This window comes from Pseudomonas sp. GW456-12-1-14-TSB6 (genome assembly GCF_059424205.1).
Window position 1 is genome coordinate 115,343 of record NZ_JBWKZE010000014.1, and the last position, 52,670, is coordinate 168,012.

Annotated in this window: 40 protein-coding genes and 1 rRNA gene (1 of these 41 cut by a window edge); 18 read left to right on the top strand and 23 right to left on the bottom strand. The window is 61.7% G+C overall.

Annotated elements, in window-relative coordinates; genetic code table 11:
• Positions 1 to 6,964, bottom strand: the 5' portion of a protein-coding gene (locus tag AC07Y2_RS15340) for a non-ribosomal peptide synthetase (protein WP_103386283.1). It extends 2,045 nt beyond the left edge of the window; the window shows 6,964 of its 9,009 coding nt (coding positions 1–6,964); the start codon lies at positions 6,962 to 6,964; its stop codon lies off the left edge, out of view.
• A gap of 812 nt (positions 6,965 to 7,776) precedes the next feature.
• Between AC07Y2_RS15340 and AC07Y2_RS15345 the strand changes: the two genes are divergently transcribed.
• From AC07Y2_RS15345 to AC07Y2_RS15355, 3 genes are all read left to right on the top strand, one after another.
• Positions 7,777 to 8,181 carry a hypothetical protein gene (locus AC07Y2_RS15345; protein WP_103386284.1) on the top strand — a complete coding sequence of 135 codons (405 nt, stop codon included), beginning with the start codon at positions 7,777 to 7,779 and terminating at the stop codon, positions 8,179 to 8,181.
• A gap of 39 nt (positions 8,182 to 8,220) precedes the next feature.
• On the top strand, positions 8,221 to 8,637 hold the full coding sequence (locus AC07Y2_RS15350) for an organic hydroperoxide resistance protein (RefSeq protein WP_039771053.1): 417 nt from the start codon (positions 8,221 to 8,223) through the stop codon (positions 8,635 to 8,637).
• A 136-nt stretch (positions 8,638 to 8,773) separates the two neighbouring features.
• Positions 8,774 to 10,207 carry a catalase gene (locus AC07Y2_RS15355; RefSeq protein WP_064595648.1) on the top strand — a complete coding sequence of 478 codons (1,434 nt, stop codon included), beginning with the start codon at positions 8,774 to 8,776 and terminating at the stop codon, positions 10,205 to 10,207.
• A gap of 75 nt (positions 10,208 to 10,282) precedes the next feature.
• Here AC07Y2_RS15355 and AC07Y2_RS15360 read toward each other — a convergent pair whose 3' ends face one another.
• The 3 genes from AC07Y2_RS15360 to AC07Y2_RS15370 all read right to left on the bottom strand — a co-directional run bounded on the left by AC07Y2_RS15360 (position 10,283) and on the right by AC07Y2_RS15370 (position 13,466).
• Complete coding sequence (locus AC07Y2_RS15360) at positions 10,283 to 11,701, bottom strand: aldehyde dehydrogenase family protein (protein ID WP_103386285.1); 1,419 nt, start codon at positions 11,699 to 11,701, stop codon at positions 10,283 to 10,285.
• A 65-nt stretch (positions 11,702 to 11,766) separates the two neighbouring features.
• Positions 11,767 to 12,516: a creatininase family protein gene (locus AC07Y2_RS15365; protein WP_064595644.1), complete on the bottom strand. Its 750-nt coding sequence runs from the start codon at positions 12,514 to 12,516 to the stop codon at positions 11,767 to 11,769.
• A gap of 134 nt (positions 12,517 to 12,650) precedes the next feature.
• Complete coding sequence (locus AC07Y2_RS15370; RefSeq protein WP_103386286.1) at positions 12,651 to 13,466, bottom strand: AraC family transcriptional regulator; 816 nt, start codon at positions 13,464 to 13,466, stop codon at positions 12,651 to 12,653.
• A gap of 133 nt (positions 13,467 to 13,599) precedes the next feature.
• Between AC07Y2_RS15370 and AC07Y2_RS15375 the strand changes: the two genes are divergently transcribed.
• On the top strand, positions 13,600 to 14,811 hold the full coding sequence (locus tag AC07Y2_RS15375) for an MFS transporter (protein ID WP_103386287.1): 1,212 nt from the start codon (positions 13,600 to 13,602) through the stop codon (positions 14,809 to 14,811).
• A gap of 46 nt (positions 14,812 to 14,857) precedes the next feature.
• Here AC07Y2_RS15375 and AC07Y2_RS15380 read toward each other — a convergent pair whose 3' ends face one another.
• The 4 genes from AC07Y2_RS15380 to AC07Y2_RS15395 form a co-directional block, all read right to left on the bottom strand.
• Complete coding sequence (locus tag AC07Y2_RS15380; RefSeq protein ID WP_103386288.1) at positions 14,858 to 15,634, bottom strand: alpha/beta fold hydrolase; 777 nt, start codon at positions 15,632 to 15,634, stop codon at positions 14,858 to 14,860.
• A gap of 24 nt (positions 15,635 to 15,658) precedes the next feature.
• A complete protein-coding gene (locus tag AC07Y2_RS15385) occupies positions 15,659 to 16,168 on the bottom strand; it encodes a cytochrome P460 family protein (protein WP_103386289.1) in 510 nt (169 codons plus the stop codon).
• Positions 16,169 to 16,192: 24 nt separating this feature from the next.
• The gene (locus AC07Y2_RS15390) at positions 16,193 to 17,236 is read right to left on the bottom strand and encodes an alpha/beta fold hydrolase (RefSeq protein WP_103386290.1); all 1,044 of its coding nucleotides are present in this window, start codon (positions 17,234 to 17,236) and stop codon (positions 16,193 to 16,195) included.
• An 86-nt stretch (positions 17,237 to 17,322) separates the two neighbouring features.
• Positions 17,323 to 18,669 carry an epoxide hydrolase family protein gene (locus tag AC07Y2_RS15395; protein WP_103386291.1) on the bottom strand — a complete coding sequence of 449 codons (1,347 nt, stop codon included), beginning with the start codon at positions 18,667 to 18,669 and terminating at the stop codon, positions 17,323 to 17,325.
• A 216-nt stretch (positions 18,670 to 18,885) separates the two neighbouring features.
• Between AC07Y2_RS15395 and AC07Y2_RS15400 the strand changes: the two genes are divergently transcribed.
• Positions 18,886 to 20,115 carry an MFS transporter gene (locus AC07Y2_RS15400; RefSeq protein WP_103386292.1) on the top strand — a complete coding sequence of 410 codons (1,230 nt, stop codon included), beginning with the start codon at positions 18,886 to 18,888 and terminating at the stop codon, positions 20,113 to 20,115.
• Here AC07Y2_RS15400 and AC07Y2_RS15405 read toward each other — a convergent pair.
• On the bottom strand, positions 20,102 to 21,067 hold the full coding sequence (locus tag AC07Y2_RS15405; RefSeq protein WP_178082856.1) for a quinone oxidoreductase family protein: 966 nt from the start codon (positions 21,065 to 21,067) through the stop codon (positions 20,102 to 20,104). The two genes, AC07Y2_RS15400 and AC07Y2_RS15405, sit on opposite strands and share 14 nt — an antisense overlap.
• Before the next feature lie 338 nt (positions 21,068 to 21,405).
• On the opposite strand from AC07Y2_RS15405, the gene AC07Y2_RS15410 reads away from it, so the two are divergent.
• The 3 genes from AC07Y2_RS15410 (at position 21,406) to AC07Y2_RS15420 (ending at position 24,431) form a co-directional block, all read left to right on the top strand.
• Positions 21,406 to 23,367, top strand: a complete 1,962-nt coding sequence (locus AC07Y2_RS15410; protein WP_256587004.1) for a PAS domain-containing sensor histidine kinase — start codon at positions 21,406 to 21,408, stop codon at positions 23,365 to 23,367.
• Positions 23,367 to 23,738 (top strand): response regulator, encoded by a 372-nt coding sequence (locus tag AC07Y2_RS15415; RefSeq protein ID WP_064382027.1) that lies wholly within the window; start codon positions 23,367 to 23,369, stop codon positions 23,736 to 23,738. The genes AC07Y2_RS15410 and AC07Y2_RS15415 overlap by 1 nt, the downstream gene beginning before the upstream one ends.
• 78 nt (positions 23,739 to 23,816) lie before the next feature.
• Positions 23,817 to 24,431 (top strand): response regulator transcription factor, encoded by a 615-nt coding sequence (locus tag AC07Y2_RS15420; protein WP_103386295.1) that lies wholly within the window; start codon positions 23,817 to 23,819, stop codon positions 24,429 to 24,431.
• Here the strand turns inward: AC07Y2_RS15420 and AC07Y2_RS15425 are convergent.
• The 3 genes from AC07Y2_RS15425 to hchA form a co-directional block, all read right to left on the bottom strand.
• Positions 24,418 to 27,300 carry an ATP-binding protein gene (locus AC07Y2_RS15425; RefSeq protein ID WP_103386296.1) on the bottom strand — a complete coding sequence of 961 codons (2,883 nt, stop codon included), beginning with the start codon at positions 27,298 to 27,300 and terminating at the stop codon, positions 24,418 to 24,420. The two genes, AC07Y2_RS15420 and AC07Y2_RS15425, sit on opposite strands and share 14 nt — an antisense overlap.
• 121 nt (positions 27,301 to 27,421) lie before the next feature.
• Positions 27,422 to 28,141 (bottom strand): PA1136 family autoinducer-binding transcriptional regulator, encoded by a 720-nt coding sequence (locus AC07Y2_RS15430; protein WP_103386297.1) that lies wholly within the window; start codon positions 28,139 to 28,141, stop codon positions 27,422 to 27,424.
• Positions 28,138 to 29,016: a glyoxalase III HchA gene (gene hchA, locus AC07Y2_RS15435; protein ID WP_074690713.1), complete on the bottom strand. Its 879-nt coding sequence runs from the start codon at positions 29,014 to 29,016 to the stop codon at positions 28,138 to 28,140. The genes AC07Y2_RS15430 and hchA overlap by 4 nt, the downstream gene beginning before the upstream one ends.
• A gap of 164 nt (positions 29,017 to 29,180) precedes the next feature.
• Here hchA and AC07Y2_RS15440 point away from each other — a divergent pair, with 164 nt between their 5' ends.
• Positions 29,181 to 31,040 (top strand): ABC transporter ATP-binding protein, encoded by a 1,860-nt coding sequence (locus AC07Y2_RS15440; protein ID WP_103386298.1) that lies wholly within the window; start codon positions 29,181 to 29,183, stop codon positions 31,038 to 31,040.
• A gap of 40 nt (positions 31,041 to 31,080) precedes the next feature.
• On the opposite strand, the gene AC07Y2_RS15445 is transcribed toward AC07Y2_RS15440, so the two are convergent.
• The 4 genes from AC07Y2_RS15445 to AC07Y2_RS15460 form a co-directional block, all read right to left on the bottom strand.
• The gene (locus tag AC07Y2_RS15445) at positions 31,081 to 31,461 is read right to left on the bottom strand and encodes a nuclear transport factor 2 family protein (protein WP_039771019.1); all 381 of its coding nucleotides are present in this window, start codon (positions 31,459 to 31,461) and stop codon (positions 31,081 to 31,083) included.
• 73 nt (positions 31,462 to 31,534) lie between these two features.
• Positions 31,535 to 32,638 (bottom strand): alkene reductase, encoded by a 1,104-nt coding sequence (locus AC07Y2_RS15450; RefSeq protein WP_103386299.1) that lies wholly within the window; start codon positions 32,636 to 32,638, stop codon positions 31,535 to 31,537.
• Between the two features lie 110 nt (positions 32,639 to 32,748).
• Entirely contained in the window at positions 32,749 to 34,008 is a 1,260-nt protein-coding gene (locus AC07Y2_RS15455) for a cation:dicarboxylate symporter family transporter (protein ID WP_039771015.1), read from the bottom strand.
• Between the two features lie 114 nt (positions 34,009 to 34,122).
• Complete coding sequence (locus AC07Y2_RS15460; protein WP_039771195.1) at positions 34,123 to 34,548, bottom strand: VOC family protein; 426 nt, start codon at positions 34,546 to 34,548, stop codon at positions 34,123 to 34,125.
• 104 nt (positions 34,549 to 34,652) lie between these two features.
• Between AC07Y2_RS15460 and AC07Y2_RS15465 the strand changes: the two genes are divergently transcribed.
• Positions 34,653 to 35,531: a LysR family transcriptional regulator gene (locus AC07Y2_RS15465; RefSeq protein ID WP_039771013.1), complete on the top strand. Its 879-nt coding sequence runs from the start codon at positions 34,653 to 34,655 to the stop codon at positions 35,529 to 35,531.
• An 11-nt stretch (positions 35,532 to 35,542) separates the two neighbouring features.
• On the opposite strand, the gene AC07Y2_RS15470 is transcribed toward AC07Y2_RS15465, so the two are convergent.
• Entirely contained in the window at positions 35,543 to 36,511 is a 969-nt protein-coding gene (locus AC07Y2_RS15470) for an alpha/beta hydrolase (RefSeq protein ID WP_103386300.1), read from the bottom strand.
• Between the two features lie 206 nt (positions 36,512 to 36,717).
• Here AC07Y2_RS15470 and AC07Y2_RS15475 point away from each other — a divergent pair, with 206 nt between their 5' ends.
• Both AC07Y2_RS15475 and AC07Y2_RS15480 read left to right on the top strand, forming a co-directional pair.
• Positions 36,718 to 37,551, top strand: coding sequence for an oxidoreductase (locus AC07Y2_RS15475; RefSeq protein ID WP_103386301.1), 834 nt, complete (start codon positions 36,718 to 36,720; stop codon positions 37,549 to 37,551).
• A gap of 21 nt (positions 37,552 to 37,572) precedes the next feature.
• On the top strand, positions 37,573 to 38,511 hold the full coding sequence (locus AC07Y2_RS15480) for an AraC family transcriptional regulator (protein ID WP_103386302.1): 939 nt from the start codon (positions 37,573 to 37,575) through the stop codon (positions 38,509 to 38,511).
• A gap of 4 nt (positions 38,512 to 38,515) precedes the next feature.
• On the opposite strand, the gene AC07Y2_RS15485 is transcribed toward AC07Y2_RS15480, so the two are convergent.
• Positions 38,516 to 39,448, bottom strand: coding sequence for a helix-turn-helix transcriptional regulator (locus AC07Y2_RS15485; protein WP_103386303.1), 933 nt, complete (start codon positions 39,446 to 39,448; stop codon positions 38,516 to 38,518).
• A gap of 586 nt (positions 39,449 to 40,034) precedes the next feature.
• Between AC07Y2_RS15485 and AC07Y2_RS15490 the strand changes: the two genes are divergently transcribed.
• From AC07Y2_RS15490 to AC07Y2_RS15505, 4 genes are all read left to right on the top strand, one after another.
• Entirely contained in the window at positions 40,035 to 41,384 is a 1,350-nt protein-coding gene (locus AC07Y2_RS15490) for an MFS transporter (protein WP_064595597.1), read from the top strand.
• 99 nt (positions 41,385 to 41,483) lie between these two features.
• Positions 41,484 to 42,176, top strand: coding sequence for a fumarylacetoacetate hydrolase family protein (locus AC07Y2_RS15495; protein ID WP_039771001.1), 693 nt, complete (start codon positions 41,484 to 41,486; stop codon positions 42,174 to 42,176).
• A gap of 39 nt (positions 42,177 to 42,215) precedes the next feature.
• The gene (locus AC07Y2_RS15500; RefSeq protein ID WP_039771000.1) at positions 42,216 to 42,980 is read left to right on the top strand and encodes an SDR family oxidoreductase; all 765 of its coding nucleotides are present in this window, start codon (positions 42,216 to 42,218) and stop codon (positions 42,978 to 42,980) included.
• A gap of 32 nt (positions 42,981 to 43,012) precedes the next feature.
• Positions 43,013 to 43,969, top strand: a complete 957-nt coding sequence (locus AC07Y2_RS15505) for a 2-hydroxyacid dehydrogenase (RefSeq protein WP_011333660.1) — start codon at positions 43,013 to 43,015, stop codon at positions 43,967 to 43,969.
• 52 nt (positions 43,970 to 44,021) lie between these two features.
• On the opposite strand, the gene AC07Y2_RS15510 is transcribed toward AC07Y2_RS15505, so the two are convergent.
• Positions 44,022 to 46,148, bottom strand: coding sequence for a TonB-dependent siderophore receptor (locus AC07Y2_RS15510; protein ID WP_103386304.1), 2,127 nt, complete (start codon positions 46,146 to 46,148; stop codon positions 44,022 to 44,024).
• Between the two features lie 145 nt (positions 46,149 to 46,293).
• Positions 46,294 to 46,878 carry a TetR family transcriptional repressor CurR gene (gene curR, locus AC07Y2_RS15515; protein ID WP_074690703.1) on the bottom strand — a complete coding sequence of 195 codons (585 nt, stop codon included), beginning with the start codon at positions 46,876 to 46,878 and terminating at the stop codon, positions 46,294 to 46,296.
• 210 nt (positions 46,879 to 47,088) lie between these two features.
• Here curR and AC07Y2_RS15520 point away from each other — a divergent pair, with 210 nt between their 5' ends.
• The gene (locus AC07Y2_RS15520) at positions 47,089 to 47,766 is read left to right on the top strand and encodes a type 1 glutamine amidotransferase domain-containing protein (RefSeq protein ID WP_103386305.1); all 678 of its coding nucleotides are present in this window, start codon (positions 47,089 to 47,091) and stop codon (positions 47,764 to 47,766) included.
• 118 nt (positions 47,767 to 47,884) lie between these two features.
• Positions 47,885 to 49,009, top strand: coding sequence for an alkene reductase (locus AC07Y2_RS15525; protein WP_103386306.1), 1,125 nt, complete (start codon positions 47,885 to 47,887; stop codon positions 49,007 to 49,009).
• Here the strand turns inward: AC07Y2_RS15525 and AC07Y2_RS15530 are convergent.
• The 3 genes from AC07Y2_RS15530 to rrf form a co-directional block, all read right to left on the bottom strand.
• Positions 48,988 to 50,520: a sensor domain-containing diguanylate cyclase gene (locus AC07Y2_RS15530; RefSeq protein WP_103386307.1), complete on the bottom strand. Its 1,533-nt coding sequence runs from the start codon at positions 50,518 to 50,520 to the stop codon at positions 48,988 to 48,990. The two genes, AC07Y2_RS15525 and AC07Y2_RS15530, sit on opposite strands and share 22 nt — an antisense overlap.
• A 162-nt stretch (positions 50,521 to 50,682) precedes the next feature.
• Positions 50,683 to 52,227, bottom strand: coding sequence for a methyltransferase regulatory domain-containing protein (locus tag AC07Y2_RS15535; RefSeq protein WP_103386308.1), 1,545 nt, complete (start codon positions 52,225 to 52,227; stop codon positions 50,683 to 50,685).
• Positions 52,228 to 52,441: 214 nt separating this feature from the next.
• A 5S ribosomal RNA gene (gene rrf / locus AC07Y2_RS15540) occupies positions 52,442 to 52,557 on the bottom strand.
• Positions 52,558 to 52,670 lie beyond the last annotated feature (113 nt).

Sequence of the window (52,670 nt, forward strand, 5' to 3'; positions counted from 1 at the left end):
TGATGTCGAGCAAGGTGTTGACCGCACCGCGATGGTCGATCACCACGCCTTTCGGCTGGCCGGTAGAGCCGGAGGTGTAGATCACGTAAGCGAGGTCGCTTTCGTTCACCTCCACCGGTTGCAGTGGCAGTTCATCGTTCGAGATTTCATCGGCCACCGCGATGGCCGTCACCTGCGCCGGCCATTCGACTTTGTCGAGCAGCGCCGGTTGGGTCAGGGCCAGACTCGCCTCCGCCCGTTCCAGAATATGCCGCAGCCGTTCCGCCGGCTGAGTCGGTTCGATCGGCAGGTAAGCGCCGCCGGCATACAGAATCGCCAGCGTTGCGACCACTTGCTCCCAACCGCGCTCCATCACCACCGCCACCAAGCGGTTCGGCAGGACACCCTGCGCTTGCAGTCGGGCGCCGAGTTGCCGGGCCTCAAAGCGAAGCTGGGCGTACGTCAGTTGCCGCGTACCGATCACCGCCAGGGCATCCGGTGTGGCGCGGGCCTGACGTTCGAACAGTTCGTGCATCAATGGCAGCGTTTGCTGACGGTCGACCGGTGCCGGCAAGCGTGCCTGCGGCAGCAGTTGTGGCGTATTCGCGCCCCAGGCTGCCGGCTCGCAAAGGCTGTCGAGCAGGGTGTTATAGGCGACGAACATCTGCTCGATCATGCCTTGCGGGAACAGTTCGTCGATGCTGTCCCAGTTGAACAGCAGCCGCCCTTCCAGCTCCAGCAACGTGTGGTCGAGCCACACTTGCGGGGTCTGGGTGATGCTGTGCATGTGCCGCGCGTTCAACGCGTCGGCGAGGTTGAATTCGGCCAGTTCCGGCGCCGCTTCCGAGAGCGTGCTGTTGAACACGATCGGCATCGCCGTCTGCTGCACGCCCCGGGCCTGGGACAATTCGCGCAGTACCCGCACACCGCTGACCACCGAATGGTCGATGTCGCGCCACAGTTGCGCCTGCACCGCGCGGGCCTTGTCGGTGAAGCTCTGCGAACCGTCGATACCGACTTCCAGCAGCACCAGCGAGGTGAAGTCGCCAATGATTTCGTCGACATCGCTGTGCAGCGGCATGCGGTTGAACAGCGGCAGGCTCAGGGTGAAACGTGGGGTGCGGCTCCACAGCGCCAGCACTTCGCTGAACGCGGTCAGCAGCATCACCGATGGCGTCACGGCAAACTGTTTGGCCACGGCTTTGAGCTGCGTCCACTGCGCCGCCGACATGTCGCGGTCGCGGCGGGTGAAGTGCGGGTTGGCGATGCTTTCCGGCTGGCGTACCAGCGGCAGGTCCGGCGCCGGGGCCAACGTGGTCACCCGCTCACGCCAGTAGCCCAGCGCCTGCTCGTAGCGGCGGCCATTACGCAGCTGCTGTTCGGCCAGCACATAGTCGCGGAAGGTCAGGCCCGGTTCCGCCAGCTCCAGGTTCGGATCGACGTAGAACGCCATGAGTTCGCGGGCGAGAATCTGCGTGCTCGCGGCGTCGACGATCAGCGCGTCGAGGCTGATGTGCAAATGGGTGATGCCGTCATCGAGTAACGACAGGCTGAACTCGAACAGCGGCCAGCGACTGGCGTCCAGCACCTGATGGGACTGACGTTCGCGGGTCGCTTCCAGCGTGCGCTGCGCCACATCGGCGGGCAAACCGCGCAGATCGCTGCGCGGCATGCGATAGGTCGGCACCTGCGCCAGCACCTGTTGCGTGCCGTCGCTGAGGAACACCACGCGCAGCATGTCGTGGCGCAGGATCATGCGGTTCAAGGCTTGTTCGAAACGCTCGGCGTCGAACTCGGGAATGCGCAGTTCTTCGTAACCGTGGGCACTGACGCCGCCGAGGCTGACCGTGGCCTCACGACCGAACCAGTAGGCTTGCTGGATATCGGTCAGAGGGAATGGTTCATGCCGATTACTGCGATCCGGCTCGATCTGGAGGAATGCCGGTTCAACGCTTTGCTCTTCACGCGACACCTGCGCCGCCAGATCCAGCAACACCGGGGTCTGGAACAGACTGCTCAGGGACAGTTGCGCGCCCATGCGCTGGTTGATCGCGTAGATCATCCGCGTCGCCAGCAGCGAGTGGCCGCCGAGGTCGAAGAAGTTGTCGTGGATCCCGACCCGCTCGCACTTGAGCACTTCGGCCCAGATCTCGGCCATTTGCCGTTCGGTGTCATTGCGCGGCGCCTCGTAGGTCGCCCCGGCGCTGCGTTCCGGTGCCGGCAGCGCCTGGCGGTCGAGCTTGCCGTTGCGGGTCAGCGGCAATTGCGACAGGCGAACCCAGGCACTCGGGATCATGTGTTCGGGCAACTGGCGTTGCAGTTCGGCACGCAGGCATTCAGGGGTCGCGGTGCCGACCACATAGGCCACCAGACGCTTGTCCCCAGCCACGTCTTCGCGCAGCAACACGGCGGCTTCCTGCACACCGGGTTGTTGATGCAACAGGCTGTCGATCTCACCGAGTTCGATGCGGAAGCCGCGCAATTTCACCTGTTGGTCGATGCGTCCCAGGTACTGCACGTTGCCGTCAGCCTGGAATTTCGCGAGGTCGCCGCTGCGGTACATCCGTGCGCCCGGCTCGGCACTGAACGGATCCGGCAGGAAGCGTTCGGCGGTCAGGTCCGGGCGGTTCAGATAGCCCCGGGCCAGGCAGGCGCCGGCGATGTACAACTCACCCGCCACGCCGATCGGCACCGGATTCAGATATTCGTCCAACACGTACAGCCGCGCATTGGCGATGGGACGGCCAATGGGCGGCGCGTCCGGCCAGGATTCGGCCTCGTTGCAGTCAAGGCTGAACTGGCTGACCACATGGGTTTCGGTCGGCCCGTACTGGTTGTGCAGTTGCGCGCCACCGAGTCCGCGAACAAAACCGCGCAGCTCGTCATTGATTTGCAGGGCTTCACCGGCGGTGATGATTTCGCAACCGCCGGCCGGCATCGGAGCATCGGCCTCGGTCAGGCCGGCGAGTTGCTGCAACACGGCGAACGGCAGGAACGCCCGCTGCACGCCTTCGGCCACCAGAGTCGGGCGCAGCGCGGCGAGGTCCTTGCGGCTGTCTTCGGTCATCAGCAACAGGCTGCCGCCCTGACACAGCGTGCTGCAGATTTCCTGGAAGGAGACGTCGAAGTTCAGCGAGGCGAATTGCAGCACACGCTGCGGTGCCGTGGCTTGATCGAGCTGCCAGTTAATCAGGTTGTCCAGCGCGCGACGGCTGTGGGCCACGCCTTTCGGGCGTCCGGTGGAGCCGGAGGTGTAGAGCACGTAGCCGAGGTTTTCCGGGCTCACCGTGACTTGCGGATCATCCGTCGGGTGTTGTGCCCATTGCGCTGCGTCTGTGTCCAGGCAGCAGACTTTCGCCTCGTTGGCCGGCAGCCCGGTCATCAGGCTCGACTGGGTCAGCAGCAGGGTCGGCGCCGCATCGCTGAACATGAATGCCAGACGCTCGCTCGGGTAAGCCGGGTCAAACGGCACGTACGCCGCACCGGCCTTGAGGATCGCCAGCAGGCCGATGACCATGTGCGGCGAGCGTTCCAGGCACAGGCCGACGCGATGTTCGGGGCCGACACCTTGTTCGATCAGGTAATGCGCTAGGCGGTTGGCCGCGCGATTCAGTTCGCCGTAACTCATTTGCTCACGGTCGGCGAGCAGCGCCACGGCGTGGGGCGTTTGCCGGGCGAGGCTTTCAAAGCGCGCCACGCAACCGGGCAACGATGCGGTATCCCGCGCGGTGCGGTTCCAGTCATGAACGATCTGCTGGTGTTGCTCGGCGCTCAGCAGCTTGATCGCGGCCAGCGACTGCTCGCTGTCCTCGACCATCTGCGTCAGCACTCGGCGCAAGTACTCGCCGAACTGCTCGACGGTGCCGCGCTCGAACAGGCCCGAGGCATATTCCAGACCGCCGACGATCTGCCCGTCGCGCTCATGGAGCGCCAGTTGCAGATCGAACTTGGCCACGTGATGGCTGCTCTCGACCGGCGTAACGTCGAGCCCGGTCAGCAGCAGGTCGGAATCCTGATCCTGTTCCCAGGCAAACAGCACCTGGAACAGCGGACTGTGGGCCAGACTGCGCGGCGGGTTGAGCAATTCCACCACTTGCTCGAACGGCAGATCCTGATGTTCCTGAGCCTCCAGCGCCACTCGCCGTGCCTGTTGCAGCCATTGCGCCACCGACGGCGTACCCGATTGGGTCATGCGCAGCGCGAGGGTGTTGACGAAGAAACCGATCAGCCCTTCCAGTTCCTGCTGCGGACGGTTGGCCGATGGTACGCCGATCACCACATCGCCCTGCCCCGACAGGCGCAACAGCAGCAGCGAAAAACCGGCCAGCAGATTCATGAACAGCGTGGTGCCTTGCTGCATGCCCAGGGCTTTCAGGCGTGCGGTCAGGGCGGCATCGAAGACCAGCGGGACAAAGCCGCCGAGGTAATCCTGCACGGGCGGGCGCTTGTGATCGGTCGGCAACTCCAGCAGCACCGGCGCGCCGCTGAGAGTTTCGCGCCAGTAACGGCTTTGCTGCTCAAGCACGTCGCCGGACAGCCATTGCTTTTGCCACACCGCGTAATCCACGTACTGCACCGGCAAGGGCGGCAGCGGATCGTCGCGATCCTGCAACGCCGCTGCGTACAGCTGACCGAGCTCGCGGGTGAGCACACCCATCGACCAGCCGTCAGAGATGATGTGATGCTGGGTCAGCAGCAACACATGGTCATCCGCCGCCAGCCGCACCAGGCTGACCCGCATCAGCGGCCCCCGGCTCAGGTCGAAGGGTCTGGCGCCTTCCTCGTCGATCAAGCGGCTCAGGCGTTCTTGCGCATCGTGCCCCTGCACGTCAGTCACCGTCAGCCGGACACTGTGCGCAGGCGGCGAAACCAACTGCCGCCCTTCCCCTTCAACGGCGATGAACGTCGTGCGTAGCGCCGCATGGCGCGCCACCAGTTGATTGAAGCTGCGTTCCAGTGCCGGCACGTCCAGCGAACCGAGCAAACGCAGGTTCAACGGCATGTGATAGGCGGCGTTGCCACCCTCCATTTGTGCCAGAAACCACAGGCGCTGCTGAGCAGACGACAACGTTTGCGCGCCCGTGCGTTCAAGGGCTGTGATGGCCGGGCGAGCCGCGGCCTGACTGGCTTGCAGCCGTTCGGCGAACGCCGCCAGAACCGGTGCGGCAAACAGCGTCGAAGGCGCCACTTCCAGCCCCAGCGCATGACGAACCTGCGCCAGCACGCGCATCACCAGCAGCGAGTGACCACCGAGGGCGAAGAACTGATCCTGACGCCCCACCCGCTCGACGCCGAGCACGTCGGCCCAGATTGCGGCGAGCGCGGTTTCCAGCGGGCCTTGTGGTGCCTGGTACTCCTGCTGATCGAACGCCTCAACGTCCGGCGCCGGCAGATTTGGGCGATCGACCTTGCCGTTGGCGGTCAGCGGCAGTGCATCGAGACGCACGAAGGCGGTTGGCACCATGTAGTCCGGCAGGCTGATTTGCAGTTGTTCGCGCAGTGAGCGCGGGCTCAGCGTTGAGTCTGGTTTTTCGCAGTAGTAAGCGACCAATCGCGGTTCACCGGGACTGTCCTGGCGCAGCAACACCACGCTTTCGCGCACGCCCGGAATGTCCGCCAACCGGGTTTCGATTTCCCCCAGCTCCAGACGCAGGCCGCGCAACTTGGCCTGGGAATCGTTACGGCCGAGGAACTCCAGTTGCCCGTCGGCCCGGTAACGCGCCAGATCTCCGGTGCGGTAAAGGCGTTCGCCCCCCACGAACGGGCTATCGATGAAACGCTCGGCGGTCAGTTTTGGCAGATTCAGATAACCGCGCGCCACGCCGACGCCACCGATGTACAACTCGCCCGCGACACCCTCGGCAACCGGTGTGCCGTCAGCGTCGAGCAGGTAAATCCGGGTATTGGGCAGTGCCCGGCCGATGGGCAGCACCGCGTCGATCTGACTGCTTTCGGTTAGCTCGAAACAGGTGCTGTCGATGCTCGCTTCAGTCACGCCGTAGGCCTGGACGATCTGCACGCGATCACCGCACAGCCTGCGCAATTGCCGCGCGCTGTGGGCGGTCCAGATGTCGGAGCCGCAGACCACGGTGCGCAGGAACGACAGGTCGTGGTCGGTCTCTTCGACCCACGCCAACAGTGGATTGAGCAGCGCCGGCACGAAGTCGGCAAAGCCAATCTGCGCCTCGCGCATCAGACGATACAGGGCCGGCGGGTCCATCAGAGTGTCCCGTGGACACAGCACCAGCGTGCCGCCAAAACCCAGCGCACGGATCAGGTCGGCGCTGAACACGTCGAAGGAAAAACCGGCCATCTGCAGATGATTGATCGGCTCGCCCAACTCATAGAGTTGCGCCCAGTCAGCGCTCACCGCAACCAGCCCGCGATGCTCGACCATCACGCCTTTCGGGGTGCCGGTGGAGCCGGAGGTGTAGATCACGTAAGCCAGGTGACGGGGTGTCAGGCCGATTGAATGAGGATCGAGGTTGTCGGCTGAAAGCGAAGCCCAATCACTGGCGTCGGCCAGATCCTGCACCGTCGGTGCAGTCGCCGACTGTTCGAGCGCCGCCCGCAAAACATCGCGCGCGTGGCCGTGGGTCAGTACCACCGGCGGTGCGCTGTCGGCCAGCATGTGCGCCAGCCGCGCCTGCGGATACGCCGGGTCCAGCGGCACATAGGCGCCGCCGGCCTTGAGCACCGCGAGCACGCCGACCAGCATCTCCAGCGAACGCTCCAGACACAGCCCGACCCGCACGTCCGGCCCGACCCCGAGGCTGCGCAGGTGATGGGCCAGCCGGTTGGCGCGGGTGTTCAGTTCACGGTAACTGAGCGCCTCCTGCTGCCAGCGTGCGGCGATGGCCTCGGGATTGCGCAGCACCTGCGCCTCAAACAGGCCGTGCACGCACAGGTCTGCATCGAACGGTTTCAAGGAGCAAACGTCGGGCTGCGCGGAATTCGTCCCACGCAAGGAAGTGTTATCGAGCATCGGAGGCTACCGTCCATGACTACTTTATTTTTGTGATCAGGCCGGGACAAAAATGCCCCGCCAGTCAGGCCCCGGCATCAGATGCCGGCACGGTCATTCGAATTCAGGAGGATGGCGCGGCGCGCGCGTGCAGACTCGCGTTGAACGCGGGCACACGCAGAAATTCGGGGGGAGACAGGCTGGAGAAAAACGCCGCCGCGCGGTCGGCGCAGGCAACTGGAAAGTGGGCCGGATCATTGGCGACAGACGTCGCCCCGTTCATTGCATCGACGATTGCAAACCGCGTGACCAATTGAAACCTCGACTTCCATTTGAGGGTCAACGACGAGGAACAACCTGCGCGGGGATGACAGCGCCAGGGTGGTCCCGATCGGCTGCGACTGCCGGGTCTGTAGACACACGGCAATCTTCTGGCGCCGGGTTTGTGACCCGAAGCGCCGGCGGATAATAACCACGTTTTTTGTTAGGGAGGCAAACAAAATGTAGGAAATTTGCTAAATAAATATCGGACGTTTCCTACATGGTTGTGACGATGGCAAAGGGACAGAGATGTCAAAAATGCTCGTACACCGTACCGCCGTTTCCTGCAGGCCACGGGCATCGAAAACCGCTGCAGCGTCTTGAGTGGCCAGCGAAAAAGTCACCACGCGACATACCTCGATAGCCGGGCGCTAACAAGCGCTAACAACGCATAACTGGCAGTCATTCGGCTGTGAAGGCAGGCTTGAATCTCACCGCTGAACGCCAGGCCACCTGCAAATCTTTCCGGCAGCCGCGCTCAGTCGAACGATGGTTTTGCGAGGGATTCGACCATGGCTGAAGGTTATCGCCACACTTGCCTGTGCGAGTCAGACCGGCTCGGCAACGACGAATTGTATGCCTTGGTTGCGGGCGCCGTCCGGCATGGCCGGGGTGAGGCGCAACAGCTGTTCGCGACGGTGACACCGTTGCTTATCGCCTTCTACGAAGGTCAGGTGCAGGCCGGGCGGATCCGTCGCGAAGACACCGGCAGCCTCGTTCAGCAAGCCTTCAGGGCGCTCTACCAGGAACAGGCCGCCCATGACCCGAGCTTTCCGTTTCGCGCCTGGCTGATCGAGATCGCCCGCTCGACCCTGCTCGACAATCTGGGCCATCGGGGCACTGACGCCGTGGCCACGGCCGACGCGCTGGCGGGTGCATCGGTACGTGAATGTCATGAACCCACACGGGCAACATGAACCGCCCTTTCGCTGTGAAATGCTTTTCAGGGAATGCCCATGATCGATATCGAAAAAACCCTCTACTCCGCGCATACCTGCACCACAGGCGGCCGCGAGGGCACAGGACGCAGTGACGATGGCCGACTGGATCTCAAGCTTTCACCACCGGGCGCGCCCGGCACCGGAACCAACCCCGAGCAATTGTTTGCCGTGTGCTGGTCGGCCTGTTTCCTCGGCTCGCTGCGCCACGCCTGCAATGCGCGCAAGATCGGTTTTCCTGCACAAGCGATGGTTGATGCGCAAGTCGATCTGGCTCATGGCGAGCACGGGTTCTTCCTGCAGGCCCGACTGGCGGTGTCGCTGCCGGATATCGAACCGCAAGTGGCGCTCCAGCTGATCGACGCAGCGCACCAGAACTGCCCCTACTCCAAGGCCACGCGCAACAACATCAAGGTCAGCATCACCCTCGCCTGATCCGTCTTTTGCCGACAGCAAAACGCCCAATCTTCCAACCACACCTTCGTACTATCCGGCGACACCAAGGTGCAATAGATCGCGCCCAAGGCTTTTGATGTGATGGCGGGAAACCGACAAAAGCCAGGAGTTGCGCATGAACAAGCTGACGACTGCCGCGGGCGCGCCCGTGGTTGATAACAACAACGTACAGACCGCCGGCCCCAGAGGCCCGATGCTGTTGCAGGACGTATGGTTGCTGGAAAAACTGGCGCACTTCGATCGGGAAGTCATCCCCGAGCGGCGCATGCACGCCAAGGGTTCCGGTGCGTTCGGCACCTTCACCGTCACCCATGACATCAGCCGCTTCACCAAGGCCAGACTGTTTTCCAGCGTGGGCAAGACCACCGATGTGTTCGTCCGTTTCTCGACCGTGGCCGGTGAGCGTGGCGCGGCGGATGCCGAGCGTGACATCCGCGGATTCGCCATCAAGTTCTATACCGAGCAAGGCAACTGGGATCTGGTGGGCAACAACACGCCGGTGTTCTTTCTGCGCGACCCGTTGAAATTCCCCGACCTCAACCATGCGGTCAAACGCGACCCGCGCACCAACATGCGCAGCGCGCGCAACAACTGGGATTTCTGGACCTTACTGCCGGAAGCGCTGCATCAGGTCACGATTGTCATGAGCGATCGTGGCCTGCCGCGCACCTACCGCCACATGCACGGTTTCGGCAGCCACACCTTCAGTTTCATCAGCCCGGCGAACGAACGTTTCTGGGTGAAGTTCACCTGGAAGACTCAACAAGGCATCGAGAACCTGACCGATCAACAAGCCGCGACACTGATCGGCGATGACCGCGAAAGCGCCCAGCGCGACCTGTACAACGCCATCGAGGAAGGCCACTTCCCGCAATGGAAGCTCTACGTACAAGTGATGCCGGAGCTGGACGCCGAGACCTACCCAATCAACCCGTTCGACCTGACCAAAGTCTGGCCCCACGCGGATTACCCGTTGATCGAAGTCGGCGTGCTCGAACTCAACCGCAACCCGGACAACTACTTCGCCGACGTCGAACAGGCGGCCTTCAACCCGGCCAACGTGGTGCCCGGCATCAGCTTCTCACCGGACAAAATGCTCCAGGCCCGCCTGTTCTCCTATGGCGATGCCCAGCGCTATCGCGTCGGCGTCAACCATCATCAGATCCCGGTGAACGCGCCGCGCTGCCCGGTCAACAGCTATCACCGGGACGGCCAGATGCGCACCGATGCGAACGCGGGAAGCACAATCGGCTACGAGCCCAACAGCTATGGCCAGTGGGCCGAGCAACCGGATTTCAGCGAACCGCCGCTGGCCCTCAAAGGCAGCGCCGGGCACTGGAATCACCGCGAGGACGACGACTACTTCTCGCAACCGGGCGCACTGTTCCGGGCCATGTCCCCCGCCCAGCAACAGGTCTTGTTCGAGAACACCGCGCGCTCGATCCATGGCGCCAGCGCCCAGACCCGGCAACGCCACATCGATAACTGCACCCAGGCCGATCCGGCGTACGGTGCGGGTGTTGCGCAGGCCATCGAAGCACTGGGCTGATCCGCAATGGCGTAAGCAAGGCAAGCAGGACAAGCAGGACAAGCAGGATTGATCCTGTTTGCCCTGCTGCCGTGGTCAGTCCTCTACGATGCTTTTCGCTTCAAGAAACGCCTCCAGCCCGGACACGCCAAATTCCCTGCCGATCCCCGACTGCTTGACCCCGCCAAACGGCGCGAGCAGCTCCGGTGCGATCCGGTTGATCAACACCGAACCGGCCTCCAGACGCGCAGCGATGCGTCGACCCCGTTCCGCCTCGCGGGTAAACACATAGGCCTGCAAACCGTAGACGCTGGCATTGGCGATGCGAATGGCGTGTTCTTCATCGTCATAAGCGATGATCGACAGCACCGGGCCGAAGATCTCTTCCCGGGCAATGTCCATGTCGTTGCTGACGTCGGCAAACACCGTGGGCTTGACGAAATAGCCCTGGCTCAGCCCGGCAGGACGGCCCTCCCCGCCGACGATCAATCGCGCGCCCTGCTCCAGCCCGCGCCGGATAAAACCCTGCACGCGATCAAACTGCGCCTGGTTGACCAACGGGCCGATGGCCGTCGCCGGATCATGGGGATTACCGACCACTATGGCGTCGACCAAGGCTCTTACCCGCTCGATCACCTGCGGCAGGAACGCGCGCGGCACCAACAGCCGTGTGCCGGCGACACAGGCCTGACCGTTGTTCATGAAGGCGGCATTCAGGGCCATGGGGATGGCCGCCTCGAGATCCGCGTCGTCGAGCACGATGGACGCCGACTTGCCGGTGAGCGACAGGCTCACCCGCTTCATGGTCTCGATACCCGCGCGGGCAATGAGTTTTCCGGTGGCGGTGGAACCGGTGAACGAAATCTTCGCGATGTGCGGGCTGGTGCTGATCTCGTCGCCCACTTCGCCGCCACGGCCCAAGACAATATTGATCACCCCGTTTGGCAGTTCCGCACGGTGCAAGGCGAGCGCGAGCACCTGGGTCTGCAACGGGCTGAGTTCGCTCGGCTTGATGACCGAGGCGCAGCCGCCGGCAATCGCCGCCGCCAGTTTGCTGCACACCGTACCGGCGGTGCTGTTCCAGGGGGCGAACAACGCGGACACCCCGACCGGTTCCATCACGACGCTTGCACGACCCACAGGCCGCACCAGCTCGTAGTTTTCGAGAATCTGCGCCGCGTTGGCGAAGGATTGCGAGGCGTACTGGCTGACCCATTGCGCACGGGCCAACGGTGCGCCGTATTCCTCGATAGCGGTGTCGCGTATCTCTTCGGTGCTCTCCAGCACCGCCGCCTGCAGGCGCTTGAGCATGTCGATGCGCTCGGCTTTCGAGGTGCGGCCCATCGTGACTTGCGCACGCTGGGCGGCGGCGATGGCTTGCCTGGCATCCTCGCGATTGGCCAGGGTGACCGTTCCGATGACGGATTCCGTCGCCGGGTTGATGCATTCGATCGTTTCGCGGCCCTGAACGGGCACGAACGCGCCATCGATGTAGCTGTGCTTGATAGTCCACATGGCGATTTTCCCAAGGGTTGAAACAGCAACGCCCGGAACATCCGGGCGTTGATCAGGGCGACGGTTCAGTCGGGTAATGACTCGCGGCTGAAGGCCTGCACCTCCTGCACCAGGCCACGAGCGGCCATTTCCACCAGTTGCCGGCCTTTTTCCGGCGAAGCCTGGGCCGGGTCCGAGCCCATGCGGCCGTCCGGGTGACGGGCACGGAAATCCGCCGCTTCCCGGATCGGCCCCCAATTGGCGATCTGTGGCGAGTAGTCGGCCGACTTGATGGAATCGGGGTAGGCCCATTGGGTCACGGCGATTTCCGAAGGCGTGGCATGAATGCCGTGGCCGGTCGGGAACTGCTCGCGCGCCAGCTCGTTGACCCCTTCCAGATCCCACCAGTTGCACAGCTTCAGGGCGAACCCGGCCTTGCGGCGGGCGAAACTCGCTTCGGCGTACAGCTCCGAAAACGCCGCTTCGATTGACGCGATGTTGCCGCCGTGGCCATTGAGGAAAAAGATCTTTTCAAAGCCGTGGGCGGCCAGCGAACGGGTCCAGTCGGCGATGGCGGCGATGAAGGTCGAAGGCCGGAGCGAGATGGTGCCGGGGAAGCCGAGGTGATGTTGCGCCATGCCGATGTTGAAGGTCGGGGCAATCAGGATGTCGGCGTTTTTCTGCGCTTCATGGGCGATGATTTCCGGGCACATCCAGTCGGTGCCCAGCAGGCCGGTCGGCCCGTGCTGTTCGTTGGAACCGATCGGGATGACGATGGTGCGGCTGCGTTCGAGGAATTGGGCGATTTCGGACCAGGTCGATAGGTATAAAAGCATCAGGATTCTCACTCTTCGAAGGTTCCTCGCGGAACGAGGCTGGGTGTTCAGTGCACCTGCAACAGCAGTGTCATTGATACCACCCGCCTCCCTTCGACGACAGAATACGAAGGTATCGGAATCGCCGAAACGCGCTAATCGCGAACGAGAAATTCACGGGGCGATTCGCCCATCACTCGCCTGAACATCGCACTGAAGGCACTCTGGCTGGCGTAGCCCAGATCCCGGGCAATCACCCCGACGGATTGCCCCTTGTCGAGCCGATCGATAGCGGTCGCCAGCCGTACCTGCTGCAGCCAGTGGCGGAAATTCAGACCGGTTTCATTGACGAACAGGCGTATCAGCGTGCGCGAACTGGCGCCGACCCGGTCAGCCCAGTAACCGATCGAATGGTCTTGTCCGGGGTCCTGCAGAATCGCCTCGCACACCGTGACCAGACGCCGATCCACCGGCCACGGCACTTCGATCGGCAACGTCCGCGCCGCCTGCAACTCACTGAGTATCAGGGCCACGATGTGTGCGTTACGGCCCTCCTGCGGGTATTCGATCGGTTGCTCGGCCAGGGCCAGAATCAACTCGCGCAGCAGTCCGGGGATCTCCAGTACTTTGCAGTGATGGCCCAGCTCTGCGCAGGCTTGCGGCTCGATGTAGATCGAGCGCATCTTGACCGCGCTCAGCATCAACTGGTCGTGGATCATTCCGGGCGGAATCCACAGCGCCCGTTTCGGCGGCAGGATCCACAAGCCGCGCTCGGTGGCCACCCGCATCACGCCGTTCGAGGCATACAGCAACTGCCCGTGCCGATGCACGTGCGGCTCGTTGTATTCGCCGGTGGCCTGATCACGCACCAGCACGGTCATCACTCGCGGCACGTCCTGATAATCGGGATAACGTTCGCTGCGCGGCGCGGAATCACGCTGGGCGATGATCTTGCGCACCTCCTGCTTCATCGCTGGAGTCTCCTGAAAACAGACCTTGATCGTGTTAAAGCGGCGATTGTCACTTTGGCGACAAACCCTGGCATTTGCCATGGCCGGCCGATTGTTAGCCTTGCGCTCATTGTTCATCAATGAGGCTTTTCCCATGGCAATCACCCGAAATCTCTCCGGCCACCAGCAGAGCGTCACGGCGGTGATCGGCCTGCTGATCCTGTCCATCGCCCTGCGGCCGCCGATCATTTCGGTGGGGCCGATTCTGCTGTTGATCCAGCAGCACTTCCAGTTGAGCTACACCCAGGCCGCGCTGCTGACTTCGATTCCCGACGTGTGCATGGGTGTGTTCGCGCTGGTGGTTCCGAGCCTGGCCAGTCGCTTCGGGATCGATCGCAGTGTGGTGGTCGCCCTGACGTTGTTGGGCGCCTCGACCTTGTTGCGGGCGATCTCGCCGAATGCACTCTTCCTGCTCGGCAGTACGTTCTTCGCCAGCATCGGCATTGCGGTTGCCGGCGCGATGACCGGCGCGTGGATCAAGACTCACTTTGCGCAACGCCCGGCGCTGTTCATGGGCATCTATGCCGGCGGCTTGAGTCTGGGCGCGACCCTCGCGGCGGTGCTCAGCGCACCGATTGCCGAGCTGGCGCAAGACTGGCGAGTCAGCGCCGGAGTCTGGAGCGTGCTGTGCCTCACCGCCATCGCCAGTTGGGTGTGGATGGCACGGCGTTTTGCGACACCGGTGCCAGTGGTGAAGTCGTCGCCCCAGAGCAAGCGTCTGCCCTGGGGCAATCCGCAGGCGTGGCTGATCGCGTTGAATTTCGGGGCCGGGCAATTCGTGGTCTATGCCCTCTTCGCCTGGATGGCGCCCGCCTCGGTGGAAGCGGCCACATCGAGTGTTTCCCCGGGCGTCCTGCTGGGCATTTTTACGGCGGTGTTCGCCGTGGCCAGCGTCGGTGCGGGGCTGATTCCGGGCAAGGCCCACGACCGGCGCGGTTTGCTTGGGCTGTCGGCGTTGCTGGCCCTGCTCGGGGTGGGCGGGATGGCGTTCCTGCCGGCGTACTGGCCGATGCTGTATGTGGTGCTCGCGGCCATCGGCCTGGGCATGGGCTTCACCGTGGCCATGACCTTGCCGCTGGATCACGCCCGCACCAGCGAACAGGCCGGATTGTGGACGGTGTTCATGTTGTTCATCGGTTACCTGATCGCCGCGCTCGGGCCGCTGCTGTTCGGTGCCCTGCGCGAATACGCCGGACACTACGGCCCGGCGTACACCTTGCTGTTCGCGGTACTGCTGTTGATGCTCGGCATCACCCCCCTGCTCAGACTGGCACCGGCAACATCGCCGCAGGTGTCCGTTGCCTGAGCGGGAAGTGACAGAGCTGCGACGCGCCTCGGCACGTCGCAGGGTTTCAGTTGGCTGCAGCGGCTTTTTCAATCAGCCGCGCCACCGGTGCCGGGTTCGACACCATCACCACGTGCGAGGCGCCCTTGACCACCTCGACGGCCCTGGCATCTGCACGCTTGGCCATGAACGCCATCGCCTGGGGCGGGATGTTCTTGTCCTTGTCGCCGTAGATGTACCACGACGGAATGTGCTTCCAGGCCGGCGTTCCGGCCTGCTCGTTCAGCGCCGCTTCGGTGACCGGACGTTGAGTAGCCGCCATCAGCGCCGCTTGTGCAGCCGGGACATCGGCGGCGAACTGGTCGTGGAACTTGCTCTGCTGGATGTACAAGTCCTTGCCGCCATCGGCCAGCGCAACGGGTGGCGCCAGCGTTGGCCCGAGGGTGCTGCCGGGAAACTTGCCGGCCAGCCCGGCGACGGTTTCACCGGCCTCTGGGGCAAACGCGCTGACGTAGACCAGCGCTTTGATATTGGCATGATCGTTGGCCGCATCACTGATGACGTTGCCGCCATAGGAATGACCGACCAGCACCACCGGAGACTGGATGCTGCTCAGCAAGGCCGATACCGCTGCGCCATCGCTCTTGACGCCGCGCAGCGGATTGGCGGCGGCGATCACCGTGTAGCCGTCCTTCTCGAGAATCTTCGCCACGCCGTTCCAGCTCGACGCGTCGGCAAATGCGCCGTGCACCAGCACGACCGTGGGTTTGGCGGTTTGGGCGAAGGCATTGGCGCCCAGGCACAGGCCCGCAGCGATGCTCAGTGCAATCAGTGTTTTTTTCATCTGGATGTTCCTCGTATGTCGGATTCAGGGAGCGTATCGAGTGAAGACAAAATCGTGGTTCTGCACCCGCGCCTGATGGCAGGCAAAGCAGGTCTGGTGCTGGGCTTCATCGGCGGGTTTGCCGTTAATGAAACGGCCGAATCCCCAGCCACCGGTCGAGGCGTATTTGCGCGAGTCCTTGACCATCACCTGAACGGTGGTGGCCGCCCCTGGAATCGAGGCCGGTTCGAATTCCGGCGACTGCACGTGTTTCCACGCCAGCTTCACCAGCACCGTGCCGTCGGGAAACGGCAACGTCGCGCTCTGGTAAGCCTTGATCGCCCGGTCATTGCCCAGCACCGCACGCAGTTCATCCAGCGGCGCGGCTTCCTGGGCCGGGGCAATCAGCGCCCACTGCCGATAGTTTTTCGGCAGCTTCACGCCGTAGATCGGCGAGGCATCGCCGTCATCGGCCTCGCCCAACGCGACACCGGTGGCCGCCAGTGCCGCGAGCGCAATGGCCGCTGGCAGCACGGCCCAATGGTTGAATTTCATGGTCGGATCCCCTTCGGCCGGCAATCAGAGATGATCGGCATCGATCACCGCCTGGGCGAACGCTTGCGGCGCTTCCTGCGGCAGGTTGTGGCCGATGCCGCCGCTGATCAGCCGGTACTCGTACTTGCCGGTAAAGCGTTTGGCGTAGGCCTCGGCCGGTGGGTGCGGCGCACCATTGGCGTCGCCTTCGAGGGTGATGGTCGGCACGCTGATCGAGGGGAATGCCGCCAGTTTTTTCTCCAGCGGATCGTATTGCGCTTCCCCTTTGATCAGCCCCAGGCGCCAGCGGTAGTTGAAGATCGACACGGCGACGTGATCCGGGTTCTGCAACGCGGCGGCGCTGCGCTCGTAAGTCGCGTCGTCGAAGTTCCACTTCGGCGAGGCCAGCTGCCAGATCAGTTTGGCGAAGTCGTGGGTGTTCTTTTCGTAGCCCAGACGACCGCGTTCGGTCGCAAAGTAAAACTGATACCACCACTGCAACTCCGCCGCCGGCGGCAGCGGCGTCTTGCCCGCTTCCTGGCTGCCGATCAGGTAACCGCTCACCGCCACCAACGCCTTCACCCGCTCGGGCCAGAGCGCGGCGACGATGTCGGCGGTGCGCGCGCCCCAGTCATAGCCGCCAAGCACGGCCTGTTTGATCTTCAGGGCGTCCATGAAGTCGATCAGATCTTTGGCCAGCGCCGCCGGCTGGCCGTTGCGCACGGTTTTGGCAGACAGGAAACGCGTGTCGCCATAGCCGCGCGCGTAAGGGATCAGCACCCGATAGCCTTTCTGCGCCAGTGCCGGCGCCACGTCGGTGTAGCTGTGAATATCGTAGGGCCAGCCGTGCAGCAGGATGACCACCGGACCGTCGGCGGGACCGACTTCGGCGTAGGACACGTCGAGCAATCCGGCCTTGACGTGTTTCAGCGCGCCGAACGAAACGTGGGTGCCGGCGGTAATGGCGTCGATCTTGCCGGCGGGCACTTCGGCGGCGCTGGCGAATGCCGAGGCGATGCCCAGCGCAAGCGCCAGGATCGAACCGGCGAGCACGCGCCGGGATGGGGTTACAGCGTTAGAGTCAGTCATGCCGGGTCTCCCTCGTGAACCGCCGGGGGGCGGTTCCGGGCTTTGTGGTCAAGGGCTTAGGGTTGAAGTGCTTGCGGATTGCAGGGTCAGCGGGCTGCCTGCGCAGTGGTCTTCTGCGCGGCCGCGCGCAGTGGCCGGAAGGCTTCGCGCAGTTCTTCGCTGAACAGTTGCGGTTGCTCCCATGCCGCGAAGTGACCGCCCTTGCTGACTTCACTGAAGTAGGCCAGCGACGGATAGGCGCGCTGCGACCAGACTTTCGGCGCGCGGTAGATTTCGTGGGGGAACACGGTGATCGCCACCGGCACCTTGATGTCGGCAGTCTTCTGCGCGGCGGCGCTGAAGTTATTGTTGTTGTTCTCCCAGTAGAAACGGGAGGACGACGCCCCGCTGTCGGTCAGCCAGTACAGGCTGATGTCATCGAGCATTTCATCGCGGCTCAGGACTTTCTCGGGCTGACCGTCGCTATCGGTCCACGCGGCGAATTTTTCATACATCCACGCTGCCGTGCCGGCAGGCGAATCGGCCAGCAGATAACCGATGGTCTGCGGTCGGGTCACCATCATTGCGCCGTAGGCGGCGTTGCGACCGAAGAACTGGCTGAGCGAATTGAAGGCCGTCACCTCCGGCGCGGTCAGCCCTGCCGGGGCCGGATCGCCGCTGTTGATCGGCTTGACCAGTTCCGGCGGCACGGTGGCCGGCATGTTCAGGTGGATGCCCAGCAAACCGGGCGGCGCCAGGCGACCCAGCGCATCGGAAATCACCGAGCCGTGATCGCCGCCCTGGGACACGTAATGGCTGTAGCCCAGACGTTTCATCAACACATCCCAGGCCTTCGCCACCCGGTCAGGCCCCCAGCCGAGCTCGGTCGGTTTGCCGGAAAAACCATGGCCGGGAATCGACGGGATCACCACATCGAACGAGTCCTCGACCTTGCCGCCATAGGCCACGGGATCGGTCAGCGGGCCGATGGTCTTGAGAAATTCGAACTGCGAACCCGGCCAGCCGTGGGTGAGGATCAGCGGCATCGCATTGGGATTGCGCGAACGCACGTGGATGAACTGGATGTCGACGCCGTCGATGGTGGTCACAAACTCCGGCAAGGCGTTGAGCTTCGCTTCAGCCTTGCGCCAGTCATAGCCGTCGCCCCAATACTTCACCAACGCCTGGACCTGCGCCAGTTGCACTCCCTGGGACACGTCGCCGACCGTTTCCTTGTCCGGCCAGCGAGTGTCGGCGATGCGTTTGCGCAGGTCGCTCAATTTCGCTTCGTCCACATGGATGGTGTACGGGCGAATGGCTTGCGCCGGATCCGCTGCCGGGGTCGCGGCCCAGACGCCGCTGCTGCCAGCGAGTACGGCAACGCCGAGCGCGCCGCCCCTGATGGATGACGCCAGGCAATGGCGCCAGGTAAGACCGGACGAAACCGCAACCATGATGGATCTCCTTGTAGTCATTATTCGAAAGGCATCGCCAATCGGATCAGACCACTGCGCTGGCACCGGGGCGATTACACGATGGTGTCGGTCGATACCTTGGTATGACGCGCAGGCCCGGCGTGCAAAATCGCGCTCGAACTCAGCAGCGGTTAACGGGCAGAATGCGGCGGGGAAAAGACCCATTTGAATCACAGAGCGGAACAAGGATCGCGGATGCGTGGGGAAACAGCGCTCGAACGCCTGAGCGGCACACCATCGTCCACTTCGCCGTGGTGGGTGATCGGGCTGTGCATGCTGTTCAACGTGATTGACGGACTCGACGTGATGGCCATGGCCTTCACCGCCAGCCGGGTTTCGGCCGAGTGGGCGTTGAGCGGCGCGCAACTGGGCCTGTTGTTGAGCGCAAGCCTGGTCGGGATGGCGCTCGGTTCGCTGCTGGCCGCGCCCAGGGCCGACCGCTTCGGGCGCAGGCCTTTGTTGCTCGCCGGCCTGCTGCTCAGCGGCCTGAGCATGTTGCTGTCGTTCTGGAGCCCGGATCATCACGTGTTGATGTTCCTGCGTTTGCTGACCGGCATCGGCACGGGGGCGGTGCTGGTGGGGGCAAACGTGCTGACGTTCGAACACGCCAGCCCGCAGCGGCGCAATCTGGCCATCGCCCTGCAATCCCTCGCCTTTGCGATGGGCGCCAGTCTGGGCGGTGTGCTGGCCCATGTATTGAATGATTTGATGGGCTGGCGGTATGTCTTTCTGGCCGGGGGTTGCATCACGCTGGCGGCGGCATTGGTCGGTGTCTTCTGGCTGCGAGAATCGCCGTCATTTCTGGCACTTGAACACCGCGCGCCTATTCCTCCACTGTCGCCTGACGACGTCAGCCGGCCGTTTTCGCCCGGTCAATGGCAACAGACTCTATCGCTGGCGCTGGCACTCTTTCTGTTGATGTTCTGCTTTTACTTCGTGATGAGCTGGACGCCGGCCCTGTTGGTCGACAATGGCTTTACCGACCAACAAGGCGCCCGGATCGGGATGCTGTTGGCGCTGGGTGGCATGCTCGGCGCCCTGCTGCTGGGACTGGCGGCCAATCGTTACGGCTGCCGACGTTTGTTGTCGGGTTTTCTGCTGCTCAACGCCGCCCTGCTGCCACTGATGCTGCCGGCCACTCGCGTCCCCGGTCTGGCGACACTTGTGGCGGTCACGCTGGGGCTGATGCTCAATGGTGCAGTCGCGGCTCTGTATGTCCTGGCCCCTCAAGCGTTCTGCACGTCGGTCCGTACGACCGGCGTCGGCGTGGTGCTGGCGACGGGGCGTCTGGGGGCGATCATTTCGCCGGTGGTCGCCGGGTTTCTGCTGGATGCCGGATGGACCGCACAACACCTGTTCACGTTTTTCGCCGGTAGTCAGGTGTTGGCGGCCCTGCTGATCTGGCGTGGCGTCAAGGGACGATGATCAGCTTGCCCGTCGTGTTGCGCGACTCGATATCGCGATGGGCCTGTTGCGCATCATCCAGTGAATAACGCTTGCCGATCACGGCTTTCAGTTTGCCGGCACTGACCCACGCGAACAGTTGCCGGGATTTTTCCAGCAGCACCTCGCGGTTGCGCACGTAGTGCATGACCGAGGGATACGTCAGCTTGATGCTGCGCGGCATGCTGAAGATATCGATCGGCGGGATCGGGTTCATGAACGGCCCGTACAAGGCCAGGGTGCCGAAATAATCCAGCAGCTCCAGCGAGTCGGCGAACCCTTCCGCGCCGGTGCCGTCGTACACCACATTCACCCGCTGCCCGTCGGTCAGGCGCATGACCTGGGCGGCAATGTTTTGCGCTCGCCCGATCACCACATAGTCCGCCCCCGCCGCGAGCACCGCCTCGACCTTGTCGGCATGAGAAACCCGGCCTATGACCTTGCCGCCCAGCAGCTTGATCAACTGGGTCAGCATCAGCCCCACGCCCCCGGCCGCCGCATGCACCAAGGCTACGTCGCCCGGCTGGATCGCGTGCACCTTGTCCACCAGATTGCTGGCGGTCAGGCCCTGCATCATCAGGCTGGCGGCGGTGGCGAAGTCGATTTCCTCCGGCAGCGGCACCAACTGACTGACCGGGGCGATCACCTGTTCGGCGTAGCTGCCCGGTACGTAATGCCAGGCCACGCGGTCACCGACAGCGAACTCCGTCACCTGCGGGCCGCTGGCCAGGACGACGCCGGCGCCTTCTGCACCCAGCGTCAGCGGTAGCTCCCAGGCAGCGCCGAGCCCGCGTCGGGCACCGGTGTCCATGAAATTGATACCCGCCGCCATGACCTTGACCAGGACTTGCCCGGGCCCCGGTTCTGCCAGTTGAATGTCCTGCACCGTCAACACTTCGGGCCCGCCAAAGGCCTGGATAACCACTGCTTTCATCATGTTCTGCCCTGTCATCGGGACGACCGGTCCTGCTGCCTTTCGGGTGGCAGGAGCGCGGACGTCACGTTGCTTTCACTCAACGTCGAAGGACGTTGAAACCAGGGCCAAGGCTGCGCGGCGGATGTATCCACGCGTTTTCGCAGACAGGTCCGTTTGCATCCTTGTATGGCTTGGGGGGGCGTAGATACAGTGGCTTACAAAAGCGCCACTGTGGTGCCCATCGCAGTGTGCAATGTCGGCCGATATTCGCCACGGGCGACACCAAAGTATGATGGGCGAGTGCCATCCGAAGGCGCATCTTTGTTCAACGGTGACTGCACACAATGAGAATCGGTATGACGAACGAGCAGGAGCGCGTCATCGAGGACGGTCCAGGCCGCGCGGGTGACGCGATCATGCCGGCGCCGGGGATCGACTCGATCATCGACAGCATCCCGGCCATGGTCGTCTTCATGACGCCGTCCGGTGAACTGGAACAGGTCAACCGGCAAATCATGGAGTACATCGGCGCCCCGCTGCATGAACTGAAAAACTGGCAGGCCAGCGAGACCGTGCACCCGGACGACCTGCCCTCGGTCATCGCTGCCTGGATGCACTCGGTCAGTACCGGCACGCCCTATGAGAACGAGCACCGGATTCGCCGCGCCGACGGTGTCTATCGCTGGTTCCATGTGCGCGGCCTGCCGATCAGAGACAGCGAAGGCACCATCACCCGCTGGTGCGTGCTGCAGGTCGATATCGATGAGCGCCGCCGGGACAAGGCCTTGATCGCCAGTGCCCTGGCCGAAGTCAGCGCGTCGGAAGAACGTCTGCGCGGGATCATCGACGCCGTTCCCGGTTTTGTCTGGAGCGCCTCGCCGGAAGGCAACGTCGGCTTCGTCAATCAGCGCTGGTGCGACTACACCGGCATGTCCGTCGAACAAGCCTGCGGTGACGGCTGGACGGCGTCCATCCACCCCGACGACGCACCGGGCCTGGCGGTTTATTGGCAAGGGATTCTGCAATCGGGCAACGCCGGTGAATACGAGGCCCGACTGAGACGCTTCGACGGCGTTTACCGCTGGTTCCTGATCCGCGCCGTGCCCCAGCGTGATGACACGGGGCGGATCGTGCGCTGGTACGGCGAGAACACCGATATCGAAGACCGCAAACGGGCGGAAGTCTTTCTGGCCAAGGCCCAACGCCTGAGCGCCACCGGTACGTTTTCCTGGCGGGTGAGCACCGACGAGATCACCTGGTCGGACGAGGTCTACCGCATCCTTGAACTGGACCCGGACACGCCGCCCGGCTTCGAGGCGATCTATCGCCGCGTGCATCCGGACGACATCTCCAGCCATCGGGAAATGATCAAGCGCCAGCGCCGCAAGGGGCGTGACTTCGAACACGAACATCGGCTGCTGATGCCCGACGGCACGGTGAAATACGTGCGACTGGTGGCGCACTCGATCGCCCATGCGCCGGACGGCTTCGAATACATCGCCGCCCTGCAGGACATCACTCAGCGCCGGCTCGCCGAAGAGGTCTTGAGCAAGGCGCGCTCGGAACTGACGCACCTGGCCAGGGTCGCGAGCCTCGGCGCGGTCACGGCGTCGATTGCCCATGAGGTCAATCAACCACTGGCCGGCATCATCACCAACGCCAGCACCTGCCTGCGGATGCTGGGCGCCGACCCGCCGAATGTCGATGGCGCCCGGGAAACCGCGCGCCGCACCATTCGCGATGGCAATCGCGCAGCCGATGTGATCAATCGACTGCGGGCGCTGTTCTCGAAAAAAAGCATCACGATCGAGGACGTCAATCTGAATGACGCGGCACGGGAAGTCATCGCCATGCTGCTGGGCGAACTGCAACGCAACGGCGTGGTGCTGCATCCGCAATTTGCCGAAACCCTGCCGCTGGTCAGAGGCGACCGGGTCCAGCTGCAGCAGGTGATCCTCAACCTGATCATGAATGCCGCCGAGGCCATGAGTGCGGTCCACGGCCGGCCCCGGCAATTGATCGTCAGCACCGGGCTTGGCGCGGACGAGAGCGTTTACCTGGCGGTGAAGGACAGCGGCAACGGCGTCGATCCGCAGGACATCGAACGCATTTTCAATGCGTTCTACACCACCAAAAGCTCGGGCATGGGCGTCGGTCTGTCCATCAGTCGCTCGATCATCGAACGCCACGACGGCAAACTCTGGGCCAGCGCCAACGACGGACCGGGTGCGACGTTTACCTTTGCCATCCCGAATTCGACGGACTTGCCGCAAACCGCTAACCGCGACCTCGCCGATCACACCGTGGAGAATGATTGATGGGTACGCATTTGCTCGTATCGGTGGTCGATGACGACGAATCGGTTCGTGAATCCCTGCCGGACCTGATCAAGGAGTTCGGCTTTGCCGTCCAGGCGTTTGCCTCAGCGCAGGCGTTTCTGGCATCGCCCTATCTGGACCTGACCCATTGCCTGATTCTCGACGTGGCCATGCCGGGGATGTCGGGCCCGGATCTGCAACGCGAGCTGCTGCGGCGTGACTATCGCATTCCGGTGATTTTCATCACCGCGCACGGCGACGCCAGCGAACAGGCGAAGCTGCTGAACGGTGGCGCCGTGGAGTGCCTGTTCAAACCCTTCAGCGAAGCCCAATTGCTCAAGGCCCTGAGCGCCGCCCTGCCCCTCGACTGAGCGTGAAGCCGAACAGAACAAGGAATCGACATGTTGAACGCGAACAACGCAATCGCCCCTTCCCGTGGAGCATTACCGATGAGTGAGGTCACGCCCGTCGTCTTCGTTGTCGATGACGACATTTCCGTGCGCGAGTCGCTCGAACTGATGATCCGCTTCGCCGGTTGGCAGCCACGGCTGTTCGAGTCGGCGCAGGATTTTCTCGACGCGCCCCGGGCGCTGGTGCCCAGTTGTCTGGTGCTGGACATCAACCTGCCCGACCTGAGCGGCCTGGATCTGCAGACCGCCCTGGCCGATGAACGCCACAACATGCCGATCATCTTCATCACCGGCTACGGCGATATTCCGCGCACGGTGCGGGCCCTGAAGGCCGGCGCGGTGGAGTTTCTGACCAAACCGTTCAACGACGAGGTGATCCTCAGCGCCATGGCCGATGCGCTGCAAAGCAGTCGTGTGGCGCTGGAGGGAGAAAAGAATCTGCGCGCACTGCTCGAGGCCTACAAGACCCTGACGCCGCGCGAGCAGGAAATCATGGCCTCGGTGGTCAGCGGACGGCTGAACAAGCTGATTGCCGCCGATCTCAACATCAGCGAAATCACCGTCAAGGCCCATCGCGGCAAGGTGATGCGCAAGATGAAGGCCCGTTCGCTGGCGGACCTGGTGAAAATGGCCGCCCTGATTACGCCGGAGTAGCGGGCAGGCTCTGCCAGAAGCTTTCCAGCCGACGCAGATCAAGGCTGTCGAAGCCTTCCGAAGCCCGCTCGCGACAGGCGCCGAGCAACGTCCGGGCCTGATCCGGCTGACCCTGTTCAAGCCAGAAACGGGCCAGATCCATCGATGACCGCAACTCCCACGCCCACGCGCCCTGCTCGCGGCTCAGCGCAATGGAATCCTCAAGAACCGCCAATATGGCCTGCTCATCATCGGCCTGGATAACCTTGAGAATACCGGCCTTGATTCGCAGTAATTCCGGCAGCGCAAAGGCATCACCGCTTCGGCGGCAGTGATCGATGGTGCTGTCGACCAGGGTCAGTGCCTTTGGGTGTTGACCCACCAGAATCAGGCCTTCGGCCAGTGCGATTTCGAATGAGGTCGTGAGCAGTTCGTAACGCATGCCCCGCAACCGCGCCAGACTTTCCTCCAGCATGGCAACTGCTTCGCCGGGTTCCTCGGCGCGGATGGCGATCGCCGCTCGCAACCCGTGGCAGGCGGCAATGTAAGGGCCGAGTGCGTTGGTTTCGGCGATGGCGCTGAACCGCTCGAGGCTCGCGGTGGCCTTCGCCAGATCACCGGTCCAGATATAGATGCACAAGATCCAGACCATGGCGATGCAGTAAGTGACCGGATGCTGCAGCGCGAATGCTTCGGCCTCGATCTGCTCGGCCAAGCGCCGGGCCTGATCGGGATAGCCCTGCAGCCAGAGTGACCGCGCCAGCGCCAGGCCCGTGCGATTGCGGTGATCGAAGCCGTAGTAAATCGTGTTGCTGGGATGGGACGGCAAGCTGTTGCGCAGCGAGCTTTCCAGTTCCTGGCGGGCCAGACGCTGATTGCCGAGCAGATGATGGGAGATGCCGGTCAGCGATGCGGCAATCGCGATGGCGGCGGGCTCGTTGAGGATATTGCCGACCACAGCGGCCTGCTCCGCCCAGGCCAGCGACGAAGGGAAATCACCGATGCGTTCGTAGAAGATCTGCAAGCGGCCCAGCAACCTCAGCTGAGAGCCGTAGTCGTTCAGCGCGACGGCAATGTCCTGCGCCCGGAGCAAGGCCTTTTCAGCGGCTTCACTGTTGCCTCGGGTGAACATCAGCACCAGGCCGAGCGCGGCCTGCAGTTCCATTTCGGTGGGCGTGCCGTAGTACCCCAGTTCCAGCAGTTCCACCGCCCGGGAGCACCAGGTGCGGCACTCGACCAGCAAGGAAAAATGCAGGAACAACGGCGCGCTCGCAGCCGCCAGCGGCAACGCCAGTCCCGGATCGCCGTGGGGCCCGAAGCTCCATTCCAGCGCACCGCGAACGTTGCCCAACTGGCTGGCCAGACGCGCCGAGTGACGGAAAATTTCGTCGGGCGCAGTCCCCAGATGGCCGAGCAGATCCATGTAAAACGCCGCGTGCCGGAACGCCAGCGCATTGACCTCGGCCTCTCCCCGCGCCGCCAGTTTTTCCCGGGCGTAGGCACGGGTCATCTCGAGCAAGCGATACGAATCCGTCGAGTCGCTGTGATCGACCGTGACCAGCCCCTTGCACACCAGATCATCAAGGATCGCCGCCGCCGTGGCGCTTTCGTGTTGCGACTCGGCCACCACCTGAGCGGCGGCTTCCTGGGAGAACGGCCCGACGAAGACCGAAAACCGCTCCAGCGCCAGGCGCTCTTGCGGTGACAGCAGGTCATAACTCCAGTCGAGCATGGCGCGCAGGGTCTGATGGCGCGGCACCGCTGTCCTGCGCCCCGACCAGCCCAGGGAGAAACGCTCGCCGAGCAGCGCGTGGGTGGCCTTCAATCCGTGGCTGGCGACCCGCATCGCCGCCAGTTCGATCGGCAGCGCCATGCCCTCCAGCCGCTGGCAAATGTCCGCAATCATTTGCCCTCCGTCCGCTTCCAGCAGCAGCGCGGCGTTGCTCGACGATGCACGTTCGACAAACAGCTTGATGGCCGGAAATGCCAGCAACTCCGCAACCGAGAGGTGTTGCGGCTCACGGGGAAATTCCAGCGGATTGAGCCAGTGCACGTGTTCGCCACGCACCCGCAGCGGCTCGCGACTGGTGGCCAGAACCCCGACCTCCGGCGCGGTGTCGCTGATCTGCTCCAGGAGCGTCGACACCGCGTCGATAAGGTGTTCGCAGTTGTCGATCACCAGCATCAGCCGCTGCTCACGCAAATGCGCGAGCAGTACAAACATCGGGTCTTCCGCCTGCACCGGGATGTCCAGCGATCGGGCCAGCGCCGACGGCACCAGCGCGCAGTCTTCCACTTGCGCCAAATCGACGAAACTGACGCGCTCATAACCCTGGGCGGCGATGCGGTGCGCCACTTCGATGGCCAGGCTGGTCTTGCCGACGCCGCCGGGGCCGACGATGGTAAACAGCCTTGGTTGCTGCATATGGTCGATGACCAGTTGCAGATCGGTCTCGCGGCCGATCAATTTTGCCCGTGGCGGCAGACTGCAAACGCCATCAGTGGCTCGGGGCGCGATGGGCGCCGGTTGAACAGCGGTCTGTTTTCTTTCCAGCGGCGCGACGAAGGCATAACCCACGCCGACCTGGGTCGCGATGTAACGCGCCTGTTCCTCGCCATCCCCGAGAATCCGCCGCAGGCCGGTCATGTGAAAACGCAGGCTGCCTTCGGCCACCACGCTGTCGGGCCAAACCTTGTCGATCAGGTCGTATTTGGACAGCACGCGCCCCGGTTGCTCGAGCAAGGCGATTAGCAGATCCAGCGCCCGCCCGCCGATCTCGACCGCCACCCCGTTGCGGGTCAGCAGCCGTTTGCCTGGAACGACACAGAACGGACCGAAAATGAATTGGGTCGTGAGGGATTCGTGCAATGCGTCCGGAAAAGACTCCACGAGGATCGATCTCTCTAAAAAACGTAGGGGGCGGCGCCGGTTACAGACAGCCGGAGCAGGCCCTTTGCATCATAGGAGTTTTGCACCACCGTTCAAGCACGGCACCGGCAGAGTGAGAACCTCACCCCTTTATTTCCCCTTTGCGAATGGCAATTTTGATGGCCTGAGCGGTGGTGGCCACGCCGAGATGCCGACGGGCCGAACGCAGGTGATTTTCCACTGTACGGCCGGACAAGCCGAGCGTGGCAGCAATGTCGGCCTGTCGCCGACCGGCGGCGACCCACGCCAGCACTTCGCGCTCACGGGTCGAGAGTTTCCCGGCTGTCTCGTCCAGCGGCGCTTCGAGCAAGCGTCGTGCCGAGTGAAACGCCACCGTGGCGAGCATGCCCAACGCCAGACGAACCCGCGCCGAGGCATCGATCTGTTCGCCTCCCAGGCTCATGGCGCCTTCAAGCCCTTGCGGGCCGAAGACCGGAATCTGCAATCCATGCACGCCCGGGCCACTGGGCACGCGAACCAGCCGATAAAGTTCGCCGCTCTCCTCCTGCACCTTGCTCCAGAAGAACGATTCGCGGGCGTCCAACAGGTGGCGAGTTACTGGGCAGCGCTGAACGTAGGTTTCGGCGTCGACGCCAGTGCCATCACAAAACCAGTCGCCCTCCACCCAGTAAATGCGCTCGACCACGTCCTCCGACGCCGAGGTGGCGGAGAACAGGACGAACCGATTGTAACCATAGGCCCCGGCAAAACCGCGAACGGCCTTCTGGATCGCCACTAGCGTGGGCGCCGCCTCGATGTCGAGGGCGGCGCGCAAGAGTGCCTCGGCAGGTCCGGAGCTCACCCCGACGTGACCTCTTTGAGGAGCGCGGCCGCCGCCAGTTTGCCCAGCGCGTTGCCCGCCAGCGGACTGTCACCGGTCAGCAGTTTGCGATCCTGAAGCGTGGCCCCGGAAATGTCCTGGTTAGTGATTTCCACACCGAGCGCCTGCAACTGCTCGCCGAACTTCCAGGTCAGGTGGCCGGGCATGTAACCGATGTCGGGGGTTGTCGCGTCCAGGACATCGGGAAAGGCGCAAATCCGGTAGCCATTGAAGATGCATGAATCTTTTGTTTCACCGAGGCCGGCCGCCAGCAGCGCCGCCGGGCCGTGGCACAGAGTAATGACGAATTTGTCCTTGGCGACGGCCCATTGCAGGACTTTCTTCACGTCCTCGCTTTCCGGCAGGCCGATCAGCGCACCGTGGCCGCCGGGAATGAACACGCCGATGTAATCCGAGTCCTCGCCCAGCGCTTCTTCGATCACTTGGGACAGCTTGAGCGGACGCTTGAACTGATCACGATATTGCTCATAGAAGCCCTTCACTTCGGCGTCTTCGGAGGGCATGGCCCAGAATTCGAACTTGACCGGATTGCCCGACAGCGTCGCGACGTCGAAGCCGAAACCGGCCTTGTCCAGGTGATACATCGGCAGCAGGGTTTCAACCGGGTGATTGCCCGTGGAAAACATGGTGCCGTTGTCGGTCAATAGATAGCGCTCGTCCGCGCCGATCATCAGGACCTTCCAGCGCCCGCCCTTGTAACGGTTCGGGTACTCGGCATCACTGAGATCGGATTTGGGCGAAGTGAACTGGCTGAGGGAATACGGCGAGGGGAAAAACGCGTTGTCCTCGGCAGGATCGGGGGTTGGGCGCTTGTCGTCAGTCTGCGTGGTAGCCATGGTGCTCTCCATCGAGTGGGTCAACGTCGGAGTTCATGCTAGTAAGGCGTCAGCGTTACAACAATGAGGGTTTTCCCTCAAAAGATCATGCACTGAACCTGCAGCCCCTCAATGTGATCGATAAGTGGCAGAATCCCCGCAACTGATGAATTCGGAGACCCCCAATGCTTCGCCTGTTTGAACAACGGCTCGACCCCTTCCCGCCCGACGAAGCGCCGCCACCGCCGGTCGGTCTGGCGCGGTTCCTGTGGGCCTGCACCCGTGGCGCTCGCGGTTATATCCTCGCGCTGGCGTTGCTCAGTGCCGGTGTGTCGATCTACGAGGCCTGGTTGTTTTCCTTTCTGGGTCAGGTCGTGGACCTGCTTTCGGCCTGGCAGGCTGGCGGCGATGTGAACGGCCAGGAGAGCCGCGTGCTGTGGGGCATCGGCCTCGTGCTGCTGACCAGTGTCGGGCTGGTGGCGCTGCGCACCATGGTTCAGCATCAGGTCTTGGCGATCAATTTGCCGTTGCGTCTGCGCTGGGATTTTCATCGGCTGATGCTGCGGCAGAGCCTTTCATTCTTTTCCGACGAGTTTTCCGGCCGGGTCACGACCAAGGTGATGCAGACCGCACTGGCCGTGCGCGAAGTGCTGTTCACCGTCATCGAGATCGCACCGGGCATTGGCGTCTATTTCATTGCGATCATCGCCCTGGCCGGCGGTTTCGCCCTGAAACTCATGCTGCCGTTCATTGCCTGGGTCGCGCTGTTCGGGCTGGCGATGCTGTACTTCGTGCCCCGTCTGGGCCAGGTCGGCCAGGAACAGGCCCACGCGCGATCATCAATGACGGGGCGGGTGTCGGACGCCTACACCAACATCACCACCGTCAAACTGTTCTCCCACTCCAAACGTGAAGCGCACTTTGCGCGGGCGGCAATGGAGGACTTCAAGCAGACCGGTTTCCGCCAGATGCGTCTGGTCAGCCAGTTCGAGATCGTCAATCAGGCGCTGGTGGTCGGGCTGATCATGGGCGCCGGCGGCTACGCCTTATGGCTGTGGCATCAGGGCGAAGTCGGCACCGGCGCCGTGGCGGCGATCACGGCCATGGCGTTGCGCATCAACGGTATGTCGCACTGGATCATGTGGCAGATGACGTCGCTGTTCGAGAACATTGGCACGGTGCAGGACGGCATGGACACCCTGACCCGCGGCCCCAAGGTGCAGGATGCGCCGGACGCCGGCGTATTGGTGCCTTCCGGCGGCGCCGTGGAATTCGACAACGTGAGCTTCAACTACAACGGCGAACACCAGGTGCTCGACGGCTTGAGCCTGAGTATCCGGCCCGGGGAGAAAATCGGTCTGGTGGGCCGCTCCGGCGCCGGCAAATCCACACTGATCAACCTGCTGCTGCGCTTCTATGATGTGGACCGTGGCGAGATTCGCATCGACGGGCAAAACATCGCACAGGTGACACAGGACAGTCTGCGCAGCGCGATCGGCATGGTCACTCAGGACACCTCCCTGCTGCACCGCTCCATTCGCGACAACATCGCCTACGGCCGACCGGACGCGACCGACGAACAGATCCAGCGTGCTGCGTCGAACGCCCAGGCCGCCGGCTTCATCAACCAGCTCAGCGACCGCCAGGGCCACACCGGCTATGACACGCTGGTGGGCGAACGCGGCATCAAGCTTTCCGGTGGTCAGCGCCAACGCATCGCCATCGCCCGGGTGATGCTCAAAAACGCGCCGATCCTTCTACTGGACGAAGCGACAAGCGCCCTGGATTCCGAAGTCGAAGTCGCCATTCAGGAAAGCCTCGATGAAATGATGCAGGGCAAGACCGTGATCGCCATTGCCCATCGACTGTCGACGATTGCGGCGATGGACCGACTGATTGTCATGGATGAAGGGCGCATCATCGAGCAAGGCACCCACACCGAACTGCTGGCCAAGAACGGCACCTATGCGCGGCTTTGGCAGCATCAGAGTGGCGGGTTTCTGGGTGAGGATCAGGGGCTGACCGAGGCGATGGATCAGGCGTAAACGGTGCTGCCCCGGTACTGCCGGGGCAGACGACGAAGGCTCAGGCGCTCGGGTGGGTGTGGTAGATCTTGCTGACGATCGTCCACTTGCCGTCTACCTTCAGCAGGTTGAAGAAGTCGGTGAAACGGAACCCCGACACGTTGTCGGTATCGACCCGGGCACTCGCGGCCGTGCCGACGATGTCGATGCGAACGATGGCGGCTTCGGCTTCGGGGGATGGACGGAACGCGCTGTCGATGACGTCATACAGATTCTGGATCGCGCCGCCGACGAGCTTGCCGTCGTCAACCCCGAACATGGTCGCCTGAGCATTGAATGCGGGCTTCATTAAGGCGCTGTCAGCCTTCGCTCCCCCTTCGTTGTACTGGCTGAGCACTTCGACGATTGCGTTGTATTCCTGCACGTAAGTTGGATGGCTCATGATGAACTCCTGTTTGCTGTGAATGTTTTTTCAATCAAGCCGCCCTGCGCCGATCCGGTTCAGGGCGCACACATCAATGGTCAGCCGTTGGCCAGTCGGTGTAGCCCTTGGCGCCGCCGCCGTAGTAGCTCTCGCGTGGTGCGATGGTCAGTTCGGTGCCCCGACGCAGGCGCTCCACGAGGTCGGGGTTGGAAATGAACAGGCGCCCGAACGCCACCGCGTCAATCCGGCCCTGCGCCCGGCGCTCCAGTGCCATCTCGAGGTCGTAGTTGTTATTGCCGATGAAGGGGCCTTCGAACTGCGCGCTCAATGCATCCAGATCAACGCCATCAGGAACCGTGCGCGAGGTCGCGGTGGCGCCTTCGACGAAGTGCAGATAGGCCAGATTGAGCCGGTTGAGCTGCTGAATCAGATATCCGTAGGTCGCCATGACATTGCTGTCGGGAGGTGTGTTTCCGGCATCGGGCGTGACCGGCGAAAGACGAATGCCGACGCGGTCACTGCCCCAGATCGAAATCACCACTTCAGTGACTTCAAGCGTCAATCGGGCGCGGTTCTCAATGGTGCCGCCGTACCGGTCAGTACGCTGATTGGTCGAGTCACGCAGAAACTGGTCGAGCAGATAGCTGTTCGCCGAATGAACCTCCACGCCATCGAAACCGGCACGCCTGGCATTTTCAGCGGCGCGCTTGTATTGCTCAATGATGCCGGGAATCTCCGACGTCTCCAGCGCCCGGGGCGTCGACACTTCGACAAAGCCGTTCTCGGTGTAGGTGCTGCCTTCTGCCTTGATCGCCGAGGGCGCAACGGGAGCGGCACCGTCGGGCTGTAACTCGACGCTGGAAAAACGCCCCACGTGCCACAACTGGCTGACAATCCTGCCACCTGCGGCATGGACGGCGTCCGTGACTTTTCTCCAGCCCGCCACCTGCGCGTCCGACCAGATCCCCGGCGTCATGGCGTAGCCACGTCCCTGCGCCGAAATGTTTGTCGCTTCGGCAATGATCAAGCCGGCACTCGCGCGCTGTGCGTAGTAAGTAGCGTGCAACTCGTTCGGAACGCCGTCTTCAGCCATCCGGCTGCGGGTCACGGGCGCCATGACAATCCGGTTGGTCAATTGCAGGGCGCCCATTTGCATGGGAGAAAAAAGATCCGTGTTGCGACTGTTATCAATCATGTTGCATACCCTCAATATCAGACCGGTCGTCTAGTAACTTGATGAAAAAAAATCGCCTGTACATCAGCAGGCGTTTACTCGTGCAGCGCCGTCAGTGCTCCTTGTGATCGTCAGGCCTTTTGTACGTCCGGGCGGGTGCGCGAAGGCTCAAGAGTCACCCTCTCCCATTTGGCGATCACCAGGGGCGCAATCGCATTGCCCAACACATTCAGGGTGGTGGTGCCGCTGTCGATAATCCTGAAGATACCGGCGATCAGTGCCACGCCCTCCAGCGGAAGACCGGCAGACGCCAATGTGGCCGACAGGATGACGATGGCGAACCCAGGTACCCCGGCAGCACCTTTGGAGGTCAGCACCATGGTCACCACCAGCAGGATTTCCTGAGAAAGCGACAGATCGATTCCATAAAGCTGGGCGATGAAAATTGTCGCCACGCCGAGGAAGATCGACGCTCCATCGAGGTTGAACGCGTACCCCACTGGCACCACAAAACTGACAATGCGCCGTGGTACGCCGTAGTTCTCCAGCTTGCTCATCAACTGCGGCATGACCGCTGCAGAGGCAGCACTGGAGAACGCAAGAATCAACTCGTCGCGGAAATACCTGATCAACTTGAAGATGTTCTCGCCGATCAGGTAACTGATTCCTCCGAGCACTACCAATGCGAAGACGATCAGCGCCAGATAAACCACACCAATCAACTTGAGCAGGGGCAACAACGAGGCAAAACCGAAGGTAGCGACGGTCGCACCGATCATGCCGAACACCCCTATCGGGGCATAGGCCATGACGATCGAGACGATCCTGAACATCGCATCCGAAATGCCTTGGACCAGCGCAACCACAGGTGCACTTTTCTCCCTGGGCAATGCGTTGAGCGCGACACCGAACAACACCGCGAAGAACAGCACAGAAAGCAACTTCGCCTCGGACATCGCCACCAGAACGTTATCCGGAACGATGTTTTGCACAATCACGAGCGCGCCCTTCGAAGGCTCCATCGTGATGGCGGCAGCACCGTGTGCGATGCCCGAAATATCGGTGCCCGTACCGGGTTCGAAGAGGTTCGCGAAACACAGGCCGATCACGATGGCCAGGCCGGTGATCGCAAAGAAATAGCCCAGCGACTTGATGCCCATCCGGCCGAACGACTTGTTATCCCCGCCACCGGCGATACCCAGGATCATGCAACAGAACACGATGGGCACGACCACCATCTTCATCATCTTGATGAAGATATCGCCAAGCGGTTTCAGGATCTCCGTGCTGACCCACGACTGATACTGCGGATGGGTATTGAAGTACCAACCAACGAGCACGCCAAGCAACAGCCCGGCAACGATTTGCCACACCAGGGGAATACGTTTCATGTCTAGCCTTCTTGTTGGAATGAAAGGACTGCATCAATTCGGCAGTTGCTAGAGTCATGAGCTTCCAGCTCATTTGAGATCAAATGGCACAACGCCGTTGTGCCATTGCGTTTCTTACTTGGCGAAGAGCTGGCTCATATCCTTGAAGGCCTTGAATTCGAGGGCATTGCCGCAAGGGTCGAACAGGAACATGGTGGCTTGCTCGCCAACCTGTCCTTTGAATCGAATGTAAGGTTTGATCACAAATTCGGTACCGAAAGACTTGAGGCGCTCTGCCAGCGCTTCCCACTCTTCCCATCCCAGGATGATGCCGAAGTGAGGAACAGGAACGTCGTGCCCGTCGACCGGGTTGCTGTGAACGCTTTCCTGAGACGCGGTTTTCGGGTGCTCGTGAATCACCAGTTGGTGCCCGTAAAAGTTGAAGTCGACCCACTGGTTGCTGGAACGCCCCTCTTCCAGGCCGAAGACCTCACCGTAAAAAGTGCGGGCTGCGGCCAGGTTGTAAACGGGGATGGCGAGGTGAAAGGGTGAAAGGCTCATCAGGACTCCGATACGTTTTTTGTGGTTGATGAGCACATCGTAGGGCGACACTGACAGCAAAAAAATCAATATATATTTCTCAGAAACACAACTAATATTTGTGAATGATCAAAGAACTCAAGACCCTTATTGCCGTCGCCCGGGAAGGCACTTTCGCTGCGGCCGGCAACCGGATCGGCCTCACCCAGGCAGCGGTGAGCGCCCAGATTCAACGTCTGGAAGCCGAACTTGGCTTTGAAATATTCGACAGAAAAGGACGCTCGGCCCACCTCAACAGGATGGGCCAGCAAGTCCTGCTTCAGGCGCAGGAGCTGCTTCGTCTTTACGACAACCTGGGATCGACCACCGTTGGTCTTTCCACCCGCATTCTGGTCAACGTCGGCGCAATCGCCTCAGTCCAGCGATCGTTTCTCCCGGACGCACTCGCCAGGTTTCACCAGCAGTGCCCGGAATGCCGAACGCGTGTCGTGCCCGGTCTTTCCATGGAGCTGGTGAACCTGGTGGATACTGGCGAAATCGACATGGCGGCGATCATTCGGCCGCCCTTCTCGCTTCAAAGCGATCTGCGCTGGACCACACTGGCGCTTGAACCCTACCGTCTGATCGTGCCCAAGGACGTACCGGGAGAAGACTGGATCGAACTGCTCTCAAGCCTGCCGTTCATTCGCTATGACCGCTCTTCATTCGGCGGCAGGCAGGTCGATCGTTTCCTGCGACAGATGCATTTCACTTTGCGTGAAGTCTCTGAGCTGGATGAGCTGGAGGCCATCATCAGGCTGGTGGAGAATGGCGTAGGGGTCGCGCTCGTGCCGCAGACGGCCACCCATCAGCAATGGCCGTCAGGGGTGCGGGCGCTCGATCTGGGCCAGCATACTTTCCATCGTGATATCGGACTGGTGCACAGGCCTCGGCGAAGTTTCACCGAGCCTGTCAGGACGTTGGCTGAACTTATTCTCGAGCAATTCAAGGTGGCGGCTGAGTGAGGGTCGATGGCTCACCCCTCAACAAGCCGCCCCGCAACCCACGCACGACTATACCCGAGCACCCTCCCCGCCAACCCCAGCGGAAAATGAATCACACCATGTGCGGTTTCCGGCAACAGGTGCACCTCCACTTCCGCCGCTCTGCCCCAACGTTCAGCCAACTCAAGCGTGTCATCCCTGAGCGGATCCAGTTCCGCAGCGAACATCAACGCTGGCGGAAAACCGGTGAAGTCACCGTACAGCGGTGACAACGGCGCCTGCCGGCGTTCTTCCTCGTTCAATCCCGGAGTGAGCATTTGCAGCGCTTCAACCATCCCCGGCCCGTCCAGCAGCAAGGTATCGGGCCCGGCGCTGCGTACGCTGGGGGTTCCGGTAAGGTCGTAGACGCCGTAATACAGCAGCGCCCCGCTCACCCGTTCGAGCAGGTCCGGCCACTGTTTGAGTTGCAGCAGGGTCGCGGCGGCGAGGTGGCCGCCTGCCGACTCGCCCACGACGATGACGGGCAGGTTCGCAAACTCGCGGCAGTCATCGCTCAGCAGCCAGCGGGCCGCCGTGAGGCAGTCCTGCATGGTGCCCTCGATCGGAGTCGAGACCACAAGCCGATAGTCGACCGAGATCACTGCTACGTCGCAGGCTTTCACCATGGCAACGTTGAGGGGGTCGTTCATCTGCGCGTTGCCGATGACCCAGCCGCCACCATGAAAATCCAGCACCACGCCTTTGGCCTTTGTCTTTGGCCGAATAATCCGCACCGGCACTGATGCGCCGTCGACACCCACCACTTTTCGCTCGGCCTCGAGCCCGTGCTTGAGCAACTTTCTTGCGCCGCCCAATTGGCTTAGTCGCAACAGCAACTGAATCGCCCGTGGCGTGATGCGATTGCGGATACGAAAGCGCGGCAGCCGGGCAAGCTTGCGGTTGAACGCGCGCAATTGCGCCAACTCGTTATCGTCTGCGGGCCAACGGGTTGATGTCTTCATTTCGTCCTGGCTCATCGGCGGTTGTTGCGCAGGATATCAGCGGTTGCGGTCTGTTCCAGCCTGGATGCCTGGAGCTACGCAAAAAGTTCATCGGCCGTCATCTCGCCCCGTTGATAGGAATAGGCAATGATCAAAGACAAACCGACATAGGTGAGTGTTTCTTCGATGGATACCATGAGCTGAAACCGCATTCACTGGAGCCCGTCATGACCACCACCAAAACCCTCTTCATCACCGGCGTCAGCAGCGGCTTCGGCCACGCGCTGGCCAAGGAAGCGCTGGCTGCCGGCCACCGCGTCATCGGTACCGTCCGCAACGAAGCCGACCTGCAAGCCTTTCAGGCGCTGTCCAGCGGCAACGCGTACGGCGTGCTGCTGGATGTCACGGACTTCGACCGCATCGAAGGCGTCGTGGCGACCGTGGAAGCGACCCACGGTCCGGTCGATGTGCTGGTCAACAACGCCGGCTACGGCCACGAAGGCATTTTCGAAGAGTCGCCGCTGGAGGACATGCGCCGCCAGTTCGACGTGAATGTGTTCGGCGCGGTCGCGGTGACCAAGGCGTTTGTGCCGTTCTTTCGCCAGCGGCGGGCGGGTCATATTCTCAATATCACGTCGATGGGCGGCACAATCACCATGCCGGGTATCGCGTACTACTGCGGCAGCAAGTTTGCGCTCGAAGGCATCTCCGATACCCTGAGCAAGGAGCTGGCGCCATTCAATATCTTCGTGACCGCCGTCGCACCAGGTTCATTTCGGACCGACTGGGCCGGTCGCTCGATGCAGCGCACACCGCGCAGCATCGCCGACTATGACGCCAGCTTCGATCCGGTGCGCAAGGCCCGCGAAGACAAGAGCGGCAAGCAGCTCGGCGATCCGCGCAAAGCGGCGCAGGCGATGTTGCAGATCATCGCCAGCCCTGCTCCGCCAGCGCATCTGTTGCTGGGCAGCGATGCATTGAACCTGGTGCGCGACAAGCTGAAACGCGCCGCCAGCGAGATCGATCAATGGGAAGCGCTGAGCCGTTCCACCGACCATTGAACGGCCCACAGAGAGAACCCGATGAAACAGGCCGACCCAAGCACTTCGCGCATGGTGCAGCTCATGGAGACGCTGGCTCCGGTCGAGGGCTATAACCTCAGTGCGTTGGAGGGCGTGCGCTTCCTGCGCTCGAACCGACCACTGACCCGCACGCCGGTGCTGTACGACCCCGGCATCGTGATTCTCTGTCAGGGCCGGAAGCGCGGCTATCTGGGCGATGACGTCTACGTCTATGACGCCCAGCATTACCTGGTGGTGTCGGTTCCGATCCCCTTCACCATGGAGACCGACGCCTCTGAAGACGAGCCGATGCTCGCGATTTACATGCAGCTCGATTTCCAGGTGGCCAGCGAGTTGATGCAGCAAGTGGATGAGGTTCACGGCCCGAGTGATGCGCCACCCAAGGGCATGTTCGCCTCGCCGATGGACGACCGCCTGCGCCTATCGACACTGCGCTTTCTCGAAGCCATGAGTATTGCGGGTGAAGCGCAGATATTGGGGCCGTCGCTGTTGCGGGAAATCTACTACCGCATCCTGACCGGCGAACAAGGCGGCTCGATGCGCGCCGCACTCAATCGACAGGGCCACTTCGGCAAGGTGACGCGGGCGATCCGCAAGATCCACAGCAGCTATCAGGAGCGTCTGGACGTCGAGCAACTGGCGCGCGAGGCGAGCATGAGCGTGCCCAGTTTTCACCTGCATTTTCGCAGCGTGACGGACGCCTCGCCCATGCAATACCTGAAATCGACGCGCCTGCATCAGGCGCGACTTTTGATGTTGCGCCATGCCATGACTGCCTCAGCGGCGGCGTTCAGTGTCGGCTATGAAAGCGCTTCGCAGTTCAGCCGCGAGTTCAAACGTTTTTTCGGCCGAACGCCGCAAGCGGAGATCGAGTGGATGAAGGCAACGTATGCGTTGCCTGCGCCGACGTCGGCCTCTGATTATGTTTCGTCGCATTAGCCGATCAGGCCTCTACAGGTGACTGCGGGCTGTCGGGGTCCAGTTGCCGACGGCGGAACTGTCCAGGTGGCTGGCCGTGGATCTGGCGAAAACGTCGGGAGAAATAAGCTTCATCCGCAAAACCACACAGCCTCGCCACCTCGCCCACTGGCCGGGTTCCATTGAGCAGGTAATTGCGTGCCGCGTGCATTCTGCGCTCCAGTACCAGCTCGGTGAAGGTCTTGCCGATTTCCTTGCGCAGCCAGTGCGTGAGATAGGTCGGTGACAGATAGGTCGCCGCCGCGACCTTGATCAGATTGAGATCGGGGTCGGCAATGTTCTTGCGCAGATACTCGAACATCCGGCTCAGTGCATCCCGCCGACTGGCTTGCGCGGCATTCTCTTCTGCCAGGCGCTTGAGTGGTTCGGCATACAGGACGCACACCTTGCCCACCAGTTGCAGCAGCAATCCCTTGAGCACTTCGCGTGTACCGAACTGACGATTCTCGTCCAGCCTGCGCATTTGTTCGATCAGGCCACAGACCTCGTTGAAATCCTCATTCCCCAGAATGAAATCCAGATGTTCCTGAAAGCGGAACGGCGACAGTTCGGGCGCCAGGAGAATCGATACCTCCTCCAGATCCATCGGGTCGCACTGCAAATGCGGCAACAGAAAGGTCTGGGAAAAGTTGATCACCATGAAATTGCTGTCCGCCGGATGCGGAATCACGTGCACGCGGTGCGGCAGGATGAATGCCAGTGCGTTACGCGGAAATGGTCGAACCGCATTGCCAATGTGCTGCACCGTGTCGCCGCCGAGGTTGATCTGGATCTGGAAGTATTCGTGTCGATGCGGGCTGGTCTCGGCGCGGCGACCTTTTTTGTCACGAATATAGAAATCCATCATCTCGCTGCGTTGCTGCATGACGTAGGTGGGCACACGGCATTGTGACGTCATTTGTTGAGCATCCTCGACAGGTACTTGGGCAGGTTTTCCTGGCGTTGCCGAGTAATCGGCGTGGTTCATCTTGAAGGTTCGTCGCCGACCCTTCAAGCAGTCATACGATGACACCAGACTCAGTGTTTTTTCTACACCGCCACTGCCAATGATCACTGTCCAAAAAACGCGACCGCAAAGTCATTGTTTTTTCCGTTTAAAAACAGTCGGATAGAAAACAAACCAGAGAGCATCCGGAAAATTCACTGTGTGGATTTTTTTGGACAGGTTTATCCGACGCGCCCTTCTCCGGAAAAAATGATCTAACACCCTGATTGATTTCGAGAGGTTGTACGACCACTTTATTTCCCACGCCCAACCTCTTTCAAAAACAACAGAAGGTGCGCACGTCATGAATCCGCTATTGCTCCCCGCCGCCCCTCCCCAGCCTTTACCGACGATGCCAGCCGGAAGACGTCCCTGAACGTCTGACCCTGGCCGTTTGTGCCAATCGTTTCAACTTCGATTGCCTTGCCTGCGGACAGCGGGCAACGGCGTCGGCTGTCCGCAAACAACTCGACACTTCTAACAATAACGAGGTCCACTCATGTCGAATTCGCACACCTCTCAAACCACCGCGCCCCCCTTGATTGCCGCCGACAGGGACGCCGTGTCATCCCGGCGACTGCCGACGCGGCGACGCTGGTTCATGCTCTCGCTGCTGCTGATTGCGACGATCATCAATTACATCGACCGGGTGAACATCTCGATCGCCGCCCCGTTCATGGCCAAGGACCTGGGCCTGGACAAGATCGAAATGGGGCTGATCTTCTCTGCCTTTGCCTGGACCTACGCACTCGCTCTGGTGCCGGCCGGATTTATCGCCGACCGTTTCGGTTCGCGCTTCACCTACGGGGTTTCACTGATCAGTTGGTCGACCGTCACGGTGTTTCAAGGCTTCGCCACGGGATTCGCTTCGCTGTTCGGTCTGCGCCTGGCCGTCGGGGCGATGGAAGCGCCGGCATTTCCGGCCAACAGCCGTGCGGTGACCGTGTGGTTCCCGGCGCGGGAACGGGGCCTTGCCAGCAGCATTTACGTCTGCGGGCAGTACCTGGGAACGGCACTGTTTACCGGCGCCCTGCTGTGGCTGGCCACAACCTTTGACTGGCGCCATGTCTTCTACAGCACCGGCGCGCTCGGTATCGTTTTCGGGGTGCTGTGGCTGTATCTGTATCGCGATCCGCTGAACTGCAAGAAAGTCAGCAAGGAAGAGTTGAAATACATCGAGGCCGGCGGCGGCCTGGTCAAGAGCAGCCAGGAACGCACTCGTTTCAACTGGCGGCAGATCGCCGAGCTGTTCAGCTATCGCCAGGTCTGGGCCATTTGCATCGGCAAGTTCGCCAGTACATCGGCGCTGTACTTCTTCCTCACCTGGTTCCCGACCTATCTGATTGAAGAACGCCATCTGACCACGATCAAGGCCGGGATCTTTGCCGTGATGCCCTTCGTGGGCGCAACGGTCGGCATCCTGCTCGCCGGCATCGTCTCCGACCTGTTGATCCGTCGTGGTTATTCAATGTCTTTCGCCCGGAAATTGCCGCTGGTGGTCGGGTCGATGCTGGGCATGTCGATCGTGCTGGTGAACTTCACCGACTCGAACGTCATCTGCATCGCCGTGCTGACCATTGCCTTTTTCGCTCAGGGCATCGCGTCGTCCTCGTGGGCGGCGGTGTCGGAGGTGGCGCCCAAGGAACTGATCGGGCTGACCGGCGGGATCACCAGCCTGGCCGCCAACATCGGCGGCATTGTGACCCCGATCGTGATCGGCGCCATCGTCCACGCCACCGGCTCGTTCGCCTGGGCGTTCTGGTTCATCGGCGCCGTGGCGCTGATCGGCACTCTCTCCTACTCATTGCTGCTCGGTCGCCTGTACCGCATCGAGTTGAAAACGCGCTGAAGCCAGAACAACTGTTTTCTCCAATTGGAGGCGGCTTTCGTCCAACTTCGCCAGCGATTGCCGCCGTACGCTGCACTCTCACACAGGACTTCCAGCAGGATGAACATGACCGAATACGTCTTTACCCCGGATCTGCCAGTGACCTTGCCAATTGTCGGCAGCGAGCAACGCTTTCCCGTCGGACGCGTCTTTTGCGTCGGCCGCAACTACCCGTGGCCGGACACCCTGGGCCAGCCGCGCCAGCCACCGGTGTTCTTCATGAAACCGGCCAGCAGTGTCGTCGACGCTGCCGGCGAAGTGATCTTCCCGTCGCTGACCGAAGAGTTCGCCCATGAAATCGAGCTGGTCGTGGCCATCGGCGAAGGCGGCGCGCAGATCCCCGAGAGCCAGGCGCTGGCCTATGTCTGGGGCTACGCCGCCGGCCTGGATCTGACCCGTCGTGACGTACAGCGCCTGGCCAAGCGCGACGGTTTGCCATGGGAAGGTGCCAAGGTGTTTGACGGCGCCGCACCGATGACCGCCATTGTGCCGGTCACTCGGACCGGTCGGCTCGAAGGGGAATTATGGTTGAGCGTGAACGGTGAAGAACGCCAGCGCGATCGTCTCGACAGCCAGATCTGGTCGGTGAGTGAAGTCATCAGCCGCATCTCGCAATCCGTAACACTCAAGGCCGGTGACCTGATCATGACCGGCAGCCCCGCCGGCGTCGATGTCTTGCAACCCGGCGACGTCATCAGCGCCGGGATCGACGGCATCGGCCAACTCGAAATGCGCGTCGGCCCACGGCCTTGAGTCTGTCCTTAAGTGATTGGAAAAAAGGAGAACAACAAGATGTCTGACACTCAATCCTTGAAAGTGGCCCTGGTGACCGGCGCCGGCAGCGGGATCGGCCGTTCCGTGGCCCTCGGCCTGCTGGCCGACGGTTACACCCTGGTGCTGGCCGGACGCCGGCCCGAACCCTTGCAGGCGTTGGTCGATCTGGCGGCCGGCGAAGGCCGCGAAGCGATGGCGGTGCCTACCGATGTACGCGACCCCGCCAGTGTCGATCAGCTGTTTGCAACCATTGCCGAAGTCTACGGACGCCTGGACGTGGTCTTCAACAACGCCGGGGTCAATGCCCCCGCCGTACCGCTGGATGAGCTGACGTTCGAGCAGTGGCGAAACGTGATCGACACCAACCTCAACGGGGTTTTTCTCTGCGCCCGTGGCGCGTTCGGGCTCATGCGCCGGCAACAGCCCCAAGGCGGACGCATCATCAACAACGGTTCGATTTCGGCACACACCCCGCGTCCTTTCAGCAGCGCGTACACCGCAAGCAAACACGCGGTGCTGGGGCTGACCAAGTCACTGGCGCTGGATGGTCGGGAATTCAATATCGCCTGCAGCCAGATCGACATCGGCAATGCCTTGACCGAAATGTCGGTGCGCATGACCAAAGGCGTGCGCCAGGCCAACGGCAGCATCGCCGTGGAGCCGATGGTCGACGTCAAGCATGTCGCCGACGCCGTGCGCTACATCGCCGGTCTGCCCCTGTCGGCCAACGTCCTGAACATGACCGTCATGGCCACTGCCATGCCGTTTGCCGGCCGTGGTTGAGCCGGCTTTTTTATTGCGTAAGTGAGGTTTACATGAAGCCAGAAGTCTTGCAGCTCAGCCCGATCCTGATTCCGCAAATCAATGCCCGTCTCGGCGAACTGTTCACGATCAGGCGTTATTTCGAGCAGGCCGACAAAGCGGCGTATTTGCAGGAACACGGCGCCAACATTCGCGGCGTGATCACCGGTGGCCACACGGGCATCAGCCAGGCGCTGATGGCGCAACTGCCCAAACTGGAAGTGGTGGCGGTCAACGGTGTCGGCACCGATGCGGTTGATCTGGCCTACGCCCGGGATCGCGGAATTCGCGTGACGGCGACCATCGGCGCACTGACCGAAGACGTGGCCGACCTGGCCATCGGTTTGCTGATCGCCGTGTGTCGCGGGCTGTGTACCAGTGACCGTTACGTTCGTTCGGGCCAGTGGCCGCAAAGCCCGACGCCACTGGCACCGCTGCCTTTGGCGCGGCAAGTGTCCGGCATGCGGATCGGCATCGTGGGCATGGGCCGGGTCGGCCGAGCGGTCGCCACCCGGGCAGCCGCGTTTGGCTGTCCGATCAGTTACACCGACCTGCAACCGATGAGCGATGTCAGCCACACCTTCATCGCCGACCTCAAGCAACTGGCCCGCGACAGTGATGCGCTGATTCTCGCGGCGGCCGCCGACAAGGCCGAGGCCATCATCGATGCCTCGGTGCTGCAGGCCCTGGGCAAGGGCGGCTACCTGATCAACGTGGCGCGCGGCAAACTGGTCAATGAAACCGATCTGGTGGCGGCCCTGACGGCCGGTGAGATCGCGGGTGCGGCGCTGGATGTTTTCGTCGATGAGCCCAATGTACCTGAAGCCTTGTTTGCCCAGGAACAGGTGGTGCTGCAACCACACCGCGCCAGCGCGACCCTGCAGACCCGCACCCGCATGGGCGAGATGGTTGTGGCGAGCCTGGTGGACAGTTTTGCCGGAAAGACTCCGCAAGGGTGCGTGACCGGCTGAGCCTTACAGTCATCGGGGGCCGCAGCCCCCGATGACAGATTCCAGACCCCGACTACAACGTGTAAGAAATGCCGACCTGCACCGTTCTCGGTGCCCCCGGATAGGCGTAGACGTTACCGAATGCACCCTCGTCATAGTCACGGTCAAACAGGTTCTTCAGGTCGAGGTTGAGGCGTACCTTGTCATTGACCTTGTAGTAGCTGAGCAGGTCGACAACGGTATAGCTCCCCATCGAGAACGCGGTGTTCGCCGTTTGACCGGCGCGCTCATCGACATATTTGAGGCCTGTTCCCAGACCCAGACCACTGAGGGCACCGTCCTGGAACTCATAGACATTGAGCAGGCTGAAGCTGTTTTTCGGGATGTTCATCAGTCGCGTGCCGGAGCGGATCACGTTGTCCTTGGTCACCTCGGCATCGACGTAGGCGTACCCCCCGATGACACGCCACTCGGGGGTCAGGTTGCCGGCGACATTGAGGTCAAACCCTCGGCTGCGCACTTCCCCGGCAGCCACGCTGAAAGTCGAGTCCACCGGGTCAGTGGTCAGGACATTGCGCTTTTCAATCTGATAGATCGCCGCGTCAACGCTCAACTGATGATCCAGCGCTTCCCATTTGACGCCCATCTCCCAGGACTTGCCTTTCTCCGGTTCAAAGCCCCCGCCCTGTCGGCTCGCGCCGGTATTGGGCTTGAAGGAACGCGCGGTGTCCGCGTAGACCGCGAGGGTGTCGGTCAGGTCGTAGGTCACACCGACGCGGGGCGTGACGGCATTGTCGCTGGCCTGCCAGTTTTTGCCGCCGGGCACGTAGGTTTCGTAGTCGTGTTCGAAGCGTTCGAAACGTGCGCCGGCCAGGACTTTCAGCCGATCGGTCAGGGCCACCTGATCCTGTACGAACGCGGCGTAGGTCTTGAGATTTTCCTTGTCGTGGGTCGGGGTGCGCGTCAGTGCCGGACGGGGCTGCCCATACACCGGATTGAAGATATCGATCGGATAGGCACTCACCGCGCCGCTGGAGCGCTGGATGATCGACTGGTAGTCGTAATCTTCGTATTCGATACCGGTCAGCAATGTGTGCTGCAGGCCGCCGGTGGAGAAGTGACCGGTCAGGTTGAGTTGGGTGTCCTTGTCCGTCCACTCCAGCTTGCGGTAGTTGAAATTTCGTCCCAGGGTCCGGCCGTCGGCGGCAATGCCGTTGGCTTCAATGGCATTGCCCTGCAAGGTTCCGTCGAGCCACTGGAAGCCACCGCCAAGCGTCCAGTCTTCATTGAGCACATGCTCGAAGCGCAATTGCGCCATGTTGTTGTCGTTGTGCAACTTGCCGGCGTCCGGTTCACCGAAGAAGGTGTCGCGGGAGGCGGTGCCGATCTGCCGGGGATAACGCGTCGCACCCCGGTCCAGCGGATGGTTGTTGCGCATGAAGTCGCCCTCGAAGATCACTCGGGTGTCATCGCTGGCTTGCCAGGTCAGTACCGGGGTCACGCCGTAGCGTTCGGTTTCGACGTGATCGCGGAAGGTATCGCCGCCCTCGCCCACCACGTTCAGGCGATAGGCCAGACGCCCCTCTTCATCAAGCGGGCCGGAAGCATCAAGCGTACCCCGCCGCATGCCTTGGTCATTCAACTGGCTGCCGAGTGTGATCGTGCGCTCGGGCAACGGTTGTTTGGATACGACATTGAAAGTACCGCCCGGATCGCCACGACCGTAGAGCATGGTCGCCGGCCCGCGCAAGACTTCCAGACGCTCGATGGTGTTGGCATCCGGCATGTTCGGATAACCGCGATTGATCGGGAAACCATTACGGTAGAACTCGCCGGTGGTAAATCCGCGCACGGTGAACGTGGTCAGTCCCTGGCCGCCGAAATTGTTGGCTCGCCCTACGCCGCCCGCGTAATCCAGTGCGTCCTGCAGCCGGGTAGCACCGATGTCTTCGACCGCGTCTTTGGTGACGACACTGATCGACTGCGGGGTTTCATGGATCGAGGTATCGGTTCGGGTGGCGCTGGCCGAACGGGTCGCGCGATATCCATGTACCGGACCGTCCGCTCTTTCGTAATCCGCGGTACCGACCACATCGGTTGCCTCCAGCTCCAGCACTGATGCCGTTGAATCGGATGGCTCGGCCCACGCAAAGGGAGACAACGTTTGCAACACACAGATGGACAGCAGAGTTCGACGCATGGAGGGAAAACCTTACAGATAGGCCAGAACGAAGGGGATAACTGCCAGCAAAACGCGGCGGATGGTATACCACCCGGCGCGCAATTGATAGGCATTCCCATTCGTTTGTGCGACTGACTCTCGACCGCTTGCGTCTACTGCTTTCTCACACGCTCAGAAGGCGCTTCGTGGTCGCCATCGACGTACCCAACGATTGCCCCGTGCGTTGCAGTTTGTTCAGCAGACTGGCCCCCAGCCAAAGCTGATACAGGGTTTCAGCCAGTTGCCGAGCATCGCCCTCAGGCAAGCTTTTTTCGACCTGGCCCTGTTCGATGCACTCGGTGATGCGCGCCACCACTCGCTCTGCACCATCACGCAAGGTCAGGCGCATGGTTTCGGAAAGGTCAGCCACCTCGGCACTGAGTTTCACCACCAGGCATTCGTCGCCATGGCCTTCCAGAGTGCAGCGATCCTGCCAGCCCTGCCAGTAATCCATCAGCCGCTCATGGGCGCTCAGGCCGGGCAGCGTCAAGCGTCGCTCCATGTCCGCCAGATAGTCGACGAAGTAATCCTCGAGCAAGGCCTGGCCGTACAGTTCCTTGGATTTGAAGTAGTGATAGAACGAACCCTTGGGCACGCCGGCGGTCTGCAGGATCTCGTTCAGGCCGACACTGGTGAAGCCTTTCTCGGCCATCATCCGGTGGCCGGTGTCGAGCAAATGTTGGCGGGTGTCGTCGTAGGTCGGTTTCATGGGGCACGAATTACCAGGCAATAGACCAGTCGTTTATCTCAAAGGAACGCGAGTTTGCCACACCTGCCCATGAAAAAGCTTCAGAGAAAAAAATTACTAGACGACTGGTCTAATTGGAAACTATGCTGCGCCCCGACAAACTTTTTCCCGGTGCCGATCCTGTGCGAATCCCTTGCTCATGAACGCCGCCAGACCAACCCAGGGTGCTCTATGAAAATCTTGATGGTTTTGACTTCCCACGATCAACTCGGCAATACCGGCAAGAAAACCGGCTTCTGGCTCGAAGAGTTCGCCGCCCCCTACTACGCCTTCAAGGACGCCGGTGCCGACATCACCCTGGTTTCTCCCGCCGGCGGCCAGCCGCCGCTTGATCCGAAGAGCGACGAGCCCGACGCTCAGACGACTGAAACCGATCGCTTCCGCCAGGACCCTGCGGCCCAGCAGGCACTGGCGAACACCGGCCGCCTGGCCGATGTCCACGCCGAAGACTTCGATGCGGTGTTTTATCCAGGTGGCCATGGCCCGCTCTGGGACTTGGCAGAAGACAAGCATTCGATTGCCCTGATCGAAGCCTTCGCGCGCAGCAACAAGCCCCATGGCTTCGTCTGCCATGCGCCGGGGGTACTGCGTCATGTGGTCGATACGGACGGTAAACCGCTGATCCAGCATCGCGAAGTGACCGGTTTCACCAATTCCGAAGAAGCAGCCGTCGGTTTGACGGACGTAGTGCCGTTCCTGATCGAAGACGAGTTCCAGCGTCTTGGCGGTCGCTATTCCAAAGTTGCCGACTGGCAGGTTCATGTAGTGACTGATGGAAAACTGGTGACCGGCCAGAATCCTGCCAGCTCGGCAGCTGTCGCCGAAAAACTGCTGAAGCTGCTGGGCTGAAGCTTTCCGCTACATCCTCGAACAACTGATCCGGACACCGTGTGTGCGTTGCACGGTGTTCTTTTTTCGTCACTAGAATAGTCGACTGGTCTAATTAGGCCATGAACAAGGTATTTCCATGAACCACAGCTGTTTCTTTACACCCGTCACCTTGGGCCGCCACACCCTGAAAAACCGCATCGTCCTGCCACCCCTGACTCGTCAGCGCAGCACTCAACCGGGCAATGTCGCCAATGAATTGATGGCCGAGTATTACCAGCAACGTGCCGGTGCCGGTTTGCTGGTGACTGAAGGCACCCAGATCGAACCCCGTGGCCAGGGTTACGCCTGGACTCCAGGCATTCATACTCCCGAACAAATCGCCGGGTGGCGCAAGGTCACCGAGGCTGTCCACGCCAGTGACGGCGTGATTTTCGCGCAGCTATGGCATGTCGGTCGCGTCTCCCATACTGCCCTGCAACCCAATGGTGACGCCCCGGTGTCGGCCTCCGCCATCGCCACCGACCGGGTCAGTGTGTTCATCGAAACCGCGCCCGGTGTGGGCGCTCTGGTTCCGCCATCCACACCGCGCGCACTGACCACCGATGAAGTCCAGGAACTGGTTCAGCTCTACATCCAGGCGGCGCGCAATGCCATGGACGCCGGTTTCGACGGTATCGAACTGCATTGTGCCAATGGTTATCTGGTGAACCAGTTCATCTCAGCCCACAGCAATCTGCGCACCGATCAATACGGCGGTTCGCTGCATAACCGTCTGCGCTTTCTGCGCGAAGTGGTGGGCGGCGTCGCCGAATACATCGGCAAGGAAAAGGTCGGCGTGCGCTTCGCGCCGCTGTTCTCCACCACCGATGAAGCGCGGACTTATCTGGGCATGGTCGAGGATGACCCGCACACCACCTACATCGAAGCGATCAAGGTGCTGCAGGACGTGGGCATTGCCTACCTGTCCATCGCCGAAGCCGACTGGGACAACGCGCCAGTGATGCCGGAAACCTTCCGTCGAGCGGTACGCGACACCTTCAGCGGCGCGATCATCTACGCGGGCCGCTACAACGCCGAAAGCGGTGCGCGGTTGCTTGAATCCGGACTGGCGGACCTCGTGGCTTTCGGTCGCCCGTTCATGGCCAACCCGGATCTGCCCGCGCGGATCGCCAATGGCTGGCCGCTGAACTCGCTGAACCCGGCCACGGTGTATGGCGGCCATGCCGAAGGCTATGTGGATTACCCGGTGTACGGAGAGTAGCTTTCGCTGGCGACACTGTTGGCGAGCTGATTGCGGCCCGCCCCTTTGGCTTGATACAGCGCCTGATCTGCCGCAGCGATCAGGCCTTGTACCGTGTCCAGTTGCGACCCGGTGGCGGCCGCGATGCCGATACTCACACTCACTCGGCCGAATGGACTGGTCCGGTGAGCGATAGGCTCTTGCGCCAATCGTTTCAGAATCATTTGCGCCACGACCGCTGCGCCGTCACTGTCGGTATCGGGCATGATCACCGCCATTTCTTCCCCTCCGTAACGCGCCACCAGGTCCGATGGCCTGCGCACGCAGGTCTCAAGCACCTTGGCCACCTGCTGCAGACAGGCGTCGCCGGCGACGTGCCCCTCGGCGTCGTTGAACAGTTTGAAATAGTCGAGATCAATCATCAGCAACGCCAACGAAGTTGCGTCACGCTTCGCCCGGCGCGCTTCCATCGCCAGGGTCTGATCGAAACATCGCCGATTGGCCAGGCCTGTCAGCGCATCCTTCATTGCCAACAGTTCAAGTTGCCGGTTCGTGCCGAGCAACTGTTGTTGGGTATCGCGCAACTCTCCTTCTACCTGCGTCCGGCGACGAATATCCAGGATCAGGAACCAGCCAATGACGCCGGTGAGCCCCAGCAATGTGGTAACCACACCGATCGACAGCAGCGCTTCAAATCGCCACGCCGCCAGGGCTTCGCGCTTACCGAGCGCAACCGTAGTGATCAGCGGCAGCGTTTCACTCTTGCGAAAGGCATAGAGCCGTTCCACGCCGTCGAGACTGGACGTGAAGGATGCAGTGCCAACCGATTTGTCCACCAGGTACTTCGCATAGATCGGCGAATTGGAGAAGTTGCGCCCCATGTCCTGTTCACGGAAAGGGTAACGGACCAGCAGCGTGCCATCGGTGTAGGACAAGCCAATGGCGCCCTCCTGCCCGATATCGAGCTGGCCGAACAGACGCAGAAAGTTTTCCACCCCCAGGGTGACCGACACCACACCGGCAAACTCTCCGCGATCGTCATTGAAACGCCGGCTGATCGTGATCACCCACTCCTGATTCGAGCGACTGCGGATGGGCGGGCCGATGAAGGGTTCGCGAGATGGATCGTCACGGTGATGAATGAAGTAGGCACGGTCACTGCTGTTGGCACCGACAGGAATCGGTCGGTTGGATGACATCAACCAGTGACCTTTGTTGTCGTAGATAGTGATGCCACTGAGCTGCGGCATCAGCGGTCGCTGCCGGTTGATCAAAGTCTTGAGCCGTTCGATTTGCGCTGGGCCACTGCCTTCGGTTTCCAGACGTTCGACGAGTCCGAGCAGAAGCAGCGAGCTCTGCCGGACAATGCCTTCGGAATACGTCGCAAGTGCCTGCGTCAGGTTCAACCCGTGGACATTGACTTCATCCAGTGCTCGATCCCGAGAGCCCATTATCTTCCAGATGGTCAGCGATGCCAGGGAACAGCCGATTACCAACAGCAAGAGCATTACAAGGTGAGTATCACGCTTCACTTCAGTACCTATGGAAAGTCCGGTTTCCGTCACCGCTATTATTTGATCGGGGCATTACATCGACCGCGCGTCCGCCGCGGTGCTGTTCTGGTTTTGCGCAAGAATCCGAAGTGCCCGGTCGACGGCAGGCGACGCGAGGGCATCCTGCCGTCCCTCTCTCGACTAGACGATTTTCAAAGCCTTGAGAATCACCAGCGTACTCTCGGCAAACGCTTGAGCCTGCGCGGTCAATTCGGCAAGGTTTTCTTCCGCGGTGGTCAGGGCCTTGCCGTCCTTGAGGAGACCTTCGCCCTGGCCGCCGATGATGCCCCATGCCAGTTGTGCCCATTCAGCCGGGTGTTTTTTGCCTTGTTTGATCGATATCAGGAACAACTGCTGGAAGCGGCTGACCGTCACCCCACCTCCGGTCACCGGACTCGCCAGGGTCTGAATCTTGTGGCCATACAACGAACGCTTGCAAAGCTGCAGGTTGAGGGTATTGCAGCGGGCCTGCACCAGTTTTTCGGCTGCTTCGCTCTGACAGGGCGCCACGGCCCCCATGCCGATCAACACGTTGAGGGCCTGTTCCACATCGCCATAGGCCAGCGAGGGCAAAAGATCCAGCAAATGCCGCAAGGTCTTCGGCACATAGGCGTCATCCGCCAGTGCTGCGAGTACCGGGCCGTAAATCTCTGCCTGCAGCGTAGCTGCGCCTGCCGGACCGGTGACGTTGGCCGGCACGCTGTCGGCTGCCTGCAACAGGACGAAGCGCGTGCTGAGCATACGCTCGCGGTGCTCGGTAGCAGATAGTCTGTTGGCGCCGCGCACATAAAGATCCCGGCGGAAACTCTGGTTCACAAAATAGTCGCGCGCCTGCTCACGCATGACCGGGTGCTCAATGCCTTCCAGAAAGTCCATGCCTTCGGCAGTCAGGTTGAGCGGATCGACGGAGTCCAGCGGTACCGCTGTCGTAACGTAATCAAGCTTGGCGGGTGCCAGGGCATCAACCACGTCGGTGAAATACATGCAGTTCCAATCGCGGTTGAAATACTCATGGGCGACGTACTGGCGATCCTGGCCCTTGATGCTCTGCAGCTTGGCGTCCAACCCTGGCGCCGAGTTGGCATATTTGGGATTTGCAGCCAGCAGCGCTTCTGAAAACTGCAGCGCAGCGTCGATACGTTGATCAGGACGTGCAGAGGCCTGACTGGCGAAACGGTCGTGCAGGCTGAACAGTTGGCGCAAGGGTGCCTGGGGCGACCAGCCCGGGAAGCAGTTGTAGCTGACGTACAGCAGACCACCAGGATTGAGATGACGACGGGCGAATTCAACGATCAACTTGTGGTTATCGCGGCTGACCCAGGTCCAGATGCCATGCAGGCTGATACTGTCGAACTGAGGCAAATCATGACGGGCCAGCAACTGCTCGAAGCTGTCGTCATACAGTCGCGCATCGCTGCCCCAGTCGCTGGCCAGAGCAATGGCATGGGACGCCTGACCTGGGTGAAAGTCGGTGCCGACATAAGAGCCCGGATTACCCGCCGCATGGATGTTGATCGAAACACCCTGACCAAAACCAAGCTCACAGTGGTAGCCGTCGCTACTCTCCAGCGTGGCGAATCCGCGCAACAGCAGACAATAACGCTGGAAAACCGGATTGATTTCCCGGCTATAACTGTAGGTGTAGCCTTCGTCCGTGAAATATCCCTCGTTCCAGGCATTGCTCATGCGTGCACCCTTTTTCTTATATCGGAAGTGAAAGTCGCTCTTATACGGGGTAGCCATGGCGTATCACAAGAGGAAAGTGATCAGGCAAACGCCCTACTGGATAAACACCTGCAGCGTCGCCTCCTCAAGAATCTAAATCGAGAAATGGCCGAGCCTTTTCCTGCAGGCAAAACAAAACCCCAACTGCTTTCGCAATTGGGGTTTCGGAATTTAATCTTGACGATGACCTACTCTCACATGGGGAAACCCCACACTACCATCGGCGATGCATCGTTTCACTTCTGAGTTCGGGATGGGATCAGGTGGTTCCAACGCTCTATGGTCGTCAAGAAATTCGGGTACTGACTCGTGACCGGATGGCCTCGCTTCAGCAAATTGGGTATGTGACAGCTGTCGGTGTTTTGTGAGCGTCGAACTTTCGGTTCATTGCGTCTTCACACACC

Coding starts and splice junctions, on each gene's coding strand:
- AC07Y2_RS15345 (WP_103386284.1), top strand. CDS start 7,777: ATGGCTGAAGGTTATCGCCACACTTGCCTGTGCGAGTCAGACCGGCTC.
- AC07Y2_RS15350 (WP_039771053.1), top strand. CDS start 8,221: ATGATCGATATCGAAAAAACCCTCTACTCCGCGCATACCTGCACCACA.
- AC07Y2_RS15355 (WP_064595648.1), top strand. CDS start 8,774: ATGAACAAGCTGACGACTGCCGCGGGCGCGCCCGTGGTTGATAACAAC.
- AC07Y2_RS15360 (WP_103386285.1), bottom strand. CDS start 11,701: ATGTGGACTATCAAGCACAGCTACATCGATGGCGCGTTCGTGCCCGTT.
- AC07Y2_RS15365 (WP_064595644.1), bottom strand. CDS start 12,516: ATGCTTTTATACCTATCGACCTGGTCCGAAATCGCCCAATTCCTCGAA.
- AC07Y2_RS15370 (WP_103386286.1), bottom strand. CDS start 13,466: ATGAAGCAGGAGGTGCGCAAGATCATCGCCCAGCGTGATTCCGCGCCG.
- AC07Y2_RS15375 (WP_103386287.1), top strand. CDS start 13,600: ATGGCAATCACCCGAAATCTCTCCGGCCACCAGCAGAGCGTCACGGCG.
- AC07Y2_RS15380 (WP_103386288.1), bottom strand. CDS start 15,634: ATGAAAAAAACACTGATTGCACTGAGCATCGCTGCGGGCCTGTGCCTG.
- AC07Y2_RS15385 (WP_103386289.1), bottom strand. CDS start 16,168: ATGAAATTCAACCATTGGGCCGTGCTGCCAGCGGCCATTGCGCTCGCG.
- AC07Y2_RS15390 (WP_103386290.1), bottom strand. CDS start 17,236: ATGACTGACTCTAACGCTGTAACCCCATCCCGGCGCGTGCTCGCCGGT.
- AC07Y2_RS15395 (WP_103386291.1), bottom strand. CDS start 18,669: ATGGTTGCGGTTTCGTCCGGTCTTACCTGGCGCCATTGCCTGGCGTCA.
- AC07Y2_RS15400 (WP_103386292.1), top strand. CDS start 18,886: ATGCGTGGGGAAACAGCGCTCGAACGCCTGAGCGGCACACCATCGTCC.
- AC07Y2_RS15405 (WP_178082856.1), bottom strand. CDS start 21,067: ATGAAAGCAGTGGTTATCCAGGCCTTTGGCGGGCCCGAAGTGTTGACG.
- AC07Y2_RS15410 (WP_256587004.1), top strand. CDS start 21,406: ATGACGAACGAGCAGGAGCGCGTCATCGAGGACGGTCCAGGCCGCGCG.
- AC07Y2_RS15415 (WP_064382027.1), top strand. CDS start 23,367: ATGGGTACGCATTTGCTCGTATCGGTGGTCGATGACGACGAATCGGTT.
- AC07Y2_RS15420 (WP_103386295.1), top strand. CDS start 23,817: ATGAGTGAGGTCACGCCCGTCGTCTTCGTTGTCGATGACGACATTTCC.
- hchA (WP_074690713.1), bottom strand. CDS start 29,016: ATGGCTACCACGCAGACTGACGACAAGCGCCCAACCCCCGATCCTGCC.
- AC07Y2_RS15440 (WP_103386298.1), top strand. CDS start 29,181: ATGCTTCGCCTGTTTGAACAACGGCTCGACCCCTTCCCGCCCGACGAA.
- AC07Y2_RS15445 (WP_039771019.1), bottom strand. CDS start 31,461: ATGAGCCATCCAACTTACGTGCAGGAATACAACGCAATCGTCGAAGTG.
- AC07Y2_RS15450 (WP_103386299.1), bottom strand. CDS start 32,638: ATGATTGATAACAGTCGCAACACGGATCTTTTTTCTCCCATGCAAATG.
- AC07Y2_RS15455 (WP_039771015.1), bottom strand. CDS start 34,008: ATGAAACGTATTCCCCTGGTGTGGCAAATCGTTGCCGGGCTGTTGCTT.
- AC07Y2_RS15460 (WP_039771195.1), bottom strand. CDS start 34,548: ATGAGCCTTTCACCCTTTCACCTCGCCATCCCCGTTTACAACCTGGCC.
- AC07Y2_RS15465 (WP_039771013.1), top strand. CDS start 34,653: ATGATCAAAGAACTCAAGACCCTTATTGCCGTCGCCCGGGAAGGCACT.
- AC07Y2_RS15470 (WP_103386300.1), bottom strand. CDS start 36,511: ATGAAGACATCAACCCGTTGGCCCGCAGACGATAACGAGTTGGCGCAA.
- AC07Y2_RS15475 (WP_103386301.1), top strand. CDS start 36,718: ATGACCACCACCAAAACCCTCTTCATCACCGGCGTCAGCAGCGGCTTC.
- AC07Y2_RS15480 (WP_103386302.1), top strand. CDS start 37,573: ATGAAACAGGCCGACCCAAGCACTTCGCGCATGGTGCAGCTCATGGAG.
- AC07Y2_RS15485 (WP_103386303.1), bottom strand. CDS start 39,448: ATGACGTCACAATGCCGTGTGCCCACCTACGTCATGCAGCAACGCAGC.
- AC07Y2_RS15490 (WP_064595597.1), top strand. CDS start 40,035: ATGTCGAATTCGCACACCTCTCAAACCACCGCGCCCCCCTTGATTGCC.
- AC07Y2_RS15495 (WP_039771001.1), top strand. CDS start 41,484: ATGAACATGACCGAATACGTCTTTACCCCGGATCTGCCAGTGACCTTG.
- AC07Y2_RS15500 (WP_039771000.1), top strand. CDS start 42,216: ATGTCTGACACTCAATCCTTGAAAGTGGCCCTGGTGACCGGCGCCGGC.
- AC07Y2_RS15505 (WP_011333660.1), top strand. CDS start 43,013: ATGAAGCCAGAAGTCTTGCAGCTCAGCCCGATCCTGATTCCGCAAATC.
- AC07Y2_RS15510 (WP_103386304.1), bottom strand. CDS start 46,148: ATGCGTCGAACTCTGCTGTCCATCTGTGTGTTGCAAACGTTGTCTCCC.
- curR (WP_074690703.1), bottom strand. CDS start 46,878: ATGAAACCGACCTACGACGACACCCGCCAACATTTGCTCGACACCGGC.
- AC07Y2_RS15520 (WP_103386305.1), top strand. CDS start 47,089: ATGAAAATCTTGATGGTTTTGACTTCCCACGATCAACTCGGCAATACC.
- AC07Y2_RS15525 (WP_103386306.1), top strand. CDS start 47,885: ATGAACCACAGCTGTTTCTTTACACCCGTCACCTTGGGCCGCCACACC.
- AC07Y2_RS15535 (WP_103386308.1), bottom strand. CDS start 52,227: ATGAGCAATGCCTGGAACGAGGGATATTTCACGGACGAAGGCTACACC.